The organism is Nostoc sp. ChiQUE02 (assembly GCF_034531305.2).
GTDB lineage: Bacteria > Cyanobacteriota > Cyanobacteriia > Cyanobacteriales > Nostocaceae > Nostoc.
The window spans coordinates 1-57671 of sequence record NZ_JAVRBN020000002.1 but is presented as its reverse complement, the minus strand read 5'-3'; the positions used below and the strand labels follow the sequence as shown (position 1 = coordinate 57671).

The window sequence follows — 57671 nt, the reverse complement described above, 5'->3', positions numbered from 1 at the left end:
ATTCCTGCTGGTAAATAACGACCAAATCCAGCAAGTCTTGGACATACTCACTAGCATGATTAATATTGCCATGAATAAAGTTAATAGGGTTATTTATTTCATGAGCAATTCCCGCCACCATTTGTCCCAAAGAAGACATCTTTTCACTTTGAATCAATTGGATTTGGGTACGTTGCAATTCTTGTAGAGCTTGTTGTAAAGAGTGATTTTTGTCATTGATTTCCTGCGTTCTTTCCTGGACTTTTTTCTCTAGAGTATGGTTGTATTCCTCCAAGCTTTCTTTAGCTAGTGCCAAATTTTTGTAGAGGATAGCATTCTCTAGGGATATTGCTGCTTGAGTGGTGAGGAGTTTGAGGACTTCTACGCGATCGCGTGTAAATGCTCCTGTCGTTAGATGATTTTCTAGGTAAAGAATCCCAATTAATTTACCTTGATTTAGAAGAGGGATAGACAATAAACTCTTAGGTTCTTCACTAATTATATAACTATCACCTGCTAGAAAAGAAACAGCCATTGCATCATCAATGACCAAGATTTCTCTGGAGCGTTTAACATAGTTAATCAAAGTAATGGGAACATCGTAGCTTGACTCAAGGCAAGTTGATGGAAACTCAGTATAGGTATGCTCAAAATTTGAACTTGAACAAACTGCTGTGACAGTTAATGCCAAGTTATCACCTTCATTCAAAATTAAAGCGCATTTAGAAGCTCCTGCATTCTCCATAACAACTTCCATTAAAGTAGAAAGTAGTCGCTCAAGCTCGATTTCCCCAGAGAGTGCTTGAGATGCTTTAATGAATGCGGTTAAATCCAGAGAGTCCGAAATACTTGTCTTCGAGCCAATGACAGTTTGTTGATTACTCAGGGTAGATAAAGATGATAGAGATATGCTATTGAAAGAAGTGCTTTCCTCGCTAGCAGGGATACTCAGTTTTTCTTTCTGGAATATAGGAGTGAGTAATTGGGGATAGCGTTTTGCCAAATCGTCAACTTTGGCTTTTGCTCCCCAATTAACGTATCCATAGTAGGCATCAATTAAGTAAGTTTGGGCAATTTTTTGCTTGTCCCATCTTAGATAAAATTTAGCTGCAAGTTCCTGAGCTAAAGCTACTTCATTCTTGTAGTCATGTTCTTGAGCAAGGGAGATAGCACGGTCGTATTCTTCCATTGCTTCAAGATATTTCCCTTCAACTCGATGCCTTTCTGCCTCCACCAAATAAAATTTATGCCAATTATTCATTGGAGCATGATATGCCCAATATTGCATCTTTTCCTGATTAGCTTGCACCCGATCGAGAATGCACTTTTGCTCTGAATCAGGTGCGTCAGTGTACACCGCCAGTTTAGCCAGAGAATCGTAAAAATAGAAAAAAGGAACAACCAGTTGCCCTGTACCACTATCTAAATACTTTTCTGCCAGGGTGGCATTTTCAGCTGCTTGGGGGAACTGCTGAAACAAGTAGCATAAATGTAGTTTGTGGAAATATAGATATAAAAGTCCGATTCCATCCTTGGCTTCCAAGTGAAGCGGCAGCATTTTCTCCTCATCATAGGCTTCACCAATTAAACGACAAGGATCTTCTACAACCCCCAGTAAATTTAAGACACTCTGTTGATAGATGCAATTCCAGTTGAAGGCTCTTTCTTGCTTGATTTGCTTGAGGGCATTGCTGTAGTTTGCTATCTCACGTTCCAGCCCTGTCAGTTCTCTACCTATGGAATAAGAACAGAAGCAATAAAACTGAAGATATAAGGCTGCAAATTCCAAATCTCCTGTTTCCATCGCTAGAGAGTAACTCTCCAGTACAGTGTTTAATGTTTCCTTAGGATGCTCCTTCCAATGCCGGATACCTGCATGAAATACCTCCATGACTTTTGCTTCAACTTCTTTAGCATTGTACTTAGCCACCAAACTTAAAGCCAGTTTGCCAAAATCATAGCCAGACTGAATATCTCCCTTTTCGCTACAGAGGATTGTTCCGTAAAGAACGTATGCAAAGGCAGACAAGGGAGCATTGCCATATTTGAGCGATAAGTTGATTTGTTTAAGAACAATCAGTGGAAAAAGTTCAGGAGTGACTGCATAGGCGAAAAAAAGTGCATTGGATAGAATCCGCATTATTACCAATGTTTGTTCTGCCGTCATTTCTGGCAGATCAATTAAATCCTCAATCCGCTTTCCATTTAAATTTGATGTTAATTCAGCGATCGCTAGCTGAATATCTGACTGGCTGGGATTTTCAGGCAACTCAACTTCCAACAACTTTAGAACATCTAGTGCAGTCCTAACAGATTCTAGTGCTTGGTTCTGCGCCCCATAGGCTTTAATTTTGACTTCATAAACTTTTACTTTCTCCAGCAGTGTTTTCGCTCTTGCCAACACTACCTCTACTAATTGCTCCATTTGCCTAAAGTCGCCTGCTAGATACGCTGCCTCTGCTGCTGTCTCATACAAAGCTAGGATTAACTTATATTTAATCTCCCAGCTATCATCTGCCAGCAGTTGGATGCCAGTAGTTAAATACTTCAGAGCAGATGGATAAGCTGTTGATGCTAAAGCTTTACGTCCAGCAATTAGATTCATCTGGGCCAGTTCATCTCGTTTAGCTTGAGGGGAGATGAATTCTACTGCGATATTAAACTGATTGACAAGCTCAAAAATCTTTTCTTCCTGTTCTGCAACAGGAATATTATTCAATAACTGTAGCCCAATTTTTAAGTGAATTGGCTTTTTTTGTTCTTCAGGAATTAAAGAATAAGCGGCTTGCTGCACTCTGTCATGGACAAATTTATATTTAGGTAACTGTAAATTAGAATTTGAAAATTGTGTAGATTCTATTCCATGAATAATGAATTCTTGATTAGTATTATCTTTTGAAAAGATGTTGTAATTTTCAGTCTGTGGTAAAACTAGTCCATCAAGTAATGCTTGCCACAAATCTGATGCTGTATCTACTACAGATTTTTCATTGACGATCGCCAGAGTTTTTAAGTCAAATTGATTACCGATACAGGCAGCCAGTTTGAGAACTTTTTGGGTATGTATTGGCAATTTCTCTATTTGCAGAGCGATAAATTCTACTACATCATCTGTAAGAGCTAATTCTTTGATTTTTGAAATATCATACTGCCAATGACCAACATCAAAATTTAATACAATTAGCCCATCATCGTGTAAAGATTTAAGAAATTGAATAGAAAAGAAGGGGTTGCCTTTGGTTTTGGCAAACACCATTTGGGTGAGAGGAACAGCAACTAATTCAGGACAATGCAGGGTATCAGCAATGAGATGATTTAAATCACCCTGATTTAAGGGTGCTAGGGCGATCGTATTAATAGTTGCTCCTGCTTGTTCAATTTCCTGTAGTGTCAAATAAAGCGGATGCGCCTTAGAAACTTCATTATCGCGATAGGAACCAATTAACAATAAACCCCCCTGTATTTTATGGATTTGTTCTGTCTCTTCTGAAAGAGAAGACAATCTGCTGTCACACATTAATAACTGAATTAATTTCAAGGAAGCCGTATCTGCCCATTGCAAGTCATCGATAAAGATAACTAGGGGATGTTCTTTGGTTGTGAAGATTTGGATGAATTTCTGAAACAATAAATTGAATCGATTTTGGGCAGCACTGCCAGAAAGTTCTGTAACCTGAGGTTGCTTACCAATAATCTGTTCGAGTTCAGGAATGACATCAATAATCACCTGAGTTTGTGTACCCAATTCCCGCAGAATTTTGACTTTCCATTGTTGAATTTGGGCATCAGTTTCTGAAAGCAGTTGCCCGATTAAGTCTCGAAAAGCTTGCACCAATCCTGATAAGGGAATATCACGTTGAAACTGGTCAAATTTTCCCTTGATGAAGTAACTACGCTGCCGCACAATAGGTTTGTGGACTTCATTGACTACAGCAGTTTTGCCAATGCCAGAGAAACCCGCAACTAATATCATTTCTGTTACCCCATCTGCCACGCGCCCAAATGCAGCGAGTAGGGTTTCAACTTCACTTTGGCGACCATAGAGTTTTTCGGGGATTACGAAACGATCCGAGATATCCCTCACGCCGAGTTCAAAGGGTGCAATATTTCCTGTTTTTTGCCACTGGCTTTGGCACACCTCCAAGTCATGCTTTAACCCTAAAGCGCTCTGATAGCGGTCTTCGGCATTTTTTGCCATCAGCTTGCTGATGATGTCAGACAAAATTAGCGGAATATCGGAATTAATCCGACTTGCTCTTAGCGGTTGTTTGGCAATGTGAGAGTAAACTAACTCCATCGGATCTTTAGTGGTGAAGGGTAACTGTCCGGTAAGGAGTTGAAAAAAGGTGACACCAAGGGAATAAAAATCAGTACGGTAGTCGATACCTCGGTTCATCCTTCCAGTTTGCTCTGGGGAAATGTAAGCCAGAGTGCCTTCTAAGATGTTGGGATTCGTGAGAAATTGAATTTCTCTTGGCAAGAGGGTGGCAATACTAAAGTCGATGAGTTTTATTTCATCTGTGGTAGGGTTTATGAGGATGTTGGCAGGCTTGATGTCTTTGTGAATGATGCGATCGCAATGCAGTCCTTCAAGGATAGAAGCAATTTTAATAGCAATGTGGAAAAACTCATTGAGAGAAAGGCTGTTTTCTTTCTTCGCCTTGTCTTCCAGTCGCCAGTCTTGGAGGGAAATGCCGCCAAAATCTTCCATCACTAAGATGTAGCTGTTACGGTAGTTTTCTAAACTATAGGTTTTGATTATGCCAGGAATATCAAGGTTTTTGGTGATGATATATTGATTTCGGAACTGGGCGATTTCCCCGAAGGTAGGATATTCATTCCGCATTAATTTGAGAACGACTGATTTTTTGTCTTGTTCTCTAATGCCCCGATAAACTAGGGTTTTACTGCCTGAGTAGATTTGCTCGGTAATGCGATAGCCAGGAAACGCATATAATGTATCTAATAGTACTAACATTGTGGACTATGCTCATAATTCTTGTTTCTATGGCTTAGTATTCCCGTGCGAAGACTATCCTGCTCAGGAAATACGATTTCTTTTTGTTTAATTTGTGTTATGAAATATAATTTTTTACTAAATATCTAATATTGAACTATGTAATTCCGCAAAGGCTAACTTTGCTATAAAGAAATAAGGTTTCCAAGGACATGATTACCAGATAAATTTGGTAATCATGTGCTCTTGCTGCTTTCGTTCTGGGGACTAGCTATCAAGTTTTGACGCAGATTTTGTATGTAGCAGAACAAATAACAAAAAAGCCTGCCGTTCTCCTTAGGTTAAGGGCAAACTGTGGCAGGTTTAGTGCGTATTGGGCTACTTTGCTAGACTAATATAACAATCAGATTTGATTCCTTAATCACTCACAGAAAGAGGGAACTCTTAATAGAAAATATTAAGGAGAGCCAGTGCGGTCTTTCCCCTACAGCCCTTCTCCTAAAGGAGACGCTACGCATAGCTTGCTTCACCGTAGGAGTACGGCTAATTTAAAATTCAAAAATTATAGAGGTGAAGATAATCGCTAGTTATTTTTTCCTGTTTTTGAATTTTGTTGTTAACGATGATTTGTCAACATAAGTGTTTTTGGACTAACTATTTTTACCCGCTTTTAATCGGACACCCGTTATTAGAGACGGGGTATTTTGGGCTGCGATAATAATAACGAGCACAAATACTACTTGATTTTTTGTTTAATAAAAGTCACTACCTGAGTTAGCTGTTTCTTCAACCCATCAATTTCTGCTTGCATTTTGACAATTTTGTCATTCAACGCATTAATTTCTGTGTCAGAGGCTCCTCCGGCACTAGGGGTTGCGTTGCTTGCCGCCGTAGGCATCGCAGTATTTGCGACGCTAGGGGCTACTACCGTACCATTGGCGACACCAGAAGTTGCAAATGTGCTATTTTTGACAGCAACTGTTGCTCCTACTGGGACTAGTTCTGGGCGTGGCTGTTTCGCCTTGGTCATAGCTAACTTAATTGCGCTAATTAGTTGCTTCTGATCAAAAGGCTTGCCCAGAAATTCAAAATACTCAAATGGTTCTTGGATTTTCTCGGTTACTTCTTCCTTGCGACCAGACATGATCACCAAAGGAATTTTCCTTAACTCCGGATCGGCTTGAACTTTCTGGAAAACCTCCCAGCCACTCATTTTAGGCAACAGGAAATCCAGCATAATCAGGCTGAGTTTTTCCTGAAGGATAAAATTTAGTCCTTCCACACCGTCTTTTGCTTCCAGTACCTCAAAATTGCCCGGAGGCAACATTTCTCGTACTTTGACCCTGACAACTGTAGTGTCATCGATAACTAAAATCTTGTTGCTTGCCACGACTGTTTGCTCTAACAGAAACTTTAAGTGTAAATAGCGGCTTTGCCGATTGTCCTTGAGAATTCTCCCACTATATACAAAATTTCTAGCAATTGGGGGATAGTATATTTCGGTATAAATGACATTTATAGAGGTGTTTTGCAAAACTTTTGCTTACGCTCTTTTCAATTTGTGTCATGGTGATATTTAAGGCTTTAGCCTTGATCTAAGGCATAAGAGATATGAGGACACAAAGACATAGTGACATGGGCACACGGTGACTTCATTAAGAGCGTTCCTGCGTTTCCCGCTTCCTGCGTCTATTCTTATCTATCATTTGTTAATCGACAGACCACTACTGTATATCCGCATCTTGCTTGGATGTCTATGATTTCGTCACGACAAGCCGAACTAAAGTCTGAAATTACGGCAATGCCTAGCTGGTTACGTCGCCCTATTGGCAAAGCCAGTGAAATCTCTACCGTACAACGCATTATTAAGCAGCGCCAAATTCACACGATTTGCGAAGAAGGACGCTGTCCCAACCGGGGAGAGTGCTATGCCCAAAAAACTGCAACTTTCTTACTAATGGGGCCTACTTGCACACGCTCTTGTGCTTTCTGTCAAGTAGATAAAGGTCATGCACCAATGCCTCTTGATTTAGAGGAACCCCAAAAGGTAGCACAGGCAGTGCAGCTTTTAGGATTACGTTATGTGGTGCTGACTTCTGTAGCCCGTGATGACTTGTCCGATCAGGGGGCAGGGCACTTTGTGAAAACGATCGCGACTATCCGCCAGTTGAACCCAGAGACTCAAATTGAAGTACTGACCCCAGATTTTTGGGGTGGTGCTGGTGTAGGGGAAGAAGGTCAGCGCCAGCGGATAGCGATGATTGTAAAAGCCAAACCAGCTTGTTTCAACCACAATATTGAGACAGTGCGGCGGCTAACTGGGCCAGTGCGCCGGGGAGCCAAGTACGATCGCTCACTTTTGGTGCTGGCTATGGTCAAAGAAATCGATTCGACAATTCCCACCAAATCAGGTTTGATGCTGGGACACGGAGAAACACTTGATGAAGTCGTTGAAGCAATGGCTGATCTAAGGGCTGTGGGGTGCGATCGCTTGACTATCGGGCAGTATATGCGTCCATCTTTAGAACATCTGCCAGTCCAAAAATATTGGACTCCAGAGGAATTCGATCAACTCGGCAGATTAGCATGGGAAATGGGATTTAACCATGTTCGTTCTGGGCCTCTGGTTCGCAGTTCCTATCATGCTGGAGAGGAGGGAGCGGGGAGTCGGGATGAAGCAAGGGAGCAGGAGGCAGAGGGCAGTGGGCAAGGGGGAGAATAAAAAATTCTTTACCCTCTGCTCCCTGCTCCCTGCCCCTCTGCCTCTTTCCCCATGCCCAATTCCCAACTTCACACAAATATTCTTAAAGAATTTGAGTATTTGGTACACCAGTTTGGTATTTCTTAAAAAGTCCTGACATTAGGAGAACCGCATTATGACTTCTAAAACGAAGAATTCCCCAGTTGCCGACAGTGGAGCTAAACCTCCCTACGCCTATCGCACAGGCTGGGCACTGTTCTTGTTAGCTATCAATTTTCTGGTGGCAGCCTACTATTTCCACATTATTGAATAATTAGAAGTGGAGTGGTGCTGCTCAAATCGTTCCTTTGAATAAACCTTTGGGACGAATGAGCAGCACCAAAATCATAATCAACAGTGCAACACCCTGTTTATACTGTGAACCCAGCCAAGGGGTACTGATTTCTTGGACTATGCCAATAATAAAAGCTGCTGCGATCGCACCGTAAGGGTTGCCAATGCCACCAAGAATCACTGAGGCAAATAATGGTAAAATTAAGAACCATCCCATATTCGGGCGCACGGCTGTAATTAACCCATACATGCTGCCACCCAATGACGTAAGAGTGCCAGCAATTAGCCAAGTCCAGAAAATTACTCGGTCAACATTGATACCTGAAACCCTGGCTAAGTCCAGATCGTCAGCAACTGCTCGCATCGCCTTACCAATTTTGGTATTTTGCAACAGGTAATGCAGCGCCAAAATTGCTAACACCGCCAACCCCAATACCAATAATTGATTTTGCGGTATCTTTAAACCCAAAATATCTAAAGCTGGCGTAACAGGTAAATTATAATTTTGGTTCTTGCCACCCCAGATAAAAATAATTCCATTGCGAAGAAATAAGGCAAGTCCGATAGAAATAATAATCAGCGTAGTGGAAGTAGCACGGATAGAGCGCATCTTTGACCACAGCAACTTTTCTGATAACAGCATTGCTGCTACTGTTCCCGCCGCTGCCAGGATCATCGACAGCCAAATATTGACTCCAATAGTGTTTATCAGCCAGGTCAGATAGGCTCCTAAAGTTAGAAAGTCACCATGAGCAAAGTTAGATAACCGTAAAATTCCATAGGTAAGAGTGAGTCCGACTGCCGCTAGAGCAATAATGCTCCCCACCGCAATCCCATTAACGATTAGTTGGGCGAATTGTGTATCCATAAGCCTTAAGTTGCTTTAACAAATTTTAGGTCAGTGGTTCATATAATAATTTTTTTGGACAGCTGCTAAATTCGACATCATAAGTTATGGTTTATAACAACATTAAGTTATGGTTTATAAATAAAAAAGAATTGTCCGCTAATATACATAGAATCCTTTTCGGATTTTTATGCGAAGCTAAACTTGTTCAGCGGTCTAGTTGACCATGCAGCAGTACTCAAGCTTACCAGACCAGAACTCACAGATAGATGCAACGCCAAAACTTTTGACAACAATTCAGCAACTTCGCGCCAAGTTGTGGCTGGAGAGCAGCTTGAACCAGTTGCAAAGTCGCCTTAATGATTGCCTGCTTTCTGCTTGTAACACTGTCCCACAGGCAGGAGCCGCAGAAGCAGAAATTCTCCAAACTGTGGTCAACGAGATTAACAGTGCTGTAAACAGCAGTAATTTGGCGCTTACAGATTGTGCCGTAGGCATCGCTCTGTTTCAACCACAAGAAACTGTTGCCACAGTTTGCTATGTTTCTTGTTCTCTATCCCCAAACTCACAACCTTTATTTATAGAATTGCTGACAGCAGAAAAAAAACTGCTGTTGAAATTGCAAGAGGTCATAAAACTCGAAGATTTGCAGCAGCTTGAGAATCAACAAACACCGAGCGCTTGGCGGTTAGCTGATGATTCTGGCATCGTCATAGGCTGGCTAATTATTGCCACAGCACCCCTAAACTCTGATCCTGAGTCGCTGATAAAATCACAACTTCAACTCAGATCACAATTGATGGCAAGGTCTGCGAAACAATGTAGTACAGCCTTGGTACAACTTAGACAGATCCTGTCTTGGCAGCAACGGTATCAACAGTTAAGTAACTCTAATCAAGAATTGGAGCGCACCAATCAACTCAAAAATCAGTTTCTGGCAAACACCAGCCACGAAATTCGCACACCCCTTAGTTCTATTATTGGGTTTACCCACCTGCTTTTAGCCCAAGGGTACGAACCAACTAAAGAACGCCAGCAAGAGTATTTAAATATCATTCAGTCTAGCGGTAAGCACTTGCTAGCTCTGATTAATGATATTTTGGATCTTTCTAAAATTGAAGCAAATCAGCTGGAGGTGCAGTGGGAAACAATTGATGTGCCAATGCTATGTAGCAATGTTTTCGCACTGGTGAAAGAGAAAGCCGCTAATAAGGGTTTGAAACTGTGCCTAGAACTTGAACCCAATATTACAACCCTAGTAGCCGACCCCTTACGACTCAAGCAAATGCTGTTGAATTTACTCTTCAATGCCTTAAAGTTCACCAGCAAAGGAAGTGTTGGCTTACAAGTTGTTCCCAAAGGTGTATTTGTGCATTTTACAGTTTGGGATACTGGCACTGGTATTTCCCAAGAAGACCAGGCTCAACTATTTGAACCCTATTTCCAAATTGCCAAGGCTGTTGCTGGTGGTGGTGAAGGTACTGGTTTGGGTTTAGCAGTGACTCGAAAACTCGCCCAAATTCACGGTGGTTCTGTGAAAGTGGAATCTGAAGTAAATTGCGGTTCCCGTTTTACCCTTGTACTTCCCCTTAAGCAAGAGGTGGGAGTGGGGGGAGGAGGGGGAGTAAGGGAAGCAGGGGGGGCAGGGGGAGCAGGGGAAGCAGGGGAAGTAAAATACTTCTCATCTCCTCTACCTTTCACCGCTAGTTCTTCCGTAGACATTTTGCTGGTAGAAAATGACTTACCCAACGCTGATATGATGCAAATTTATCTACGTAAATTAGGATATCAGGTGACTTGGGTTAAGAATGCTGGCGAGATGTGGGAAGCTCTAACACAGTTAGACCCAGTGGTGATTTTAATGGATGTTTATCTGGCAGATGAAAATGGTCTTAACTTGGTGCGACAACTGCGAGAAAATCGGCAATATCAGACGATTCCGATAATTGCTCAAACAGCAATGGCAATGAAAGGCGATCGCGAAACTTGTCTAGCCGCTGGAGTAGATGACTATATTTCTAAACCAATTGATTTACCACTTTTAGCCAGTCTGATAGCTAAGTACAGATTACCGCCAGCAACAGGGGAGTAGGGGAGGCAGTGCGGTCTTGGGGGTTTCCCCCAGGAGCAACTGCCGTCGAGCAGAGGGAAATGACTACAATGGAATTTGTTGGGTGCTGTAGGGTTTTGGCAGGATTGGGAAATGATGCTGACAGAAAAATTTGAGCAATTAAGAGCCTTATTTAAAGAAATGGAGCAGGCGTTGATTGCCTACTCTGGGGGCGTTGATAGCACTTTGGTTGCCAAAATTGCTTATGATGTGTTGGGCGATCGCGCTTTGGCTGTCACGGCTGTTTCTCCTTCGCTGTTGCCAGAAGAGTTGGAAGACGCCAAAATTCAAGCTGCAACTATTGGGATTCCTCATAAAATCGTCCAGACTCACGAGATGGAAAATCCCAATTACACCTCTAACCCTGTTAACCGCTGTTATTTTTGCAAAAGTGAGTTGCACGATACTCTCAAACCTTTAGCTTTCCAGTTGGGTTATCCCTATGTAGTGGATGGGGTAAATGCCGATGATTTGCATGATTATCGCCCAGGAATTCAGGCGGCGAAAGAAAGAGGTGCGCGATCGCCTTTAGCAGAAGTGGGTGTCACTAAAGTTGAAGTTCGCCAATTGTCGCAACAACTTGGTTTACCTTGGTGGGACAAACCTGCTCAACCTTGCCTCAGTTCCCGGTTTCCTTACGGTGAAGAGATTACTGTCGCTAAGTTACAGCGAGTCGGCAGAGGAGAAATTTTCTTAAGAAAACTAGGTTGGCAGAATTTGCGTGTGCGATCGGAAGGGGATACAGCACGCATTGAATTACCACCAGACCAAATTAAAGAGTTTGTGTTGACTACGGATTTACAAACATTAGTTTCTGCGTTTCAAGATTTTGGATTTATCTACGTAACCTTAGATTTGGAAGGTTATCGTAGTGGTAAGTTAAACCAGGTTTTAAATCGGGAAGCCTTGGGCGTTAAAGTATAGAATTTTAGTTGTATAGAGATAAAGTTTATATTTATTTACCTTCTAGAGAAACTAGAAAGCAACCGTTAATTCTCCAGGTATTATCCGGTTGTTTTTCCATGAAATATAAAGCCCTCAAGGGAATTCCATCAGGAGCAAGTAGTAGCACTGGTTGAGTTATGTTTCCCTGGATGGTTGTGATCTTCTCAAAAAAGACAGAACGAGGACGGTATACTGCTGGGTAGCTCGTCTTCACCATCTGCATAAAATTTTCTGGGGTTCCGAATTGCGTCTGAATTGCCGGACTAGCGAAGCCAAAAGCGCCTTGGGCATCATCCTTTTTAAAGGCTGCCAATTGGTGTTCAATTACAGAACGGATATTGACAGAATCGGTATTAGAAACTTCCATAAATCTCAAAATTGCGATTGCGATCGCGGCAAGTGTCGGCAAAGCGATCGCTCAATTCTCACGCTGAGTAAGCTTGTATTCTATCTGCTGTAGTGCTGTTCGCCACACATCATATCCCTCTTGAGACAAGTGCAACCCATCTGTAGTCAACTCTGGGCGCAAATTGCCTTCCATATCTGTAAACCAGCTATAAATATTTAGATAATTAGCGCCTTCTTGTTTAGCAATCTGGGTTAGTTGTGTGTTGATGTGACGAATGCGGCTATTGGAAAGTTTTGGTAGGCGAGTAGGCAAAATTGATTGGACAATGATTTGAGCTTGTGGGTGAGCCTGCCGTAAACGACGGACAATCCGGCGATAATTACGCAAAATTGTTTCATCACTAGCGCCTTTTCGTAAGTCGTTAATCCCAGCCATAATGTAAATCACATCTGGCCGCGTTGCCGAAAATGCCCCCAATCTTTTTAAAACGCCAGTGGAAGTATCTCCAGATATGCCTTGATTCAGCCACAATTTACCGGCAGGCAGTTTTTCTCTAGGAAACCACATACTCAAAGAATCACCAACTAAGATGCTCAGATGATTTGCACCTTGACCTTGAGCGATTGCTCTAGCTTCTAAAGCTAGTAAACTTTTCCAGTCGTCATAAGTTAGTTGACGCTTCTTGATCGACTCCCACAAAGATTGCAAATTATCACTATCTACGCGTGTATAAATCTGACCTGTTTTCAGAGCCGCCAATCTTTGGTAGTAAAGTTGATTGCCAGATGTCAGTGAAAGACCAGCTGCTTGAGCGCTGGGGTTGAGTAATGACTCTGTTGGGGTTGGTAATCCCTGACTGCTGAATTCTGGTACGCTAGAGACGTTTTTCTCATCTACTGTTGGCTGCGAATGCGAACTTTTTAGGGGTTGTAACGCTTGGCCGCTAAGTTCTGGTAAGGAGAGATCAACGCTATTGATAATTTTTGTACTGACTATTGTCTGCGAACCCTGTTTTAAATCCCACAGGAATCTAGAATTTTCTGGCAGTACAATCGACAGATGTGGAAGAGCCGATGCTGGTATTGCCAATCCTGTTAACAAGCCTGCTGCCAACAGATAAGGGTCCTTCATCGCTTTCTCTCTCCTCTACTCACTGCTTTTCCCTATGACAGCATTAGTTGCCTGTATTCAGGAAAATTTTACTTCGGTTAAGTTATTATTCTTATTTACACTGTATAGTTCTGTAAAGCGTGTTCACGAGATTATATTCGACAATTTACGATCTCTTTAAAGTACGGTTTTCTCGGTGGTATACAAGTCTTATTTGTGAGAATACTTCTACTGAAAGCACTATTTTTATCAGCCAACCAGTTTTTACAACTCAGTTGTCACAAATATTGTAAGTGTTTGCAAAATCAGCGATGAATGGGTGATTTTTGAGTATCTCAGGGCAGAGGTTTTTGCTTTTGATGTTGCTAATATAGGAAATAAGCATTTGATTTTAAGTTTTCAGTAAATTGTGGCGATCGCATGAGAGTTTGCTAGAGCCAGAGGCGATCGCTTTTTAATTTCTCATATGAAATTGAGCGGTGCAAATGCATCAGTTATCAAATATGGGATTAGTCAGATTAAAGATTCGAGAACTAGCAGAAGAGAAAGGATGGACACTAAAAGAAGTTTCTGACCGTTCTGGGGTAATTTACAGCACAGTTAGAAGTTATGCCCGTCGTCCAGCAATGACAACAGTTGACTTTACTGCCATTCACAAATTAGCTCGCACCTTTGATGTAACGATTGAAGAATTAGTAGAAATCCTAGAAGAATAGGCAAAAGTTTAACTGTTGAGAATATTGATATCATACGATAGTGCGCCTTCAATGAGCAAGCATCAGGTTTACCATCCTGAAAATTTTAAACCTGACTCAAAAAAGAGGTTTGACCCTCAATCAAACAGGTTTAGGATAACTCTGGAGTCATCTATAGTGCTGTCAGGCACTATACCCGTTATCCTGGAATGACAAAAGTTAAATTTATTTTCATCCAAAAATTAGGCTCTTACGTTTGATACCATGATTGAGGCTTTAATATAGATTGTGCAGTAGTATGATAGTGCCCTGTACCTAGAACCGTTGTTCTCTATCTACGTAATTTAAAATTTATGTTTACGCATTGAAGTATGAGCTGAAACACATTTAAATTAAGTTTTACCTCTAGAGAATAACCTCATTTAAAGTGCTAAGATTTAGGCTGAATCATTAGTGTTTTCCTTTTCTTCCGTGGCTAGAGCTAGTACAGCGATTGGTGTCAGTCCCATTATTAAAGAGATTGTGCAAAAACAGGCACATTCGACACGTTTGACCCTGAAAGAAGTTATTCTCATGGGGATGTTAGCTATTGACAAACTAGATGAACAAGGTCGTCAAGAGCTAGCAGATCAAGTTCATCAAATGCAGGTGAATGGAGAAATATAATGGAGTAGTTATGAGTTATGAGTTGTGAGTTATAATTTTCAACTCCTCACTCCTGACTCTTCACTTAATTTGGTTATTGGCTAAATCGATAACGACTTCCCATTACATAATGCTCATTAATTTCAAAAGATATCCATCGGCGTTGCAGAGTTTCAGCAACAAAGCCCGTTGTATTAGAACCTGCAAATGGATCTAATACTATATCACCTTCATCAGTTAAGAATTTGATGAAGAACTCGGCGAACCCTTGAGGAAAACGTGCTGGATGGGGTCTAATTTCTGCTGTTTTGCAGCGTCGTAAATAAGCACTATTAGATTCAGTATTAGCAATTTCTAGCAAATTTGGCGGAATTGCACCCTGATTATCCTTTTGGAATTTATCAGAAATATCATGCCCACTAGGACGTATTTTTGCTTTATAACCATTTTTGAGTAATTGTTTCATACTTTGGCTATAGGGCTTTAAAACTTTTCTGTTATCTGCTTTAGGATTCGGTGTTTTAGACAACCACCAAACTGTATTTACTGAATCTTTCACACGAATTCGCCTGATTGTTACCCACTCAGCAGGGGTTGGCAGTCGAGCCGGATTATAGTGGTAAAATTCCTGAGCAAGGAAGAAACCTACTTCTTTGCATAATCTGACTAAAAGTTCGTATTGGTAGATACTCCGCACGGGATTGCCAGGTAGGTAAGCACCACCTAAATCTAGTACGAATGAGCCATTATCTGCCAGTACTCTTTTAAATTCGGATGCAAAAGGTAGAAACCACTCAATATATTTTTCAGCAGTTTCGTTACCGTATTCTTTTTTTCTTGTGAGAGCAAATGGGGGTGAGGTGATAATTAAATTAATACTATTATCATCAATAAATTTAATAAGTTTAAGGCTATCACCTAAATATGCGGCTCCGTTTTGCTGGGTATAAGAGGGATTAAAAATTATTTCTTTTGGTGGCGTTATTGGTTCTTCTTGCAAGAGTGATAAAATTATCTCGTTTTTTCTAGTTATAACTTGTTTTGGTATTTTCCAAGGATTTAATTTTAAAAGTTATTTTTTTAACCTAGAGGGACACAGAGGGAAGCGCAAACTAACGCCGAGAAGTATATTTATTCAAAAGCTAGCTGTATTCTTGATTTCCTCTAAAAGCGATCATTGCGGACGCCGGATTCGCGTTTGCATTTCGTCTGCAACTACAAGACAACCTTTCAGAGTTTCTAAGTGTTGCTCACGTACAACACGAGACAAAATTTCTAGCACTGTTTGACGGCTGCGGTTACGGGAACGCAGTAGTAGAATACCAGGATGAGTGCCTGGTGGAAAGCGACGAACATCAGAGAAGTCTAAATCAAGGGTGATGAAAAATCGTTCCTCAGCACAAACTTGCTGCCAAATAGTGTCATCATCAGCACCAGACAATCCTTCATCAGTCACACGGTCAGCGTTATAACCAGCTTGCTGTAAAAACTCAACGTGGGTTTGTGCCATGTTCTCGTCGAGTTTCACTTTCATTTTACTCATCGCAGTGGCAACAATTCCTCTTCCCTGGTTAGTTGTGCTGCATAAGCAATAGCTGCTTTGATATCTTCTAAAGCCAGTGGTGGATACTCTTGAACAATTTCCTCAAATGTCAGTCCCTCGGCAAGGTTATCAAGGATGACTGATACCATAATGCGTGTTCCTTTGATACACGGTTTGCCGTGACATACATTTGGGTTTTGAGTAATGCGTTCTTGCCAGTTTGTCATGATTTTGATTGCTTGTAATTAAGTTTAATTTTAGGCGTAGGCGTAGCTCGTCGTAGACATCGCTTTCTTTTTAGATAGGTTCTCCATCTTTTAGTGAGTATATGTCTGGTTCATGGTTAAGGAATTCAAAGGCTCCACCAGTCTGAGCAAGTTGCATTAATTCACGAGTTGAAGGCTCTGATAAATTTAAAATTAATCTTTCTTCCAATAGCGATCGCTCCTGATCAGAGAGAGATAGGATAACTTGTATGAGAGATTCTAGGAGTTTAATGTTCATTATTATAAATATTATCTATATTTATATTATAAATAAACTTAGCTCTAATTTTATTGAGGTTACTACTTTTTGCTAAACTGCAAATAGCTTGTTCTAACTTTTGGGATGCAGGTAAACCCAGAGCCAAAAATTGCCTAACCATTGAATATAAATCAGGATCACCTTCTTGAAGCCATTGACAATATTCATCAATAGTAGAGTTATTTAGAAATTCAATATCTGCTTTCAACCAAGGCGATATTGACTGGGTATTACTGTTAATTATTTTTTTCAAAACTATAGTAATATCTAAGGTTTGCTGATATTCATTTTTTTTCTCTTCTAGATATGCTTCCAAATCAGGATATTTACGCAACTTAACTTTAAAGGCATTTAAGTCATTTAAATAATGTGGTTCTAAAGTTTTTAGCATATTTTGTAATAAAGATTTTTCATAGCGAGAAATATCCAATTCTATAACTGAGGCAAATTTTTCAATTTGTTCAAATTGCGAAATACTCAAATCAAAATTATTTTCTTCAAGAAAAGTAATAATTTCATTAACAATCTCTTGTTCAGAATCTCCAAAGGAACTATAGTATGGCTTTCCAAGACTACGAATTTTTTCAATAATTGAAGTTTCTTGTTCTCTTTGATTGAGAATCTCACCTTTTTTAATAAATTCAGATTCAGCAGATATAGATAAGGAGGTTTCAACCGACTGAATTATAAGTTTATCAAGCTCTAAATGACTATACCCCATAAGGAAAGTTTGTTGTATCAATTGTATTCTTTTGTCAGAAGTCTCCTGATCTTTGTATTGATATTTTGAAGAATCTATTAAGGATAATATAGCGTCTATACTAATATCGAAACGCTTAAAAAATCCAGTATCGAGTTTTGCTAAATTAATAACAATACTATTTCTTATAACTTGATTACGTAAACTAGGCTGCCAATCCTTCATTAAGGGAATAAGCTATTTGCTTTATTTATATTTTCAGTCATAACCGCCTTTAAACTCCAATTATAAAAGTAAACATTTTGCTAATCCTTAATTCTTCTATCTTAGAAACGTGGATATAAGGGTTCAGTTAGAACCAAAAAGCTTAAGCTACCATTCTCCTTAACTGAACCGTATTTGGATTATCTCTCATATTGTATTAAATCCAAATCTTGCCCACCTTTATATTTATCCAACAAAAAATCCCCCACCTTGCGGCAGGGGATTTTTATTACTTCTCTACAAAACTAGCAGCCGAATTAACCGAACTTACCAGCAGTAGAAGCAATCAAGAATGCGGCGTAAGTTACGATGTAGCCAACAGTGAAGTGAGCTAGACCAACTACACGAGCTTGAACAATAGACAGAGCCACAGGCTTGTCTTTCCAGCGAACTAGGTTAGCTAGAGGAGTGCGTTCGTGTGCCCAAACAAGGGTTTCAATCAACTCTTGCCAGTAACCTCTCCAGGAGATTAAGAACATGAAGCCAGTAGCCCAAACTAGGTGTCCAAACAAGAACATCCAAGCCCAGACAGACAGGTTATTCACGCCGTAGGGGTTGTAACCGTTGATCAATTGAGCAGAGTTAGCCCAGAGGTAATCGCGGAACCAGCCCATGAGATATGTAGAGTTCTCATTGAACTGAGCTACGTTGCCTTGCCAAACACCTAGATGCTTCCAATGCCAGTAGAAGGTCAACCAACCAATGGTGTTGAGCATCCAGAATGTAGCTAGGTAGAAGGAATCCCAAGCTGAGATGTCGCAAGTACCGCCACGACCGGGGCCGTCGCAGGGGAAGGCATAGCCGAAATCCTTTTTATCGGGCATCAGCTTAGAACCACGGGCATCTAAAGCACCTTTGACCAAGATCAAGGTGGTGGTGTGCAGACCTAAAGCGATCGCATGGTGTACCAAGAAGTCGCCAGGACCAATTGTTAAGAACAGGGAGTTAGTACCAGCATTGATGGCATCTAACCAGCCTGGCAACCAAACGTTAGCGTAGTTAGGCCATGCTGTGTAAGCAATACTATCTGGGTTAGATAGCAAGGTATCTAAACCGTACAGTACCTTACCGTTAGCAGCTTGGACGAACTGAGCAAACACTGGCTCAATTAAGATTTGCTTTTCAGGAGTTCCGAAAGCAACTACTACATCGTTGTGTACGTACAGACCAAGGGTGTGGAAGCCCAAGAAAAGGGATACCCAACTGAGGTGGGAAATAATCGCTTCTTTGTGCTTCAGCACGCGCTCAAGAACGTTGCCCTTATTTTGCTCTGGATCGTAATCACGAACCCAGAAGATTGCTCCGTGGGCAAAAGCACCAAGCATCAAAAATCCAGCAATATACTGGTGATGCGTGTACAACGCTGCCTGGGTTGTGTAGTCCTTCGCAATAAATGCGTAGGAAGGCATGGAGTACATGTGCTGCGCTACCAGGGAAGTAACAACACCTAGCGCTGCTAAGTGCCATCCCAATTGGAAGTGCAGGGAGTTGTTGTAGGTGTCGTAAATACCTTGGTGAGGTAGGTTGAACGGTCCTTCAACAGGAATGCCAAAGAAATTCTTGGCATTTAATGCTTCCTTGAGACTGTGACCAATCCCAAAGTTTGTCCGGTACATGTGACCAGCAACGATGAATAAAACTGCGATCGCTAAGTGGTGATGAGCTATGTCAGTCAGCCACAAAGCTTCTGTCTGGGGATGGAAACCACCCAAGAAACTCAGAATTGCAGTTCCTGCACCTTGCGATGTCCCGAAGATATGTCCAGGAGTGTCAGGGTTTTGAGAGTAAACACCCCAGTTGCCTGTAAAGAATGGTGTCAAACCGGCTGGGTGGGGTGGGGTATTTAAGAAGTTATCCCAACCTACGTGCTGACCGCGAGATTCGGGGACAGCAACGTGAATTAAGTGACCAGCCCAAGCCAATGAACTAACACCAAACAAACCTGCTAAGTGGTGGTTTAGGCGATGTTCAGCACTCTTAAACCATGCCAAGCTAGGACGGTATTTGGGTTGCAAGTGCAGCCAACCAGCAAAGAGTAATACAGCAGCGAATAACAGCAAGAACACTGAACCGTTGTACAGTTCGCCGTTATTCCGCATACCGATGGTGTACCACCAATGGTAGAGACCAGAGTAGGTAATGTTTACCGGATTGCTAGCGCCCGCTTGGGTAAAAGCTTCGATCGCTGGTTTACCAAAGTGGGGGTCCCAAATCGCATGGGCGATGGGACGGATATGAAGGGGATCTTTAATCCACTGTTCAAAGTTACCTTGCCAGGCTACGTGGAACAGGAGGCTGGATGCCCACAGGAAGATGATTGCCAAGTGACCGAAGTGAGTTGCGAAAATCTTTTGGTAAAGATTTTCTTCCGTCATGCCATCATGGGTTTCAAAGTCGTTGCCTGTAGCGATCGCATACCATATCCGACGAGTCGTCGGGTCCTGTGCGAGATCCTGGCTAAATTTCGGAAATTTTGTCGCCATAGGTTTAATAAATCCTCTGACCTTTAGCCATCAAATACCAGCGTCTAGAGTCCTGAGTTCTGAGTACCAAGTTTTGAGTATTTTCTCAGCACTCAGCACTCAGCACTCCACAACTGATTGCTACCCTACTGAAAGGATGTGTGCATGGAAGAATGCCCAGGTTGTGGCAATTCCTCCCAAGAGGTAGTGAGCTACCCCTACAGCCCGACCCTGAATAATGCTCAGAGCGCGAGGCTGAATTGCTGGTGCTACCTTCAGTTTGTTATGCGCCCAAACAATGGACTCAATCAGTTCTTGCCAGTAGCCGCGACCACTGAACAGGAACATCAAGCTGAATGCCCAGACAAAGTGAGCGCCTAAGAAGAGTAGACCATAGGCAGATAGCGCGCTGCCGTAGGAATTGATGACTTGTGTAGCTTGTGCCCACAAGAAGTCTCGCAACCAACCGTTGATGGTAATCGCACTTTGGGCAAAGTTACCACCAGTGATGTGAGTTACAGTCCCATCTGCATCTACGGTTCCCCAAACATCTGATTGCATCTTCCAGCTGAAGTGGAAAATTACAATAGACAGGGAGTTGTACATCCAGAAAAGTCCGAGGAATACGTGATCCCAACCAGACACTTGACAAGTACCGCCACGACCAGGACCGTCGCAGGGGAAGCGGAAGCCCAAGTTTGCCTTGTCTGGAATCAGACGAGAGCTACGGGCGTACAGCACACCTTTGAGCAGAATTAGGACGGTGACGTGAATGGTGAAAGCGTGAATGTGGTGAATTAGGAAGTCCGCTGTGCCCAAAGCAATGGGTGCAGCTGCCACTTTACCGCCAACAGCCAAAATACCGCCGCCAAAGACATAGCTAACTGGTTCTAGGGCATTGGGTGCAGTTGTACCAGGAGCCAAGGCATGGATATTTTGTATCCACTGGGCAAATACTGGCTGCAATTGAATCCCTGTATCAGAGAACAAGTCTTGAGGACGACCCAATGCACGCATTGTGTCGTTGTGGATGTAAAGTCCAAAGCTATGGAAGCCGAGGAAAATACACACCCAGTTCAGGTGAGAAATAATCGCGTCACGGTGACGAATTACCCGATCCAGTAAGTTGTTTTGATTCACAACTGGATCGTAATCCCGCACCATGAAGATCGCAGCGTGAGCTGCTCCACCAACAATCAAGAAGCCACCGATCCAAATATGGTGAGTGAATATGCACAACTGCGTAGCGTAATCAGTTGCCAAATATGGATAGGGGGGCATCGCGTACATGTGATGCGCAATGATGATGGTCAGCGAACCCAAGAAGGCTAGGTTAGTAGCCAACTGAGCGTGCCAGGATGTGGTCAGGTTTTCGTAGAGACCTTTGTGACCTTCACCAGTGAAAGGACCTTTGTGGTTTTCGAGGATCTCTTTAATGCTGTGACCAATACCCCAGTTGGTACGGTACTGGTGACCAGCAACGATAAAGAGAACTGCGATCGCTAAGTGGTGATGGGAAATATCAGTCAACCACAAGCCGCCTGTTACTGGGTTCAGACCGCCCTTGAAGGTGAGGAAGTCAGCATACTGACCCCAGTTCAAGGTGAAGAAAGGTGCTAAACCAGCAGCAAAGCTGGGATACAACTCGGTCAACAAGTCTTTGTTCAAGATGAACTCGTGGGGCAAGGGTATGTCTTTGAGAGCAACGCCTGCATCCAAAAGCTTGTTGGTCGGTGCGGACACGTGGATTAAGTGACCTGCCCATCCCAAGGAACCACAACCTAGCAATACTTGCAAGTGGTGATTCAGCATTGACTCCACATTCTGGAACCATTCCAGTTTGGGAGCGCGTTTGTGGTAGTGGAACCAGCCGGCAAATAAGAATAAGCCTGCTAATACCAAGCCACCGATCGCAGTTACATAAAGCTGGAAGGAGTTTGTGATACCCCAGCCACGCCATACTTGGAACAAACCGGAGGTGATTTGAATACCGTGGAAACCACCGCCAACATCACCGTTTAAAATGTCTTGTCCCACAATGGGCCAAACAACTTGAGCACTAGGCTTAACGTTCAACGGGTCGCTTAGCCAAGCTTCGTAGTTAGAAAACTTCGCGCCGTGGAAAATCATCCCGCTCAACCAGATTGTCACTACAGCCAAGTGGCCGAAGTGGGCTGAGAATATCTTGCGGGAGATATCTTCTAAATCGCTTGTATGTGTATCAAAATCATGGGCGAGTGCGTGCAGGTTCCAAATCCATGTGGTGGTTTTGGGACCTCTGGCTAAGGATCTGTCAAAGTGTCCAGGTTTTGCCCATCTCTCGAAAGAGGTTGGAACTGGGTCATTATCGACGATTACTCTTGCCTTCTTTTCCTCTCGCTCCGGAGGACTTATTGTCATTCGACCTCCTCTCTTGATAAGGAATGAGGAATCATGAATACCACAAAGTTAACCATTACCACAAACTCCAGAATTTTACTGAAGCCGCGATGAAGACCCGATGTGGAGAGTTGTTTCTCGTTGAATTATAGAGTCTTCACTTGTACATTGTTGGAGATATTTTAACAATAATTCAAACTTGCTGGAATATTGCTGGAATTCCTGCCTGATCTGGCTTTTAACTTCAAACTATTTGTCCAAAAGTCAATAGATTATCCATTTAATTTACAAAGAATAACAATTCGCAAAGTTTATGGTTTGGCTGTATGTAGCCAATGTTCGAGCTTTTGTTGCTATCACTCGTAAATATTTGTGTCATCTTTCAATTGTTATAAGTAAAAAGCTGTAAAGAATATGACTTAATTTGAAAATTTCCTGAGAGACACAGGAAAAATCATGGGATGTGAGGCAGATTTCACCTTTTGGGCTATAGTTCCCTATGGACAGTTTGAGCCAAAATAATCTGTCAATTATCGAAGACTATTACTGGGTGCAACGCATGAACTCGTGGCAGAAAAGGGTCTTAGAGAAGCTCCTCCCTGAGAGGTTCCCGATTCTCAGGTGGGTAATGACATTGGTGCTGGTATTAAGCTTGACCAGTTGTGGCGAGAAAGTCGCTAGTCAGGAAGTATCTACTGGCTATAGAGAAAACTCTCCACAGATTTCTCAAATCTCAAAGCAATTTTCGGAAGTTTCCCCACCATCTGTTATCCAAGAACTGCGTTCAATTTTGGAAGTTTATCAGCCACAAGTGACAATTGTTACTCCACAGTCTGATGAAGTTCTCCAAGATAACAAAGTCACAGCTAGTTTTCAGGTTAAGGATCTACCAATATTTAAAGACCCACAATTACAACTGGGGCCCCATCTACACGTAATTCTGGATAACCAACCTTATATACCTGTCTACGACCTGAATCAGCCCTTGGTTTTACCAGACTTGTCTCCAGGTACTCATACCCTGCGCGTCTTTGCCTCCCGTCCTTGGCATGAAAGCTTTAAAAATGAAGGCGCTTATGCCCAGACAACATTTCACGTCTTCACCAAAACTGACGACAACAACCCAGATTTCAAATTACCGCTGCTAACTTACAGCCGTCCTCAAAGCAGCTACGGAGCAGAACCAATATTACTGGACTTTTACCTAACTAACGCTCCGCTGCACCTCGTTGGCAAGGAAAACGCCAACGACGAGTTCAGTGATTGGCGCATCCGCTGCACAATTAATGGTGAAAGCTTTATTTTCGATCGCTGGCAAGCAGTTTACCTTAAAGGCTTCCGTCCAGGAAAAAACTGGGTAAAACTGGAATTTCTCAATAACCAGGGAAATCCTGTCAAAAATGCTTTTAATACCACAGTTAGATTGATTGACTACCAGCCAAAGGGTAAAGATACTCTATCAAGAATTGTGAGAGGAGAACTCACAGCAGATGAGGTGCGCGGTATTGTAGACCCAAATGATAGACTTGTACCTAAACCTACACCCACGCCGTCCGTTGAAAAAACCCCCCAAATACAACCGAAGGTAGAAAAACAGCCGATTCCTGAAACTGAAGTTCCACAAGAATCCAAAATACAGCCAGAAAAACCAAAGTTAGAAGTTCCAACGGCTGTACCATCTCCCACTTTGTCTCCAACACCACCAGAAATTATTGAGTCTCCGATACCAGAATCGCAGCCACAGGTAACACCAACTCCTGAATCAACGCCGTTACCCGAAAAAGTTACACCTCAGCCAACAAAACCTAGATTTGGCGGATTTTTCAACCGTCGAACGGGCAAGACTCCCACCCCAGAAGCACCAGTTGCGCCATCTCCTAGCTTGCCACCGACGCTGCCAGAGATTATTGAGTCTCCAGTACCGGAACCAGCACCAGAAATAATTACACCAACACCAGAACCACAGCCAGAGGCAACACCAACTCCTGAATCAACGCCGTTACCCGAAAAAGTTGCGCCTCAGCCAACAAAACCTAGATTTGGCGGATTTTTCAACCGTCGAACGGGCAAGACTCCCACCCTAGAAGCACCAGTTGCGCCATCTCCTAGCTTGCCACCGACGCTACCAGAGATTATTGAGCCTCCAGCACCAGAAACAATTACGCCACTACCAAACCTACAACCAGAGGTGACGCCAAATCCTCAATCAACACCGTTACCCGAAAAAGGAGAAGTGAAATAATTCAGTTTATTTCACGTCATGGAAATCAGTAATATGACGCGAGCTTCCAACGAACGGCATTCGCTATGCCTTAAGAGAAACAATCTAGTTTTCTAGGGGGTTGACAAACCTCTCGCAGACTTGAACTTTATTTCAAGTCTGCCCCTCTTTGAAGTAGCTTTGAATCGGAGGGGCAGTTTTGCGTAGTAAAAACTCTCAGAGGTCTTTTGATTGAGCTGATTAAACGGACGCTATATGAGCCATCGAACTCACGCTAATATGGGGAGCTAAAAGTTACAAAACTTTTACTTTTGCTGAATAATTAGGGAATTCTAAGTAAGGATTGGCTTTTATTGCTTACTTAGGATTAATATGACTTTCCATCAAGGTTCAGATTTTCCACCAGTTTACGGTGATATCGTACTCGTAGAATCGAGCCGAAAAAATTGGTTCTCAAAGATTACCAACGGTCTGAGTATTGGCAACAAAATTAAATGTGGATATGCTCTTGCTCTAGGTGTAGGAATTGTAGGAACAAGTATTGGGTTAATCTTTGGAGACCACTATCAACAACAGGCATTGCAGCAGCAACAAAACGCTTTTAAGGAACTCAGTTTGCTTTATCGCCTCCAGACGGGTATTCTTCAAACCCGGACGCACCAGCAGCAACTCATTCCCTTAGTGGCAAATCTAAAGCTATACAAAGAGGAGTATAGCCACATTACTAATGTACATGCACCTGAAATTAAGCAGGTTTGGTTGGAACTCCAAACATATATAAAAACTGCCGATTATACAAACGAAAAGCACTGGGAGGATATTCCCCTGCTTCTAAAAACTTATGAAGGTGTAACACAAACTTATATCCAGCAACTTGACGAGCTGCTCCAACAACTTGATTTATCTCCTCTAACTGACAATAAAATTGCGATCGCTCAACAACGACTGTTGAAGTTTACCAACAGTGAGTTGGCACTTAAGTTTGACGGCATATCCGATGAACTGGTTACCATCATTAATGCTTCTTATGAGGAATTAACAGCAGCGACGACGACGTTTAAAACAGCAGCACAAATCCGGATTCAAATCATTTTTACTAGCATTTTGTTGTCAGTAATAATTGCTACTCTTTTAGCTCTTTTGACGAGTCGAACCATTACCCGTCCTGTTGAATTGCTGACAAATGTGGCACAGCGAGTTACCAAAGAATCTAACTTTGACCTGCAAGCACCTGTCATTACTACAGATGAAATTGGAATACTTGCTATTGCATTTAACCAACTTTTACACAGGGTTAAATTCCTACTCGAAGAACAGCAAGCAGCCGCTTTTCGGCAGCAGCAAATGCAAGAAGCCCAATTGCTCCAAAGTGAGAAAATGTCTAGCTTAGGACGAATGGTAGCTGGCATTGCTCACGAAATTAATAATCCGGTGAATTTTATCTATGGGAATTTAGATCCTGCTATTCAATATGTAGAGGATTTATTAGCATTGCTACAAACCTATCGCCAAGAAGTGCCTAATCCACCTTCAGGGGTGCAAGCCTACGCCACCGAAATTGATGCAGAATTTCTAGAAGAAGATTTACCCAAACTTTTGCAGTCGATGAAGTTTGGTGCTGATCGGGTGCGGCAAATTGTCTTGAGCTTGAAAAACTTCTCTCGGTTGGATGAAGCAGAAGCCCATTCAGTCAATTTACATGAATGCCTGGATAGTACGCTACTCATCGTCAATAATCGGATCAAAAAAGGCATTACAATTGAGCGCTTGTACGGCGAGATTCCTAGCATTGAAGGTTTTTCTAGCTCCCTTTATCAAGTGTTCATGAATATTATCAACAATGCGCTTGATGCATTGGAGGAACAGCACAATCCTCAAGACTCTCCACGAATTACGATCGCTACCGAACTTTTAGACAAAAACTGGGTAGTTGTCCGTATTGCTGATAACGGTTCTGGTATTGCCCGTGAGACTCAAGAAAAAATTTTTGAGATGTTCTTTACCACTAAAGCGACAGGCGTGGGCACTGGTATGGGACTTTCGATTAGTCATCAGATTGTAGTCGAAAAACATGGAGGACGACTAACTTGTAAATCTGAGGTGGGTGCTGGTACAGAATTTATCATTTCTCTCCCTGTTCAAAAGCAGCATTTACCCAAAGATACTTAACTCTAGCTTTTGTGAAAAAGCCTCAACAAAGACAAGCCCTGCTACAGGGTTTCCGATATTATCCAACCCAGGACTGTAACAAGCGATCGCTCCTTCACCTGGTACTATTGCTACAAGCCCACCACCAATCCCTGATTTCATCGGTAGACCAATCCTGACTGCAAACTCAGCAGAAGCTTCGTAAAGTCCACAAGTTGACATTACAGCGTTGACAATCCGGCGATTTTGTGCTGAGAAATTGCCATTTTTACAAGCTAAGAGTTTTCCTAACAGGGCTAAATCTTCAACTCGCCCAGAAATGCAGCATATTTGCTCATAGGTGTCAAGTGCTGTTTCAAGATTTTCTAGATGGCCAGCTTCGGCAAGATAATTAGCGATCGCTTCATTGGCTGTTGAACGTGTTAATCGCACTGAAGCCAGCATTACCTCATCTAACCTGAGTTGGCAACCTGCTAATTGGTTGAGCCATTGACAAAATAAAAAAGTGCGATCGCTAGCCTCCTTTCCGGGTAATTTATCCGCGAGGGTAATGGCCCCGCTATTAATCATGGGGTTACGGGGATGCCCGCGATCAGCAATGAGTTGTTCTAAAGAATTGAAGGGTGCATCCGATGGTTCCACCCCAACCCAGCCAAAAACTGTTTCTGCTCCTAGATGTTCTAGCAGATAAAGTAGAGAAAATGTCTTAATCACACTCATTAGCGGGAAGACACAAGCTGTATCCCCAAAGCTGATGGTTTTCCCCGATTCACAGCAGATATGAACTGCAAACCAACCAGGATCAGCTAAAGCCAATTGCGGAATGCGATCGGCAACTCGTCCCTGTTTAGCCTGGGTTTTAGCTTGTTGCACCCAAGCTGATAACTCTGTAGTCGTTAGTCTCTCAAGTCGTTTCAAAAGTGATATCCGCTAAAACCATTTCTAGTTTATGCGGTTATTGAAAGTTAGAAACTGGCAGTTATCAAGATCAATCCCTACTGTGCTAGCGGATGTCAAAGTCCGATTTCAAAGCACATCTGTTCGACCAATCCTGATGAATGTATTTAACAACGCTGTCTTCTGTGTTTGAGCCAATTACTAATGTTGCATAACGTTTGAGTTCGGCATCTGCATTAGCAACTGCAATAGCATGATTAGCAATTTTGAACATTTTGATGTCATTAATTTGATCCCCAAAGACTACAATCTCACTTTCCTGTAATTCATAATTCTCTACCAGAGTCCGAATAGCTTGGTCTTTCGTAGCTTTGCGGTCATGAATTGTTAACCAATACCATCCAGGAGAGTATTGGTTCTCCATTAAGTGTGTCTCTGTACTAGTTCCATGTCTTTCGATAATCGCACTTTGAAGTTCGAGCAGTTGCTGTGCGTGAGCAATCACTGTTAGACAAACAACTTGCTCATGGAAGGAATGCGTCAAATCCGCAATTACTCGCCATCTTCGGTCTTTGCTAGTTAGGCGATCGTTAAGATACCAACGCATACCATCGTTGATTACATCTTTATAATAAGCACAATCTTCCGTGCCATTAAAACTAGATACAAATGGAACACAGCCGAACTCTAGGATAAGTTTGTAGATACTTTCAACTACAGAAGGACAAATGGAATTAATGATTTCGTGTCTGCCAGAATCCAAATCGGAAATAAAAGCACCATTAAATTCGATAATGGGGAGATGAAGATTCAAACCTTTTAGCATGACTTGCATAGAAATAACACTACGTGCACTAGCTACAGTAAAATGTAGTCCTTGATCTAAGAGTTCATAAAGGATTTTCTTGCTGAACGAAGAAAGAATTGCATTATCTCCAAGCAATGTACCGTCTAAATCTGAAACATAGACAGTTTTCATAAACTTTAGCTGGCAGTATTTGAGATAATAATTATACTTTCAATTAGGATAAAATGCTAGATTCCCTGTGATATCAATAATCAAGTTTAACTATTTGTGGTTTTTAGTTTAAGTAATCTAAGCCGTCATCTGCCTTTTCTTCTATTTAATTATTACGTATAAACTGTACAAAAGGCAGCAAAATCTACATGACAACTGCTCTGAATTAAAAGTTAAAGTGATGACCTAACTTTAGCAAAGGATACTTTATGATTCCCCGTGTTAGAACGCCAGAATTACCGCAAAATTACTCTTGGATCAATACCGATAGACCCTTATCTCTTAAACAACTTAAGGGTAGAGTCGTAATTTTAGATTTTTGGACATACTGCTGTATCAATTGTTTGCATATTCTGCCAAACCTGAAATATTTAGAACAAAAATATAAAAATAGTCTTACTATTATCGGCGTCCATTCTGCCAAATTTGACAACGAAAAAGAAACAGAAAACATCCGCCAAGCGATACTGCGCTATGACATTGAACATCCAGTTGTAGTTGACAGCAATTTTCGGATTTGGCAAGAGTATGCTGTGCGTGCTTGGCCTACGTTAATAATTATCGATCCAGAAGGTTACGTGATTGGCCAGATTTCTGGTGAAGGAAACCGTGATACTTTAGACGATTTGATTCAAAAGTTAATTCAGCAACATCAAGACAAAGGTACAATTAATTTTCAAGAAATCAGCTTGACTTTAGAAAAACAGCGCCAGCCATTAATCACACCCCTAGCTTTTCCTGGTAAAGTTCTAGCTACTCCAATGGGTTTATTCATTGCTGACTCTGGACACCACCGCCTGATTATGAGTAGCTTTGATGGGGAAATTTTGCAGTTAATTGGTACTGGAAAATCTGGCTTAACCGATGGTACTTTTAACGACGCGCAATTTTTTGCACCACAGGGAATGGCATTTGATGCCGAAAATCAGATTCTCTACGTTGCTGATACAGAAAATCATGCCCTGCGGCGAGTTGATTTGAAACGCCAAGTAGTCGAAACTATTGCGGGAACTGGTGAACAAAGCCGCAATATCCGTCCTCATGACGGTGCTGGTTTAGAAACCGTGCTGAATTCCCCTTGGGATTTAGTGAAAGTGGGAAATACCCTGTTTATTGCAATGGCTGGGCCGCATCAAATTTGGCAGATGGACTTAGAAACTGGCATCATCAAAACTTATGCTGGTACTGGTGCAGAAGCATGTATTGATGGTTCACTTCGCGAATCTGCTTTTGCACAACCTAGTGGTATTACTACTGATGGACAAGAATTATATATTGCTGACAGTGAAGTTAGTTCAATTCGCGGTGTTGGAATTGTAGAACCTTACCAAGTGCGAACTGTTTGCGGTAGTGGGGGCTTATTTGGTTTTGGGGATATAGATGGACAAGGTGAAGATGTCCGTTTACAACACTGCTTAGGAGTGGAATACGCTCAGAATTTTCTTTGGGTGGCAGATACCTACAATCACAAAATTAAATTAGTAAGTCCCGGTGGAAATTGTCAAACAGTTTTGGGAAATGGTACTGCTGGGTTACAAGATGGTCAAGGTAAGAATAGCCGCTTTTTTGAACCTTCGGGATTGAGTGCTATGGATTCATATCTATATATTAGTGATACCAATAACCACGCCATCCGCCGCGTAGATTTAGATACTTTTGAGGTGACAACGCTAGAGTTTCTTAGGTTATGTTCGCCGGATGTTTGTATTCCACCTAAATTATAAAAGATTTTAAATAATGTTTTTGAGCGATCGCTTGTATGCAATTAGTAATTTTTGATATTGATGGTACACTAACAAATACCTATAAAATTGATGAAAATTGTTTTGTACGTGCTTTTGCATTGGAATTTGGCATTTTTGGTATACAGACAAATTGGGCTGAATATGCACATACCACAGATTCTGGAATTACCCAGCAAATTTTTCTTGAAAAATTAAAACGTCTTCCTTCAAATGAAGAGTTAGTTAGAATCGAAGCACGTTTTATTAGTTTACTCCAGGAAGCGTTTATTAATAACCAAGATTTATTCAGCGAAATTCCTGGTTCTGCAAATGTATTAGCTAAATTACAGTTAAATCCTGATTGGTGTGTTGCGATCGCAACTGGTGGTTGGTGTGAGTCTGCGAAACTAAAACTTCAAAAAGCTAACTTACAAATAGAAGGCATTCCGTTAGCTTCGGCTAATGATGCACTTTCACGAGAAGATATTATTAAAACAGCGATTATCAAAGCGAAGAATATTTATCAAGTTGAAAAATTTCAGAAAATTGTTTTTGTAGGTGATGGTGTTTGGGATGTGAAAGCAGCTTATCAGTTGAATATTGCTTTTATTGGAATAGGTGATACTAAATTAACAAATGTAGGTGCTACAAAAGTAATGAAAGACTTTACAAAATTAGAAGAGTTTATGAAAATATTACAAGCCGCAGCAATTCCGAAATTTTCTATGAACACCATTCTCCACATTACCAAACGCCAACAATGGGAACAAGCAAAAAATCTCGGTACATATCGCGCTGATTCGTTAGATAGTGAAGGTTTTATACATTGTTCAAAATCAACGCAAATACTCAATGTTGCAAAGAGATTTTTTGAGAATCAAAAAGAATTGGTACTACTTTTTATTGATTTTGAAAAAGTACAAGCTGAAATCCGCTATGAACCTGCTGAAATAGGCGAATTATTTCCTCATATTTATGGTGAATTAAATATTGATGCTGTGTATCAGGTGATTGATTTTGAAGCTGGGGAAGATGGTTTTTTTAAGTTACCGCAAGAAGTTATAGATTTAGAATAACGTAGATGCTTCGGCTTGCCGCAGGCTACCGCAGAGGCGCGGAGGACACGGAAAAGTAGAGAATTTAAGTGATCGCTTTTGGGGCGTTTGCTACATCCAATCCGGGAAAATTCCCTTTTCGCTCATCTCGAATTTGAGTAAAAATGAAATTATTTAACAACTAACATCCTATGGTTACTCTTCAACTCAGCCAAATTCGAGTCCCACCAGGGCAAAGAATAATACTGGAAGATGTGAGTTGGCAAGTATTTGAAGCAATTCTCAGCGAGTTAGGGGAACATCGCAGAAGCCGAGTAGCATACAGCCAAGGAACGTTAGAAATTATGGCTCCATTACCAGAACATGAGCGATCTAAGGTAATCATCGGAGACTTGGTGAAAGCTTTGTTAGATGAACTCGATCTCAATTGGGAGTCTTTAGGTTCAACTACCTTTAAGCGAAAAGATATAAGTGCAGGTATTGAACCTGATGATTGTTTTTATATTCAAAACTATAAGTTAATGATTGGGAAAGACAGGATCGACCTAAGCGTTGACCCTCCTCCAGATTTGGCGATTGAAATTGATGTCACCTCTAAAACCCAAATTAGTGCCTACGAAGCGTTAAGAGTACCTGAAATTTGGCGATATGAAAACAAAAACCTAGAAATTAGCTTGCTGCAAGGTGAACAATATGTGAAGTCTCTCATCAGCCCCACATTTCCTACTTTTTCTATCATGGAACTCATTCCCCGGTTTGTGGAAATGGCACGAACTACAGGAATGAGTTCAGCACTTAAAGTATTTCGACAATCGGTAAGAGAACAAATACAAGACAGCTAAGGCAATAGAATTCGCGGGTACACGAACTCTCGTTCGCTAAGGTAGAATCAAGATTTTGCCTGGGTAGACGCGATTTCTAACCGCCAAATTAAAGGCATTCCGCGCTTTACTTAAAGAAGGGGAATTAATATAAAGTAATTGTGACCGAATTTAATTTACAAATCCAAGAAAATAGCGATCGCTTGTCTTCTCCTATGGAGGATGCTGTGCATAGCTTGCTTCCCCTTAGGAGTTCGATACACTGCGTCAACACTAAAGGCGATCGCCTTGACCGTTACCTTTCTCAAGAATTACCAGACTTATCCCGTTCCCGCATCCAACAGTTAATCGAACAGGGTAATGTCCAACTTAACGATAAAGTTTGCACATCCAAGAAGATCAATGTCAAAGTAGGCGATCGCATTACTCTCGAAATACCAGAAGCGCAACCTTTAGAACTGCAAGCAGAAGATATCCCCTTAGATATCCTCTACGAAGACGATCAGTTACTTATTCTCAACAAACCCGCAGGCTTAGTTGTCCATCCTGCGCCCGGTCATCCAGATGGCACTTTGGTAAATGCCCTGTTGGCTCATTGTCCCAATTTACCAGGAATTGGGGGAGTCCAACGTCCGGGAATCGTCCATCGATTGGATAAGGATACAACGGGGGCGATCGCGATCGCTAAAACAGAAGTTGCCCATCATCACCTACAAGCCCAACTCAAAGCTAAAACTGCACGGCGAGAATACTTGGGCGTAGTTTACGGTGCGCCAAAAACTGAAAGTGGCACCATAGACTTGCCTATTGGTCGCCATCCCCAAGACCGCAAAAAAATGGCGATTATACCCGTTGAACAAGGCGGACGAGTCGCCGTCACTCATTGGCAAGTACTAGAACGCCTCGGTAACTTCACCTTAATCCACTTCCAATTAGAAACTGGACGCACCCATCAAATTCGCGTCCACAGCACCAAAATGGGCCATCCAATTGTCGGCGACCCAGTTTATGGTTCTGGTCATTCAGTAGGGGTAAATTTGCCTGGTCAAGCACTGCACGCTTGGCGACTAAAATTGCAGCATCCCCTATCTGGGGAGTTGGTTGAGGTGACAGCGACTCCTCCTACCCATTTTACAAAACTTGTGGAGATGTTAAAAAGACGAATTGCACTTTAAGCTCATCCCACGCCTGAAAGCAGCACCATTTTACAGACATTGAGCATTGAGAAAAAACCATATCCCATAACCAATGCCCAATGCCCAATGCCCAATACCTGTTAACAACTAGCGTGCATCAGACATGGGATAGAGTCTGTTTCACTAGTTATATCTAGATGAAACTCCTACATAACCCAGGACTTATGCACGCTATAAATGATCAAATGGATGTACTAGCCAGCCGTCGACCAAAAATCGTTATTTAATTCCTGCCAGTTGTCGATAAGGTACAGACTTTTCGATATCGATGTTGAATGACGAGATCCTTTGTGGTGGATTGCCAGCAGCATTGACACTTTGTGCCATAGACAAGAATAGAGCTGGATCGCCAGCCTTGGGCTTTTGTTCTTGTGGAAGGAATCTGCGTACTTCGACCTGCCAAATAATTTGGGGGAAACCCAGTTTGGCCCGGTGGTAATCTTCGTATCGTGGAGATTTGATGTTGAATGGCAACTCACCCTCAGATTGAGATGGCAGTATCCGACGACGCTGATAGGGCACTGTGGAGTATCCAAAATTGCTCAGGTACTCTTCGGTGTTGAGCACTTCATCAATAAAGCCTCTAATTCCCTTGGTAGCGACTACAATTGACCAAGCGATTTTTTCCCGCTCGTTGTATGGGTCGCGCCCTAGAACCCGTTGGATTACTTGCTCAACAAAGCGATAATTATTGTTGAGGTCGTAGAAGCTCTTCTTAAAGGTATTGGAAAGCACTAACCCACGAATAAAGTCCCGCACTGTAATTTGTCCATTACGGAGTTGGGACTCTAGGAATGTTTCGCGATCGGCAACAAAGGCATAAAAGAAAAGTTGACGATATGCAGCTTCGATCAGAACATCTAAATCTGACGGGGAAAGTATATTGTCTGTAGTAAAAATCCTGGGCTGTTCATCACCAGGTACTTCATATGCAGCTACACGCTGGTTTTGACTTGAAGGGTCATATTCTAACAGAGGAATTGCCACTCTAAAGCCTCCATGTTCTTAATTAAAGTTAACAACTTTAAATCACATATTAAGGGAGTAGATGTATCAGAACCTCAGATTCTGATAAAATTTCACGAAACTTAACTAAGGGTAATTTAAGTATTCTTAGGAAAAACGATTAGCCTCATGGATTCCACCCATAGCTAATCAATCAAGGCAGTGAAGCTTCCAGCTTAATGACTACGTAAATGACTAAAAAATTTTGTTCACATGTTTTAGATTAGGAGATTCAGTTTCACCTTTTTGAATTGAAGCAATAATTTTTAACATTTAGCAAAAGAAATTAATGAGGCATTGGGTACAAGAGGCAGAGGGGCAGGGAGAAGGGTGCAAGGGAGAGAATGAGTAATTAGTAATTTACCTCTTTCCCCCCTTTGCTTCCTCTGCCCCTCTGCTTCTCCTGCCTCCCCTGCCTCCTTCAGCGACCTATCCAAAATTCCAGGGGATCTATGGTTGATTTACAGTGAGGCCAGCTACGCAAAGTTGTTTCCATCCCTGCCTCCCAGTAGGGCGGTTCCAATCCTAGTCCCAAACATAGATGAGATAGGATGCTAGCAAACTGCTCATTGTGACCAAAGTCTCCTAGATGGGCATGGGCGTATTCATGGACGACTAGACCAAACCAGTCTCTAGGTGAAACTCGACCGACATCTACCAGAATAGTGATCGGGTTTGTGAGAATGTTACACAGCCCATCTATGCCGAAGGATTGAGCTATGGGTACTGCAAAAATTTGGATGTGGCGACGCTCTTGGGGATGAAAGCACTCGTGACAAACTTCCAGATAGGCGTTGATCTGAGCGTTAACGGTGTTAATATTCTCCCCGATCCAAGTGCAAATGGGGATGCGATCGCGCAGGTTATCAAACACATCCACCATACCCGGCTCTAGGGCAAGTCCCTGTACCAAATGCAGATAATCTCGCCCACGAGTAAAAGCATCACTTTGTTTGAGATAATTCACCAGCCTAAAACTGAATAAAACTGTCTTTTTTCCAGAACATCCTGCCCTTGTTTTTCTCTTACTTCTTCTGTGCTGGAAACCTCAACAGAAGTTTCAATCCGGGTTTCTGTACAAAATGATGCCGTGCTGAAGCCGCCAAACCGTTTGACTGTACTGGTTCGCATTCGCATATTTGGGCTGGCGAACCAAAACCGTTCAATGGAACTCATTGTTTCGTATTCGGTTGTCAACACTAGTCCGTCTTCATCATCCATGTGAAAAAGACCAACTACAGGCACAATTTCGGCATAGCCTCTTTCGCGAAGTAATTTACCAACCCTTGGGTTATCACCATCAGGCACGATCGCAAATATGGTTTTTCCCTGATGGTTCTCCTCACCCTCTCTATCCCAAGCCATTGTACCTAGCCAACGCACACGCGACCCTCCTACTGAAAGGCTGGGGTCAATCTCGTGGTACTGGCACAGTTCAATGATTTCTGGATGATCGGCATCCAGAGTTTCTACCTGTATATCCGACTCTCCCGTCTCTGAGCGCTTGAAGGCCAGATGATGAGTTGCACGTTGCGATCGCCACTTACCAGCACTTAGCTGAAAAAATTCCATTGCGTCTATCAATCTTCTGACTCCTACTTATTACTCCTGCGGATGATGTTTTACGAGCTTTTTCTTTTTAAAGTTGTTGGTATATAAACATTCTAAACATTACAGCGATTAGCGGTCAGCTTCAATAAACTCCCTACAAAGGGTGAGGCAGACATGTTGTCATGTAATTGTAAACTTTTATAATCATGGTTTCGTATAGCTTGACAATGTAGACGTTTTAATATCTCAGTGCTAAAATACTAGAAAGCGATGTCTACGACAGCCAACGCCCTCACAGTAGCGGTAACAACAAATACCCTTCGATTCAGTCAATCCGAGGAGTGAATGATGGACTTCCCAATCGAACTAACCTTAGAGCAACAGTTTCGCTTACAAAATTTGAAAGACCAGGTAAAGAATTTGAGCCAAGAAGAGGCTCAGGAATTTTTGTTAGAAGTTTTACGGCAGATGATGGTGAAAGATAATTTGGTCAAACATCTGCTCAAACAAGCTTGATACAAGCTTGATAAAGTAAAAAATAAAATTTTTTTCTTAAGACTTACGCAGTGGCAGAGTTCCATTGAAACGCGTAAGTCTTAATTTTTTGCCCAATTTCGGCTAAATTTGACTTTTTTGTCAGACTAGTCGAGTTGCAGGTAAATATTACAGATTGTTACTTTGTCTCTCATAGTAAAGACTAGGGTACTATTGATCCCCTATGTTTTTGTTTGGCTACTCGCAGTTAATCTGATCGAGAACACGCCAGAAATAATATCCGCCATTTGTGAATATTAAGGAGAACTCATGGTTCTTGATGCTTTTTCCAGAGCTGTAATTGCAGCTGATGCCAAAACCGCTCCTATCGGTGGTGCTGACTTAGCAGCCCTCAAAAGTTTCATTGCTGAAGGCAACAAGCGCCTTGATGCAGTTAATGCAATCGCCAGCAACGCTAGCTGTGCAGTTTCTGACGCCATTGCTGGGATTGCTTGTGAAAACACAGGCTTGATTCAATCTGGTGGTAACTTGTATCCCACTCGCCGGATGGCTGCTTGCCTGCGCGATGCTGAAATCGTTCTGCGCTATGTAACTTATGCGCTATTGGCTGGCGATTCTTCCGTATTGGACGATCGTGCTTTGAACGGTCTGAAAGAAACCTACACAGCTTTGGGCGTACCCACTGGCTCTTCTGTACGGGCTTTCCAAATCCTGAAGGCTATCAGCGTCGCTCACATCACCAACACCAACACTGAAGCTAACGCTGGTAAAAAGTTCCGCAAACTGGAAGTTGTTCAAGGCGACTGCTCTGCTTTAGCTGCTGAAGCTGCTAGCTACTTCGATCGCGTTATTTCTGCTCTGAGCTAATTGCTCATGGCTAAAGGCTATTAGCCAAACAAACTGAAATTAAAACTCGATCAAATCTAATCTGGAGTATAAAAAGCAATGAAATCAGTTATCACTACGGTTATTGGATCTGCCGATGCAGCAGGTCGTTTTCCAACCACCTCTGATCTAGAATCCGTTCAAGGTAGCATTCAACGTGCTACAGCTCGTCTAGAAGCTGCTGAAAAGTTAGCTTCTGGTATCGATAATGTAGCTAAGGAAGGTTATGATGCTGCATTCAAGAAATATCCTTACCTGAGCCAAGAAGGTGAAGCTGGCGACACTCAAGGTAAGAAAGACAAGTGCCTCCGCGACATCAAGCACTACCTACGCTTGATCAACTACAGCTTAGTTGTGGGCGGTACTGGCCCTCTGGATGAGTGGGGTATTGCAGGTGCTCGTGAAGTTTATCGCTCTTTGGGTCTGCCCACCGCTCCTTACGTTACCGCGTTGACTTATACTCGCGATCGCGCTTGCTCTCCTCGCGACTTGTCTCCTCAAGCGTTGGTTGAGTTCCGCGCTCTTCTCGACTACGTAATCAACTCCCTTTCATAGTAATAGGGATTGACTAGACGTAGACGAGCGATCGTCATACTCTAAAACTCAGGGACTCTCAGTCTGTTGCTTTGCCTCTATCAGGTTGAGTGATTGACCAGGAGTCCCTCTGTTTTGTTGTAAGTCACTCTTGTAAAAAACTCAAAATTAAATTGTTACGCAAATAAATATTGCATATTTTTATTTATAAGGGCCTTCCTTTCTCGTTGAGCAATTGTATTTAAATTGCTGATTAGTGATTTGGGATTTTCATTACCCACTCCCCTTCAATAAACCGATGACAACAGATTCTCTATTTGAACAATTGAAACACCCCAACCCCAATCTGCGGGAACGAGCCATGTGGGAATTGGCTAATGCCCGTGATGAAAATACTATTCCTCGCCTGATGGGTATTTTGGATGAGGAAAATGTCACCTACCGTCGAGCTGCGGTAAAGGCACTAGGTGCTATTGGTACAGATGCAGTACCACCACTGGTAGAGTCATTAGTAAATAGCGATAATGCAACCATTCGGGGTAGCTGTGCTAAGGCCTTGGCACAGGTTGCTGCTAACCATCCCGATGTTCCCTTCCCGGCTGAGGGTTTACAAGGATTGAAAACAGCACTCAATGACCCAAATCCCGTTGTTTATATTGCATCAGTGATGGCGCTGGGTGAGATTGGTTCTCCTGCCTTTGAGATTTTGGCTGAAGCTTTGAAAACAATAGATAATGTTGCGCTGGCTGTAGCGATCGTCAACGCACTCGGTTCGATGGGTGATATCCGAGGAGTGGAAGTATTGACAGCATTGACAAATGATGAATCTGTCGATCCGTATGTTCGTGAATCAGCAGTGAGTGCTTTGCCCCGATTGGATCAGGTGATTAATTATCAGAGATGATAAGCGATCGCTTTTAAATACAACTACTTTTATCAAAGCGCGGTCGTATTCCTCTTCCGTCTCAATCACCTTGGGAGCAACTTCTGAACTTTTAAAATAAGAGAAAGATGTCGAGATGTAAATCTACATCACCCTATTCCCAAGCATCTTCCTCTAACTGTCTCTCAATTTGAGAAATTGCCAATTTGATTACCGCCTGAACTCCTGCTTCTTTTTCTACAGTTAATGCGGCTTGCAGAGGTTCTAAAGCAGCACCATCGCCAATTTTCATCAATGCCAGAGCCGCGGCTTTTCGAGTATCCCAATCGGCATGATGCAGTAACTCGACGAGATTAGGAATTGCTGGTCGATAGCTTAGGCTGCCCAAAGCAGATGCTGCTTCACAGCGCACAATTTCAGATGGATCGGTGAGAGCGTTAACTAAAATATTAAATGCTGCTTCTTCAGTGCCTTCTTGAGCAATTTTAGCGATCGCCCCCACTACCGCAGCCCGAACTTCAGCCGAGTCGGAGTTAATCTCTCGATATAAATGCTCCTTCGCCTCTGCCCCAATAAATCCTAACGCCCATACCGCATGTCCTTTGGCACTTTCTGGATACTCGGTTGACGCTAAGATTTTCAGCAACGCTGGCACCGCAGCCTCACCTATTTTGGCAAGCCCCCCCACCGACGAGGTTTTGACCACCGTATCTTCATCATTTAAGAGGGCATTAACCAAGGTTGGAACTGCGATCGGGTCAGCGATCAGTGTCAGAGTTTTAGCGCTAGCTCTGCGTACAACTGGGTTGGGATGATTTGCTACAGCTTCCATCAATAAAGGGGTCGCTGGTTTACCGATTTTACCCAACGCCTCTGCAAAACTCAACCTAACCATCCCCCGTGAGTCTCCCATACTCTCAATCATCTGCTTGAGTAGCTCTTGGTCATCCGGGTTGAAGGTGTTTAAGCCTAATTGCTCACTGACTGCTGCAAGTAAAGCATCAGTTTCTGCCTGGGACAGATTTAACGAATCCGTCCCAGATTGAGTTTCGGAGTTGAGCATATGACTTTTAGCTAAATTATCAAGATGGATTATTAGTTGCTGACACTCAGAGCAGCTTGCTGATCGCGTAGTTCCTGAAGAGCAGAATCAATTTTGGCAAGCTCAGGCTCCAGTTTTGCCATAACATTTACTCTCATCAACTTAGCCCGTTTTGCTGTTTCCGTAGTTTCTTGGATTAGACGTTCTCGATACTGCTCAAGTTCTGCAATCACTTCTGCTACATCCTGAGCAGTTACGTTCTCGGTTGTTGTAAGTTCTGAGATTTCATCCATAACTTTTGTTTCCTAAATGCGTGTTTATATGAATGATGTGTAGTCAGTGTTCGACTATCGTTTGTACTTGGTTACTTGCTAAAGACCAGCACTTAGCTGTTACATAAAACTGAACAATTGGCAAGAGGCAACTAAATTAATAGCTGACAAATGCATATATTCCGATCTTCTCAGATCGCGTTACCACTGGTAAAGCCTTTGACGGAAATCTTCAAAAATCGAAACCAATTACAGCCTTCGATCCAAGATATGATAAGTCTTTTAGGCTTTTTTGATTGAAAATGCAATTGCACAGCATGGTCTAGTATTGTGCAAAAACTGTTCAATAGATTTCTTCTAGTGGAAAGATATCTCCCCGCAAGTAGGACTCAAAATTTTTCTTAAAGTATTGAATGCTCGTCACATTCGGCTCATCGCTTTCTGTTGGCGTAAATTCATAAATTGGTACTTTTTCCCTCACCAGCTTGACCAAGCTAGGATGAAGCTGCTCAAAAGAATCTACTCTAAATATTGTTGTTTCAAATCTTAATTTAGCTGGATGAGCATATCCTAACTTCATCCAGGGTAACCAAGGACAATCCCTCGCCCACTTAGCAGGAGGGACATCAGTTGCATCGGGTCGGCAAGTATTTGATATAAAGTACTCGACTCCCTTAAACTTTTCTCCAGGGCAATAGTCTGAATATTTGCTATCTCCTGCTAAGGGATGCGGGTATTCTAAAGGAATTTCCATGACAGAGGTAATATATCCGCTGCCTTTGGGTATGACAAATTTCTTTGGTTTAACTGAGCCTTGGACAATTCGGTTGGCAATGTGTACCACTGGTACTGCTTGACTTGCTGTTGGTGACTTCCAAAAGTGGAGAATCTCTTGCGTGTCTGGGTCACAAAATAAACCCAACTCTCTATTGATGCGATACCCGGCTTCACCGGACTCAGGATCGGGCTTGATAAATACTTTGGTAGCATTCATCCCAATAATAGAGAATAATTTTTCCTTTGGCTTGTCTGGTGTTTCTTGCCACCAAATTTCCCCAGACCAATTGTAATAAAGCTGTAACCCATGATTTTTTCTGTAAAAATCGAGGTTATTAAATTCGTAGTCATCTAAATAATCACTCATATTTGTTCTTCTCATCCTCAAATGGGTGCGTAGACGCTTTTTCGGCTTGTCTTAAACATCACAGCTACAACCCAATCGCTCAGTGAGCGAATTTTGTTTTGGGCTAAACTCCAGCCTAACTAGCAACTGCATTTTTTAGTAGTTCAATCCCCAAACATAATTTATCGCTATTTCCTAGTACCCAGTCCCTAGTACGATAGTAAACGTGACATCTGAGCAATTATCCAAGAGCCATTTACAGATCAATGGATAAACGTTTTTTTAAAATGTTTGGGCTAACAGAAGAACAAGCGATCGCAATTATCGATACACCATTAGAACAACTCGAAGACGCTTCTGATAAATATATAGCTGTTTCCCATCTAATTAACTTCCCCACTGAGCAATCGATCGCGGCTTTGGTACGGGCGATTGAAACCAGTAAGCCTGATGAGTTAGACCACCGGATTGTCCGACGCAAGGCTGTGGAAAGTCTGGGGCGATTGCAGGCCGAATCAGCTTTACCTGTAATTCGGCAGTGTCTGAAAGATGATGATATTTATACTGTTGAAAATACCGTGTGGGCGATCGGGGAAATTGGGACTAAAGATCCAGAAATTCTCGAAGAGGTGGCGCAACTACTCGATAAACCAGGTCAAATCTATCGAGTCATTATTCACACTCTAGCTAACGCTGACTATCAGCCGTCCCTTGAACGTATACGGAAATTTACCCAAGTTGAGGATGAACCTACCCGTAGTGCTGCGATCGCTACAGTTTGTCGCTTCACTGGTGACTACTCCCAAATCACTGAGGTGATGGCACTGCTGCAAAGTTCCAGCGTCAATGCACGGCGTGGTTGCATTCAAGACCTGATTGATTCACGCTACTACAAAGCCATCCCAGAAATTGCCCGTTGTCCTGTATCTTTGGTGTTCCGCTTGCGAGGATTGCGGATGCTTTTGGATGCAGGTGTCCCCAGTAATGAAATTACTTTTACAGAAATTCAACCTTACTTAGAGCAAGTACTCTATGACCATCCCAACGACCTCGATCTAGTACATGAGTATGATGCTACTCCTGTTCTGGATTTTGTAATTAACGAACTTTACGAAACCGATTTTGGACGCTGCTATTTAGCAACAAAAACCTTACTGGATATCTATCCACAAGAAGCACCCCAAGCACTTATAACAACTTATTCGGACAAGGCATATAACGATTATGGCGCTCATTATCATGTCATGAAACTTTTCGGCTGGCTCAAATATGCTCCCGCCTACGATGTATTAGTAGAAAACCTGCACAACCGCGAACCTCAGTTTCAGAAATCCCGTGCAGCCTGTGCGATCGCTCTTGGTGAATTGGGTGATTCACGAGCAATTCCTGAAATCAAAATTTGCCTAAATACGCCGATTTGGGACTTGAAATACGCTTGTTTATTAGCGCTAGACCGTTTAGGAGACTCGTCCGGTCGGGAAATTTGCGATCGCGATCGTGACTGGTTAATTAGAGCGAAAGCGACGAGTAATCAATAGTTAGAAATTATCCAATCAATTTTAGATTTTTATTTCAATCCAAAATTAAAAATCTAAAATTTCCAGAGTCAAGAGTTATATCATGTTTGCTTGATTACTTATTAAACCTTTAAGAGATAACCCTAGTTAGCAGTCTCAGCTAATTTGGGTAAATACCTTTTTCCTTAGATTTGTAATTAATGGCTTTTCAAGATAAGAATGGATTACGCATCCCATAACTACTGCTAGTATAACAATTAGAAATGCATTAACATTGTAATATATGTTTGGATTTGGAAATAGGTATAAAATATTAACTTTATCTGTAAATTTAGTGAAAACTTTACTGATATTACCTAAGAAAAAACCGTGTGTTAAATATATAGAATAAGACGCATTACCTATATAAATTAGAATTTGTGGTATATTTACTGTCTTTGATAGTTCTAAATAAACAGATCCTATAATCAACAGCGTAAATGGAATACCATAAGCTAGTGATGGGGGGATACCTGAAACATCAAATTCCTTATATTTTGTATTTATAACTGATACAACTAACAGAAAAAGTGAAGCGTAAATTAATGATGTTGCAAACTTAAATTGATATTTAGATATCGTATAGGCAGCTAAACAACCTAGCACAAACTCTAGATTACGTTCGTTAAATATAAATCTAAGCAGAAAACTTTCGTCGATTGGTAATAAATTTAAAAGATTGAGAAATATGCCAATTATCCAAGCAAAAATTATTGACTGGGAAATTCTTGTATTTTTCAATATTAGTAGAGCAAATATACAGTAGAAAAAAACTTCATAACTAAGCGTCCAACTGACACCAATAAAACTACTCTCTAGAATAGAATGGTTTTGAGGTAGCAATAAAACAGCCTTGATAATTTCGTCTGCACTTCGCTGATAAATGTTATCTTTATTAGTATTAAATAAAGAAGCTAAAATTTTGATGCTTAAAATACTCCAATATAATGGATATACGCGGATAAATCTTTTAAAGATGAAAGACTTGAACTTATTCGCTTTACCTATATCAGATTGATGAATATAAAATATAATAAATCCACTGAGTACGAAGAAAAAATCCACGCCTATCCAACCGAAATGAAATATTTGTAATAAATCACCTTGGTGCATCTCACGGGAAAGTATTATATTCCCGTGGGTTAAAACTACCAGTACAGCAGCGACGCCGCGATATACTTGTAGCAAATTTAATTTTTTGTTCATAGTGTTTCTAGAGTTAGTTGTAGGAACTAAATAAATGATTTAAATCAGTAAATGCCAAAGATGTTATGAGTATTTACTTTCCCTCTCAAGCAGGAAATTCAAAAGTAGGAGGATAGGAGGAGATGGTATTATTCAACAGCAAAGGCATGTAGACGTTGTGCTACTTTCACCAACTTCCCCTGATTTAGAAATTGGAAGTCCTCCGGGTTCATTTGACCTAGATCGTCTTTGCCGATTCGATTTACTTTAGTTTCAATTACCTGACTGAGGTATACTACCATATACATCATCTGCCGCGTCAAGAAATATACAGACACTGTTCAGGAAATTAAATTTATCAAATTGGCAAGTTTCTGAAACAAAAAAACTCATGAGTAGCATTTTCAGGCTAATCTGAATGATGCTCTCACGAGTCACAAAAAGTAATTATTTAGGCAGATCAGGACTTACTACTGGTGACTGCTTCGTTTAATACTAACTCTGGTTTTGGTGTCTCCTCTTCTTCTGGCAAACCGTAAATTGACCTGTACAACTTCACGTACTCTTTGGCAGATTGATGCCAACTAAAATCTTGGGCCATGCCCCGTTTTTGTAGTTCTTGCCATTGCGGTTTGAAACGGAAGCCTTCCCAAGCCCGGATCATAGAGGTGAAAAGGTCTAGCGGTTCATAGCGGTCAAAGCAATAACCAGTGCCTGCTGCATTTTCGGGGTCGTGATGGATTACGGTGTCAACTAATCCACCTGTGCGGCGGACAATGGGCACAGAACCGTAGCGCAAAGCCATCATTTGGCTAATACCGCATGGTTCAAAACGACTGGGCATTAAGAAGGCATCAGTACCAGCGTAGATCCGGCGAGACAGGGCATCGTTATACAGTAAGTAAGTTGCCATGCGTCCGGGGAAGCGGGATGCTAATTGCCACATCTGAGTTTCATAGTAGCGATCGCCTGTCCCTAACAGCACAAACTGTGCATCTGTATAAGATAGGAAGCGATCGAGGATTTGCAATATCAAATCAATGCCTTTTTGTTCCACTAATCGGGTCACAATCCCAATTAAAAAGGCTTTGGAGTTGACTTCTAATCCTACTTCTTCTTGCAAAGCAATTTTGTTAGCTTTGCGTTTATCTAAAGTATCAGCAGTGAAGGTTTGAGCAATGTATTTGTCATTTTCTGGATTATAAACTTCAGTATCAATACCGTTGATAATCCCAGATAATTTACCGCTAATAAAAGACAGCAAACCTTCTAAAGTTTCACCATAAGTTGCTGTCTTGATTTGCTCGGCATAGGTGGGCGAAACTGTATTTACCTTATTGGCAAATTGCACCGCTGCTGCCATTGTGTTGTGTCCTTGCATATACCAGGGACACCAAGTAATTTTCTCTAAATACCAACGCCACGGCCCTTGATAAGCCAGGTTATGAATGGTAAATACTGTGGTGATATCAGGATCTTGGTGCATCCATACGGGAATCATCCCCGTGTGCCAATCATGGCAGTGGATAATTTCTGGCTTCCAGTAATTCCAGGCAAACTCGGCTGCACCATTGGAAAAAAAGGTGAACCGCCAGTCTTCATCATCTCCAGAATAAATCCGGCGGGGCAGGAAAACGGGATGTCCAAATAAGTACAAGGGAACATCAGTACCAGGCAGAACGCTTTCATAAACAGCAAATTCCTGGAACATCGCAGATCCCCGCCAGATGGGTTCTTTGGGAATTTCCATTTTGTCTGGCAGGAAGCCATAGTAAGGCAAGAATATCCGCACATCATGCCCCATTTCTCTCAGGACTTTGGGTAATGCCCCGACAACATCACCCATTCCTCCTACTTTGGCAATGGGTGCTGCCTCTGCTGCAACAAATAGAATCCGCATGGTAATTTTTGCTTCCCCGATTCTCTCTATATTTGTCAAATTAACTTTCTGATCCCGACCAACGCGATTTGTCGCGTCTGGCACATCTTTAGTGCAACGGCGATCAATTCTTATCTAATCACATCGGCTTGCCCAATTCCTTAGGAACCGCGCTGAATCACCGCAAAAATTTCTTCTAAAATTTCTTGCGCTCCCTGTTGCCGCAACAGTTCTGCTAGTTCTTGACCTAGCGCTTCGGCTTTGTTTGCAATCCCAGTGACGGTATCTTTTACGAACTTTTGACCATCTACACTGGCGACTATCCCTGTTAAGGTCAAATTCTCACCAGATATTTCTGTATTTACACCAATAGGTACTTGACATCCACCCTCTAAAGAACGTAAAAAAGAACGTTCTGCGAGACAGCGATCGCGTGTTTGGGGATGTTCGATCGCTTTGAGTAGAGATAGCAATTCACTATCATCAGCACGGCATTCTATCCCTAAAGCACCTTGTCCAACGGCATGGAGGGAGATTTCTTTGGGGAGAATTTGATGAACGCGATCGCTCATTCCCAATCTTTCTAACCCTGCTGCTGCCAAAATTAGGGCATCATATTCGCCTGCATCTAGTTTTGCCAACCGTGTAATCAAGTTTCCCCGCACATCTTTAAATGTAAAGTGGGGGAAGTGGTGGCGTAACTGTGCTAATCGCCGCAGTGAAGATGTACCGATTACTGCACCTTCTGGTAAAGTATCGATTTGTTTATCTTTGTGCTTTTCATGCACCACTAATGCATCTGCTGGGTTTTCCCGTTCAGTAATTGCTGCCAGTGTTAACCCTTCTGGTAGGTGAGTCGGCAGATCCTTAAGGGAATGAACTGCAAAGTCAATCTCTTGATTGAGCATTCCAACTTCAAGTTCTTTAGTAAAAAGTCCTTTATCGCCAATCTTAGCTAATGCTACATCCAAGATTTTATCGCCTTGGGTAGACATGGTGTGGACTTCAAAAGTGATATCAGGATAGCTTTTCTGGAGTTGCTCTTGTACCCAGTAGGTCTGAACCAGAGCAAGTTGGCTTTTGCGTGAACCAATCCGAATAGTGCGTGGGGGACTAGAAACAACTGAAGTCATAAAACAATATATCAAACTAGGCGATAAATTCACTCTCATCTAGACTACCGTAGTCAGGGACTCATACTAATTTTGGGTTTTGGATTTTGGATTTTGGATTACAATTCTTTACCAAAAGCTGGTTTTAGGAATCTCGAACAATACTAATTAGACTTGCCTTCTAATGGGAGAGCGATCGCACAAGTTGTACCAACTCCTAATTGAGTGGTGATGTTAATATCACCTTGGTGTAAATCTACACACTTTTTCACCACTACCAATCCTAATCCTGTACCAGGAATACTTCTGACATTCTTGCCACGATGAAACGGCTCAAACAGTTGCTTTTGATCTGCTAACGGAATTCCAATACCCTGATCTTGAACCTGGAGAATCACTGTATCTGATTTAAACTCCAGACTCAGATGAATATTTCCTCCTTCAGGAGAATATTTAATCGCATTCAGCAGCAAATTAGACAAAATGGAACGCAACAACCTTTCATCCACACAGGCAGGAACAGCTTTTCCTTGACAAACAAAGCTAAGTGTGTGCCTCTCATCTGTACTCAGGCGCATTTCTTCCACAAAAGAACCGCAGAATCCTTCTAAATCGAGAAGTTTAGGATTAAATTCTAGTTTTCCTGTTTCAGCTCGATTGATAGTTAAAATATCGTCTAGGATTTGAACCATATTTTTGACAGAGAGTTGAATTCGCTGCAAGTTCCTCAGTCGCTTAGAAGAGTTATCCCATTCATCCTGACAGTTCTCTAGCAATTGAGCAGCTGCTAAGGCAGTACTTAAAGGAGTGCGAAACTCGTGAGATGCCATTGAGAAAAAACGTGTTTTAAGGACGCTGAGTTCTCTCTCGCGCTCTAGTGCCATCCGAATTTCATCTAACCGCTTGCGTTCTGTAATGTCGCGGCAGTTAACCATAATTCTAGTATCTGCTGTGTTATCTAGAAATTTCTGGCTAATAGCTTCTAGCATCCGCCAGGAGCCATCTTTGTGGCGACAACGAAACTCGATTGGGGCAGTAACCTCTGAACTTTGGATAGCATGAATAAAGCTATGGTAAGTATTAGCCAAATCATCTTGGTGAATGTAATCTAATAAGTTTTTACCAATTAGTTCTGCTGCTGGATAACCTAAAACCTTTTCTACAGAAGGACTTTCATAGCGAATAGAACCATCTACATCGAGAATTTTGACAATATCTAAAGCATTTTCAATCAATGAGCGGAAGCGTTCTTCGCTCTGGCGTAATGCCTGTTCAGCTTGTTTCCGCCCGGTAATGTCACGTTGTACAGATATCCAGTGAGTATACCAGCCGGTTTTATCAGCTACGGGGACAATGCTAAATTCATTCCAGAATTCAGAACCGTCTTTGCGGTAGTTAATTACTTGAACAGTGACTGGTTCCCAACGAGATAGGGCAGTCCAGACTTTATCTAGTTCAGCGCGACTTGTTTTCGCTCCTTGAAGAATACGGGGCGTTTTGCCTAAAACTTCTTCCAGGCTGTAACCTGTGATTCGGGTGAATGCTTCATTAACATAAATAATATTTGGCCCAGGTTCACCAATCGGTTGCGCTTCAGTGATAACTACAGCATCATTGGTATTTACAACTACAGATTGCAGCAAGCGAACCTGTTCTTCCTGTTGTTTTTGGTGTGTGATATCAGCAATCACTGCTACCATGCCGTTGATACTATCGTCGCTATCATGCAAGGGTGCAGCAGAAAAAACTATATCGATCGCAGTGCCATCTTTTTTAAAACGGCGCAATTCTACTCTGGTATAAGTTGTACCTTGCAATATACTTTGTTGGAGAGTATTGTATTCTTCTAATTGGTCGTCTAAAAAAATTGGGTTAGGACGATCTATCACCTCCGCCTCCGTCCAGCCAAACATCCGTTCCGCAGCAGGATTCCAGATTTTCACATTCCCTTCTAAATCAAGTGTGAAGATGGCCCGAGGAGAGGCAGTAATTAGAGCTTGCAGCGCGGCTTGGGTGCGTTGACGTTCGGCAATTTCGGCTCTGAGGGAGACATTAGCTTTAGCCAACTCTTGAGTCCGCTGTTGAACGCGGTGTTCTAATTCAGCATTGAGTGTTTGCAGCTGTTTGTAAAGTTCTGATTGTTGGATAGCGATCGCTACCTGGGTTGCAAGTTGCTTCATTAACTCAATTTCCCAAGATTCCCAGATGCGGGGGCGATCGCACTGATGAGCAATCAATAAGCCCCAAAGATAAGGGGTAGAAACAGGTGTTTTGCTGTCGCGTTGTTTATCTGCTTGGCGATTCTCTTGTAGAATTGGCACTACCAACTTGGCTTTGACACCGAACTGTTTCACAAAGTCTGCCAGACACAGTTCTACATCTGCTTGTTCAACATTAGCGATCGCGCGGGTTTTTCCTAATGAATAAGCTTGATGATATTCTCTAGGAAACACTTCTTCTGGAAAGGTTTCTCCTAATATTTTTGTATATTCAGGTAAAACTGTTTCAGTAATTGCGCTACCTGTGCCATCTTCCCAAAGGCGATAAATTAACACCCGATCTGCTTGGAGAAACTCACGCACTTCTGCAACGGTGGTAGTAAGAACCTCTTCCAACTCCAAAGACTCACGGATATGTTGAGCAATTTGGTTTACGAGTCTTTCTCGCTCAGTTTGTTGCCGCAGTATCACTTCTGCCCGTTGCCGTCTAGTTACTTCTAAGTTAAGAAAATAGTAAATTGTCCCTAAGGCAATAATGCTAAAGCCAATACAGATTGGAGCGAGATTGATAATACTAAAATCCGGCATGAGCATGGATAAGAGTGATTCGAGGCATCTGGTTTAGTTTACTGTTTTCTGCTCATCCATTAGTTTCAAACATTGATAAACTGAATGTAATACTTTCGGAGTGGCAGAAGTAATGAGTGTTGCAAAATCTGCATCCCTAACCCTGGAAGAGTTTCTCAAGTTACCAGAAACAAAGCCTGCAAGTATTTACATTGATGGTGAGATTCTCCAGAAACCAATGCCGAAAACCCGCCACTCCCGACTTCAGGCTAAGTTGATTAATGGGATTAACGAAGTCACAGAGAAAAAGCAAATCGCTTATGCTTTTCCAGAACTGCGTTGTACTTTTGGTGGTCGGTCAATTGTTCCAGATGTAGCGGTTATTCGTTGGCAACAAATTGAGTTTGACGAGCACGGAGAACTTGTAGATGATGTGCTAATTGCTCCTAATTGGACAATTGAAATTCTCTCTCCAGATCAGAGTTCCAATCGAGTTACAAGCAATATTTTGCACTGCCTAAAATATGGTTGTCAGCTAGGATGGTTGATTGATCCTGATGACCGCTCAATCCTTGTCTTTAAACCACATCAACAACCAGTATTTTGTCAGAGAGAAGATAGATTGGCTGTTCTAGATGGTATTGATTTAGAGTTGACAGTAGAACAAGTATTCGGCTGGTTAAAGATGAAAGCAGAGTGAGCAGTTCCACACGCCGATCATCTAAAATACCTGCCGCGATCGTGTGGTGATACTCATCTATTGTCCACTTCGCTGTAGTTACGGTCATAGAAACACTTTTTTATCACCTCTTACCTCACATCGTAACGCAGTCATAGAAGTTGCTAGGGCAAACGCATCTAAAGTATAAAAATCCTTTAATAGCAAGGGTTTCAGGGTTTTTAAATTTAGCCTATTTTTTTTGTCAATATCCTTATCCAGCAAGGGTTTCAGAAATACTGTGCGTTCGCCCTGTAGAAGTTGCTAGACATCAAAAAAACTTTAACAATTTTTATCAAATCTAGTGTATAAACCACCATACTTAAACCAGTATTGCCTTAACTGATGACAAGGCGTAAACAAACTGGCTTTGACACGATAAAGAAAAACCTGTCGATGATCGCCCATCCAAATTTTGTCAACTGGCTCAACGGAAATTAATGTTCCTCCTAAAACAGCTATACACTCGGTAAATCTCTCAACGCAAGAATAGTCTATAGTTTCAAATATAAAAAAGTGACCTGAACAGATTAAATGACGGCTTCTTATCCAACATTGGATCTTTTTATGCGCTTGTGGCGGCAACATTGTTTTGCTTCAAATAATTTGATATGAATGCAGTATTTACATCAATTTTTAAATGAATGAACTTATTGCATAACTAGTGTTTTTCTTATGCAGAGGCGCTCTAGGTGGAAACAAAAACGCTTAATTGCTTATTTTGCCTTTTTGAAAAGTTGAGTGCGATCGCTCATAATAGCGATCGCACTTTACTCAATTCTCAGCTAGTATCCGCCGAACTTTGGCAAGTAACCAAATACAGTTAGCCAAGTAAATAAGACAATCACTCCCAGTAGCGAAGCTAAGAGCCATAACACTACATCCCTGTCAGAACTGCGTAGGAAAGTTTGTAAATTAAAAGGCTCAACCTGCTTTCTTGTTATAGGAAGCGGCAATTTGTCACGATAATCTTCGCCATAACGAGCCATCCTAGCAAAAGGTAATTCCCCTTGAGAGTGTCCTTGTAAAATCCGTCGCCGTTGATAGGGGACTGTATTGTAACCAAAGTTAGCAATGTATTCCCCACTATCCACCAAAGCATCGATAAAACCTTGTAGACCTTTGGTGGCTAGCACAATCGACCAGGCTAGTTTTTCGCGTTCATTGTAAACCTCACGACCAAGGAATCGCTGTACGCATATCTGCACAAAGCGATAGTTGTTGTTGCTTTCGTAATTAAGCCGCCGAAATACATCAGATATTGCTAACCCTCGAATAAAATCCCTGACTGTGATTTGACCGTTTCTTAGTTGGGATTCTAAAAAAGGTTGGCGGTTGCTATCTAGCATCTGTTGTTCGTGGAAAATCTGGCGATAGGCTGCCATAATCAAGGCATCCATTTCTACTGACGATGGCAGATATTCGGCTGTATAAATTCTCGGTTGCTCGTCGCCAAGAATCTCAAATCCAGATACACGGTGATTTCGAGATGAAGGGGAGTAATTTAACAACGGAATAGGCATAATATTAAGGGCATTGGGAATTGGGAATGACTTGTAATTGCCGCAAAACTTTACTAGTTCACAAGGGTAATACTGGCAATCACACCACCTTGCTGGTGAATCCGCTGATACTCTTGCGATAGTTTATTAAAGGGCACAAGATAGACTTGGTTGCTGCGGCGAAATGGAGAAATCTGGTTTGCTGTTTTTGCCCGATAACCAGTGACTTCCAGTCGATACACTTTACCTTCATCACTAGCGGCTACACCATGACGAGTTCTAGAACCAAGTGGTGGATTGCGGAATGTCGCCCCATCGCTGGCTGGTGAAACCACGGCGGTAGGAGTACTTTGAATCACCAAGCTATTCAACCGAGGTTTTTTACCTACCAAGTTGCCTTTCAGACTGCTACTAGAAGCACCTCGGACTAATTGGAATATATGGGTAAACTGCACTATATTCTGACAGGCTTCAGTTTTATAGCCTCGAATATAAGGCACAATGTTTTCCCCGAAGGTATCTTGGTACTCGTTGCTGTTGAGATAGGAATCAATTTCAGCTTCAAAGCCAAATTCATCCAGAATATTACTGTGCGATCGCATTTCTTCCAAGTCAATAGGAGCACGACCAAGTAAATGCCTAAAGTTCAACTCAATTGCCCGATAACGAGGACAACTGCTGAAAAACCGGGAACGATATAACTCAGACTTTGCTACCAGACGGATAAATTCGCGGACGCTGATTTCACCGCGCTTAAACTGTGACTCAGGAACAGTGAGCCGCTCACTTTCCATCACATACGCATTTCCTAAAACCTGTCTGTATATAACGCTGATGATAGCCTCAAGTTCTTCTGGTGAATAACCAGGTACTCCTTCAATTGAGTGAGTGTCTTCAAACAGGCTGACACCTAAATGTGAACTTTGTCCAAAAGCCATTTTCTGAAAATCTCCTGGCTAAACATAGAGTTCTTTGGGAACGTCTAAAGGAGGTTATTAGAAACCTACATAGAATAGAAAATTACATAACAAAAGTAAGGAAATCGCTCAGGAAATGGTAAAGAAATCGGAAAGAAGCAACGAAATCTAAAAATTGTTACTTTTTGCAATATTTTCTCAAGGAGAGTTCGCAGATAGTTTTAAACATAACTAGTATGGTTAAAAAAAAATTATGCGAATTCTTTTAGTTGAAGATGATGTACGCCTTGCCGAAACTTTAGCAGAAGCCCTTACAGACCAGCGTTATATGGTTGATGTGGTGACAGATGGTGAAGCAGGATGGAATCAAGCCAAAATGCTGGATTATGATTTGCTGCTGCTGGATGTGATGTTGCCAGAACTCGATGGAATTAGTTTATGTCATCGGTTGCGATCGCACAGCTACAGTATGCCTGTTCTCATGCTCACTGCTCGTGATACTGTTAGCGATAAAATCACCGGACTTGATGCGGGAGCAGATGATTATGTCGTTAAACCAGTGGATTTGCAAGAATTATTTGCACGAATTCGCGCCTTGCTTCGTCGGGGTAATGTTTCATCGCCGCCGATTTTAGAATGGGGCAATCTGCACCTCAACCCCAGCACTTATGAAGTGAACTATGGGGAAAATATGCTACATTTAACCCCAAAAGAGTACGGAATATTAGAGTTATTGCTGCGAAATGGTCGTCGTGTCCTTAGCCGTAGCGTAATTATTGAACATATTTGGTCGCTAGAGTCTCCTCCAGAAGAACATGCTGTGAAAGTTCATCTCAGAAGCCTACGCCAAAAGCTCAAAGCAGCCGGAGCTTTTGAAGATTTTATTGAAACAGTTCATGGTATAGGTTACCGTCTCAAGCAACTCGACTAACTATAGCCTTTCTCGTACTCTGCCTTAAGCAGTTACGCATTTGTGCATCAGTTACAAGCTAAGGATGCACAACTAGCTGTGTGCCCCTAGTTCACTTAAGGGTCGGATTTGAGATATTCTTGTAATTGTTGGGTACGCAATTTTGTAGTATTTTCCAGACAACCAAAATAAATAGTAGGGGCAATACTTCCGCCCTCATATCTGCTTCTCTCAAACTCACAATTGGTATCTCGAAACTTGAGCCATGCTTGCTGTGCAGTAATCAATTTCTGTTTTCTAGACCTTTCTAATGTAGGTAGCAATTGTTGATAAACTTGATTCAGCTTTTTATCTGCATTCTGATAAGACAATTTCGTGCATTCATTAATTGCTGTTTGAGTTTGAGGATTATTGCAGTTAAGCTTTTGAACTAAGCGCATCTCAGGTAAATCAGGCATTGTACCTGCTATTCCCATAGTGCGAGTATCTAAAGCGCTGAGAGTTAGGATACTGGTCAAAACTAGTAATAAATGACGCATAGAAAAATTTTTATTGTTTAGTATAGGAATTTGATCTTTTCGGTAGCGTCAAACTCTGAATTCAGAGTGGTAAATGGTATGCTCCACAAATAAGTGTTATGGTTGGCGCTAAGTTTTTTATATTCTGGCTACCAGGACACTCCTGCGATCGCGTTTTGCTTAAAAGAAGCAAACTGCAACCGCACGGAATCGAAAGGGAAGAAAGCGATCGCTAGTATATATACTTATTGGACTGGTCAGGAAAAGGGATGAAATTTTTCTTTGAGCAAATAAAACATACATTTTTGTTAAAAGTATGATATCTATGACTAAAGAATTTTCATTATACGTCAAATTAGGGCAAAAGTCTTGCGTTTATCATTCAAATAACTGTATTCTTTATATTGTTGAAAATCATTTTTCACAAAAGCAATAACAAAGCATAATTTCAGGACATCGGAAAAAGTATTGCCTTGGAGAATCGATAAATGTCGAGATTAAACCAAAATATATGTATGCCGTTGTCGCTGGGCATTATGAGTAACAGGACTAACTCCAGAAATGAAAAATCAAATATTTTGTTGACGTGTGTAGTGTAACAAGGAATTCAAAATTTTTTTATCCCCTATCTTCTACACCCCATACCTAATCTGAACACAGAAGAGTATCGTCTAGTTTTTTAGGGTTTCATCTCTCTAATCGGGGCAAGAAATCTATTCTGTGCTGGCTGAGTTTGAGATTTCATGCCCATTTTATCAACGAATCACGACCAGGAAAATTATGACCTCTTTAGATCCTAATTTTTTTGACATTCCGGACAAAAGCCTAATCATCTTCGACCCAGCCGTTGATGACTATAAAAAACTAAATGGCAACAACTTGGAAGTCATCTTTAAAGACGTAGTAAATACAGAAGTCAGAACAGCAACTTCAGAAACACATAAGCTGCTGAAAGTTCCACCTAAGGAATTGCTAGCGCCTCCTGGTGATTTCAATCCGACGCTACTACTGTTTTTTGCATCTGTGACAGTGCTGGTGTTATCTAACTGTGGTTACTGGCTTTGGCACTGGCCAGACTGGCTGTGCTTTAGCTTTAACACTATTGCTTTGCATTGTGCTGGGACAGTAATTCATGATGCTTGTCACCAATCTGCTCACCGCAATCGAATAATTAATGCCATGCTAGGGCATGGTAGCGCCCTGATGCTAGGGTTTGTTTTCCCAGTGTTTACGCGAGTACATTTGCAGCATCATGCTCATGTCAACCATCCCAAAGATGACCCAGATCATTTTGTTTCTACAGGTGGCCCACTGTGGATGATTGCATTTCGATTCTTGTCCCATGAGGTATTTTTCTTTCGACGGCGACTGTGGCGCAAATATGAGCTAGTGGAATGGTTCATCAGTCGCTCAATAGTTGTTGCAATTGTTTATATCTCAGTTCAATATCATTTTTTAATGTACGTTCTCAATTTTTGGGTTGTACCCTCTGGTATAGTAGGCTTAATACTGGGTTTGTTTTTTGATTATCTGCCCCATCGTCCCTTTACTGAACGCGATCGCTGGAAAAATGCTCGTGTATACCCCAGTCCAATTCTTAATATCCTGATTTTAGGACAGAATTACCATTTAATTCATCATTTATGGACTTGTATTCCCTGGTATAAATATCAGTCTACATACTATCTGATGAAGCCTTTATTAGATGAAAAAGGCTGTTATCAAACTTCAGGATTACTACAAAAAAAAGACTTTTTAGAGTTTATTTACGATATTTTTGTAGGAATTCGGTTTACTCATCAAAAAAGTAAAAATAAAGATGAATCACAAGGTCGTGAATAAGCTGTTACGCATTTAATATCATTAGTCATTAGTAAATAACCAATGACTAATGACTAATGACTCATAGAAAATTAAAATTCCCTTGTGTGGGTTTCGATTTCATAATTAGGATCTTCAGTACCAAGCAGTTTGTCCCAGAACGTAAAATACAAACCGTAGTGTACTTTATACTTATTATGATGTATTGAATGATGCATAGAGCCGATAAGCCATCTTCCAATCCAGTAACTCTTAGATGAGGAAAATACCTCAAATCCGAGATGGGTAAACACTGCCCATACTGTCATAGTTATAAGTGCAGCAACTAAGGTGATGAAATGTAGCGGAACTATAAAGCTTACACCTACAAAGAAAAGTGCTTGGACTATCGCCTCTGGTAAGTCAAAGGCAGAGGAACTCCAAGGTGTTGGCTCTCCTGAACGATGGTGTCCATAATGCATCCATCTAAAAATCAGAGGCTGGTGAAACATCCGATGGATAAAATAAAAGTAAGTATCTTGAAGAACAAGCACTGCAATAAAGCTAACTACTAAATACCACAGTCCGTACTTGTATAGGTCAGTGTATAACAGCGTTGCTCCTAAACTATACTCTGAAATGATAAACGCTCCACTAATAGCAAAAACCACTGCGGAGAGTACTGATAACTCGATATCCTTTTTAATGGAAGAACTCATCAACGGTTTCAAACGCAAACTTTTCTTGGCGAGAGACTTCCCCAGAACTAAATAAAAGAGTAAGTATGTTCCCCCAGCGATCAGAAAGTATCGAGCAAGAGTGATACCGAAGAGGAAAAAGCAATAATACCAAAATGAGTGGTTCGTCAATTAGACCCATCCTTAATATTAGTTTAGGCAAATGAAAATCCTGATTATGTCCAATTGTTTTGGTCTTGATTACCAAAAATTGCCAAATTAAGATTTAATTTGTTAATCGACAAAATCCACTGCTTATTTTACAACATCAAGTACTTCCGCTAATATAACTTAAATTTTATTAATAATAATTAAACTAATTTTGTTCCACGTATACACAAACTCTCGCTGTTTCTTAAAGAAAGGTTCTTGGTTAACTTCAATTTAAGTAAATTGCTGATTTTGTAACAAAGTTTTAATTTCTTGAAATTGCTATTATCTGATGGACTTCAATAATAACTGCCTGCCTTCTTCAATAAATCAATTTGCTATATATAGGACTCATATTTAAATTTTGAAATATACGTAGTGGCGTGACAAGGCTAAAATAGTGCAAATAGTGCAAAAAAATTTGTAGGTTGGGTTGAGGAACGAAACCCAACACTCCTATTAATGTTGGGTTTCGCGTTGCTCAACC

The 57671-nt window shown here is 41.7% G+C and carries 50 protein-coding genes and 2 pseudogenes (1 of these 52 running past the window's edge); 22 read left to right on the top strand and 30 right to left on the bottom strand.

The features are described from left to right. Positions 1–4957 carry the 5' portion of an ATP-binding sensor histidine kinase gene (locus RM347_RS02355; protein ID WP_322717903.1) on the bottom strand. It extends 713 nt beyond the left edge of the window, so the window shows 4957 of its 5670 coding nt (coding positions 1–4957); its start codon is at positions 4955–4957; its stop codon lies beyond the left edge, outside the window. A gap of 715 nt (positions 4958–5672) precedes the next feature. Then, on the bottom strand, positions 5673–6326 hold the full coding sequence (locus RM347_RS02350; RefSeq protein ID WP_322718140.1) for a response regulator: 654 nt from the start codon (positions 6324–6326) through the stop codon (positions 5673–5675). A 366-nt stretch (positions 6327–6692) separates the two neighbouring features. Here RM347_RS02350 and lipA point away from each other — a divergent pair, with 366 nt between their 5' ends. Both lipA and RM347_RS02340 read left to right on the top strand, forming a co-directional pair. Next, entirely contained in the window at positions 6693–7658 is a 966-nt protein-coding gene (gene lipA, locus RM347_RS02345) for a lipoyl synthase (RefSeq protein ID WP_322718139.1), read from the top strand. Between the two features lie 154 nt (positions 7659–7812). Then, positions 7813–7950, top strand: a complete 138-nt coding sequence (locus tag RM347_RS02340) for a photosystem I protein PsaX (protein WP_322717902.1) — start codon at positions 7813–7815, stop codon at positions 7948–7950. A gap of 21 nt (positions 7951–7971) precedes the next feature. Here RM347_RS02340 and RM347_RS02335 read toward each other — a convergent pair whose 3' ends face one another. Next, complete coding sequence (locus RM347_RS02335) at positions 7972–8838, bottom strand: branched-chain amino acid ABC transporter permease (protein WP_322717901.1); 867 nt, start codon at positions 8836–8838, stop codon at positions 7972–7974. 205 nt (positions 8839–9043) lie between these two features. On the opposite strand from RM347_RS02335, the gene hrmK reads away from it, so the two are divergent. Together hrmK and larE are read left to right on the top strand one after the other, a co-directional pair. After that, a complete protein-coding gene (gene hrmK / locus RM347_RS02330) occupies positions 9044–10909 on the top strand; it encodes a hybrid histidine kinase/response regulator HrmK (protein ID WP_322717900.1) in 1866 nt (621 codons plus the stop codon). A 114-nt stretch (positions 10910–11023) separates the two neighbouring features. Beyond that, complete coding sequence (larE, locus tag RM347_RS02325) at positions 11024–11851, top strand: ATP-dependent sacrificial sulfur transferase LarE (protein ID WP_322718138.1); 828 nt, start codon at positions 11024–11026, stop codon at positions 11849–11851. Between the two features lie 31 nt (positions 11852–11882). On the opposite strand, the gene RM347_RS02320 is transcribed toward larE, so the two are convergent. Together RM347_RS02320 and RM347_RS02315 are read right to left on the bottom strand one after the other, a co-directional pair. Then, a complete protein-coding gene (locus tag RM347_RS02320; RefSeq protein ID WP_322718137.1) occupies positions 11883–12239 on the bottom strand; it encodes a DUF4864 domain-containing protein in 357 nt (118 codons plus the stop codon). Between the two features lie 51 nt (positions 12240–12290). Continuing rightward, positions 12291–13352 (bottom strand): SGNH/GDSL hydrolase family protein, encoded by a 1062-nt coding sequence (locus RM347_RS02315; RefSeq protein WP_322717899.1) that lies wholly within the window; start codon positions 13350–13352, stop codon positions 12291–12293. 482 nt (positions 13353–13834) lie between these two features. Here RM347_RS02315 and RM347_RS02310 point away from each other — a divergent pair, with 482 nt between their 5' ends. Both RM347_RS02310 and RM347_RS02305 read left to right on the top strand, forming a co-directional pair. Beyond that, entirely contained in the window at positions 13835–14047 is a 213-nt protein-coding gene (locus RM347_RS02310) for a helix-turn-helix domain-containing protein (protein ID WP_322718136.1), read from the top strand. A 432-nt stretch (positions 14048–14479) separates the two neighbouring features. Continuing rightward, positions 14480–14692: a hypothetical protein gene (locus RM347_RS02305; RefSeq protein WP_322717898.1), complete on the top strand. Its 213-nt coding sequence runs from the start codon at positions 14480–14482 to the stop codon at positions 14690–14692. Between the two features lie 73 nt (positions 14693–14765). On the opposite strand, the gene RM347_RS02300 is transcribed toward RM347_RS02305, so the two are convergent. From RM347_RS02300 to psaA, 7 genes are all read right to left on the bottom strand, one after another. After that, positions 14766–15671 carry a DNA-methyltransferase gene (locus tag RM347_RS02300; protein ID WP_322717897.1) on the bottom strand — a complete coding sequence of 302 codons (906 nt, stop codon included), beginning with the start codon at positions 15669–15671 and terminating at the stop codon, positions 14766–14768. 174 nt (positions 15672–15845) lie between these two features. Further along, positions 15846–16214: a DUF5615 family PIN-like protein gene (locus RM347_RS02295; protein WP_322717896.1), complete on the bottom strand. Its 369-nt coding sequence runs from the start codon at positions 16212–16214 to the stop codon at positions 15846–15848. After that, positions 16211–16441, bottom strand: coding sequence for a DUF433 domain-containing protein (locus tag RM347_RS02290; RefSeq protein ID WP_322717895.1), 231 nt, complete (start codon positions 16439–16441; stop codon positions 16211–16213). Before RM347_RS02290 ends, RM347_RS02295 begins: the two co-directional genes overlap by 4 nt. Before the next feature lie 70 nt (positions 16442–16511). Beyond that, positions 16512–16718, bottom strand: coding sequence for a hypothetical protein (locus tag RM347_RS02285; protein WP_322717894.1), 207 nt, complete (start codon positions 16716–16718; stop codon positions 16512–16514). Further along, the gene (locus RM347_RS02280) at positions 16708–17664 is read right to left on the bottom strand and encodes a hypothetical protein (RefSeq protein ID WP_322717893.1); all 957 of its coding nucleotides are present in this window, start codon (positions 17662–17664) and stop codon (positions 16708–16710) included. Before RM347_RS02280 ends, RM347_RS02285 begins: the two co-directional genes overlap by 11 nt. Positions 17665–17960: 296 nt before the next feature. Then, positions 17961–20186: a photosystem I core protein PsaB gene (gene psaB, locus RM347_RS02275; RefSeq protein ID WP_322717892.1), complete on the bottom strand. Its 2226-nt coding sequence runs from the start codon at positions 20184–20186 to the stop codon at positions 17961–17963. A 120-nt stretch (positions 20187–20306) separates the two neighbouring features. Next, the gene (psaA, locus tag RM347_RS02270; protein ID WP_322717891.1) at positions 20307–22565 is read right to left on the bottom strand and encodes a photosystem I core protein PsaA; all 2259 of its coding nucleotides are present in this window, start codon (positions 22563–22565) and stop codon (positions 20307–20309) included. A gap of 538 nt (positions 22566–23103) precedes the next feature. Between psaA and RM347_RS02265 the strand changes: the two genes are divergently transcribed. Both RM347_RS02265 and RM347_RS02260 read left to right on the top strand, forming a co-directional pair. Continuing rightward, positions 23104–24786 (top strand): hypothetical protein, encoded by a 1683-nt coding sequence (locus RM347_RS02265; protein WP_322718135.1) that lies wholly within the window; start codon positions 23104–23106, stop codon positions 24784–24786. A gap of 351 nt (positions 24787–25137) precedes the next feature. Next, positions 25138–26934, top strand: a complete 1797-nt coding sequence (locus RM347_RS02260) for a sensor histidine kinase (RefSeq protein ID WP_322717890.1) — start codon at positions 25138–25140, stop codon at positions 26932–26934. On the opposite strand, the gene glsA is transcribed toward RM347_RS02260, so the two are convergent. After that, positions 26917–27831: a glutaminase A gene (gene glsA / locus RM347_RS02255; RefSeq protein WP_322717889.1), complete on the bottom strand. Its 915-nt coding sequence runs from the start codon at positions 27829–27831 to the stop codon at positions 26917–26919. The two genes, RM347_RS02260 and glsA, sit on opposite strands and share 18 nt — an antisense overlap. Before the next feature lie 85 nt (positions 27832–27916). Further along, positions 27917–28789, bottom strand: coding sequence for an HAD family hydrolase (locus RM347_RS02250; protein WP_322717888.1), 873 nt, complete (start codon positions 28787–28789; stop codon positions 27917–27919). 248 nt (positions 28790–29037) lie between these two features. Between RM347_RS02250 and RM347_RS02245 the strand changes: the two genes are divergently transcribed. From RM347_RS02245 to RM347_RS02225, 5 genes and pseudogenes are all read left to right on the top strand, one after another. After that, complete coding sequence (locus RM347_RS02245) at positions 29038–30552, top strand: thioredoxin-like domain-containing protein (protein WP_322717887.1); 1515 nt, start codon at positions 29038–29040, stop codon at positions 30550–30552. A 35-nt stretch (positions 30553–30587) separates the two neighbouring features. Further along, positions 30588–31157: pseudogene (locus RM347_RS02240) on the top strand (HAD family hydrolase); the annotation flags it as partial. Positions 31158–31277: 120 nt separating this feature from the next. Beyond that, positions 31278–31628, top strand: coding sequence for a DUF952 domain-containing protein (locus tag RM347_RS02235; RefSeq protein WP_322718134.1), 351 nt, complete (start codon positions 31278–31280; stop codon positions 31626–31628). 170 nt (positions 31629–31798) lie between these two features. Continuing rightward, on the top strand, positions 31799–32449 hold the full coding sequence (locus RM347_RS02230) for a Uma2 family endonuclease (RefSeq protein WP_322717886.1): 651 nt from the start codon (positions 31799–31801) through the stop codon (positions 32447–32449). A gap of 194 nt (positions 32450–32643) precedes the next feature. Further along, positions 32644–33603, top strand: a complete 960-nt coding sequence (locus tag RM347_RS02225) for an RluA family pseudouridine synthase (RefSeq protein WP_322718133.1) — start codon at positions 32644–32646, stop codon at positions 33601–33603. A 240-nt stretch (positions 33604–33843) separates the two neighbouring features. On the opposite strand, the gene RM347_RS02220 is transcribed toward RM347_RS02225, so the two are convergent. From RM347_RS02220 to RM347_RS02210, 3 genes are all read right to left on the bottom strand, one after another. Next, entirely contained in the window at positions 33844–34611 is a 768-nt protein-coding gene (locus RM347_RS02220) for a phycobilisome rod-core linker polypeptide (RefSeq protein WP_322717885.1), read from the bottom strand. A 439-nt stretch (positions 34612–35050) separates the two neighbouring features. Then, positions 35051–35596 (bottom strand): hypothetical protein, encoded by a 546-nt coding sequence (locus tag RM347_RS02215; RefSeq protein ID WP_322717884.1) that lies wholly within the window; start codon positions 35594–35596, stop codon positions 35051–35053. Further along, the gene (locus tag RM347_RS02210; RefSeq protein WP_322718132.1) at positions 35593–36210 is read right to left on the bottom strand and encodes a phycobiliprotein lyase; all 618 of its coding nucleotides are present in this window, start codon (positions 36208–36210) and stop codon (positions 35593–35595) included. The genes RM347_RS02215 and RM347_RS02210 overlap by 4 nt, the downstream gene beginning before the upstream one ends. Positions 36211–36525: 315 nt before the next feature. Between RM347_RS02210 and RM347_RS02205 the strand changes: the two genes are divergently transcribed. The 4 genes from RM347_RS02205 to RM347_RS02190 all read left to right on the top strand — a co-directional run bounded on the left by RM347_RS02205 (position 36526) and on the right by RM347_RS02190 (position 38998). After that, the gene (locus tag RM347_RS02205; RefSeq protein ID WP_230966908.1) at positions 36526–36696 is read left to right on the top strand and encodes an NblA/ycf18 family protein; all 171 of its coding nucleotides are present in this window, start codon (positions 36526–36528) and stop codon (positions 36694–36696) included. A 288-nt stretch (positions 36697–36984) separates the two neighbouring features. Then, the gene (locus tag RM347_RS02200) at positions 36985–37542 is read left to right on the top strand and encodes a bleomycin hydrolase (RefSeq protein WP_322717883.1); all 558 of its coding nucleotides are present in this window, start codon (positions 36985–36987) and stop codon (positions 37540–37542) included. Positions 37543–37620: 78 nt separating this feature from the next. Next, complete coding sequence (locus tag RM347_RS02195; protein ID WP_322717882.1) at positions 37621–38115, top strand: bleomycin hydrolase; 495 nt, start codon at positions 37621–37623, stop codon at positions 38113–38115. 277 nt (positions 38116–38392) lie between these two features. Further along, positions 38393–38998 carry a HEAT repeat domain-containing protein gene (locus RM347_RS02190; RefSeq protein ID WP_322717881.1) on the top strand — a complete coding sequence of 202 codons (606 nt, stop codon included), beginning with the start codon at positions 38393–38395 and terminating at the stop codon, positions 38996–38998. 133 nt (positions 38999–39131) lie between these two features. On the opposite strand, the gene RM347_RS02185 is transcribed toward RM347_RS02190, so the two are convergent. The 3 genes from RM347_RS02185 to RM347_RS02175 form a co-directional block, all read right to left on the bottom strand. Further along, a complete protein-coding gene (locus RM347_RS02185; protein WP_322717880.1) occupies positions 39132–40040 on the bottom strand; it encodes a HEAT repeat domain-containing protein in 909 nt (302 codons plus the stop codon). Positions 40041–40072: 32 nt separating this feature from the next. Beyond that, positions 40073–40312, bottom strand: coding sequence for a hypothetical protein (locus RM347_RS02180; protein ID WP_322717879.1), 240 nt, complete (start codon positions 40310–40312; stop codon positions 40073–40075). 322 nt (positions 40313–40634) lie between these two features. After that, positions 40635–41435: a DUF1838 family protein gene (locus RM347_RS02175; RefSeq protein ID WP_322717878.1), complete on the bottom strand. Its 801-nt coding sequence runs from the start codon at positions 41433–41435 to the stop codon at positions 40635–40637. Between the two features lie 245 nt (positions 41436–41680). On the opposite strand from RM347_RS02175, the gene RM347_RS02170 reads away from it, so the two are divergent. Then, positions 41681–42952, top strand: a complete 1272-nt coding sequence (locus RM347_RS02170) for a HEAT repeat domain-containing protein (protein WP_322717877.1) — start codon at positions 41681–41683, stop codon at positions 42950–42952. A gap of 135 nt (positions 42953–43087) precedes the next feature. Here the strand turns inward: RM347_RS02170 and RM347_RS02165 are convergent, their stop codons facing one another. From RM347_RS02165 to RM347_RS02145, 5 genes are all read right to left on the bottom strand, one after another. After that, positions 43088–44176 carry an acyltransferase family protein gene (locus RM347_RS02165; protein ID WP_322717876.1) on the bottom strand — a complete coding sequence of 363 codons (1089 nt, stop codon included), beginning with the start codon at positions 44174–44176 and terminating at the stop codon, positions 43088–43090. Between the two features lie 128 nt (positions 44177–44304). Next, positions 44305–44493 carry a hypothetical protein gene (locus RM347_RS02160; RefSeq protein ID WP_322717875.1) on the bottom strand — a complete coding sequence of 63 codons (189 nt, stop codon included), beginning with the start codon at positions 44491–44493 and terminating at the stop codon, positions 44305–44307. A gap of 122 nt (positions 44494–44615) precedes the next feature. After that, on the bottom strand, positions 44616–46055 hold the full coding sequence (gene glgA, locus RM347_RS02155) for a glycogen synthase GlgA (RefSeq protein WP_322718131.1): 1440 nt from the start codon (positions 46053–46055) through the stop codon (positions 44616–44618). A 140-nt stretch (positions 46056–46195) separates the two neighbouring features. Further along, positions 46196–47167 (bottom strand): hydroxymethylbilane synthase, encoded by a 972-nt coding sequence (gene hemC / locus RM347_RS02150; protein ID WP_322717874.1) that lies wholly within the window; start codon positions 47165–47167, stop codon positions 46196–46198. Positions 47168–47310: 143 nt separating this feature from the next. Further along, positions 47311–49953, bottom strand: coding sequence for a PAS domain S-box protein (locus tag RM347_RS02145; protein WP_322717873.1), 2643 nt, complete (start codon positions 49951–49953; stop codon positions 47311–47313). A gap of 112 nt (positions 49954–50065) precedes the next feature. Here RM347_RS02145 and RM347_RS02140 point away from each other — a divergent pair, with 112 nt between their 5' ends. Continuing rightward, on the top strand, positions 50066–50632 hold the full coding sequence (locus RM347_RS02140; RefSeq protein ID WP_322717872.1) for a Uma2 family endonuclease: 567 nt from the start codon (positions 50066–50068) through the stop codon (positions 50630–50632). Here RM347_RS02140 and RM347_RS02135 read toward each other — a convergent pair. The 3 genes and pseudogenes from RM347_RS02135 to RM347_RS02125 form a co-directional block, all read right to left on the bottom strand. Further along, positions 50631–50720: pseudogene (locus RM347_RS02135) on the bottom strand (Uma2 family endonuclease); the annotation flags it as partial. The gene RM347_RS02140 and the pseudogene RM347_RS02135 overlap by 2 nt on opposite strands. A gap of 715 nt (positions 50721–51435) precedes the next feature. Further along, entirely contained in the window at positions 51436–52173 is a 738-nt protein-coding gene (locus tag RM347_RS02130) for a phycobilisome rod-core linker polypeptide (RefSeq protein WP_322717871.1), read from the bottom strand. A gap of 53 nt (positions 52174–52226) precedes the next feature. After that, on the bottom strand, positions 52227–53090 hold the full coding sequence (locus tag RM347_RS02125; protein WP_322717870.1) for a phycobilisome linker polypeptide: 864 nt from the start codon (positions 53088–53090) through the stop codon (positions 52227–52229). 232 nt (positions 53091–53322) lie between these two features. Here RM347_RS02125 and RM347_RS02120 point away from each other — a divergent pair, with 232 nt between their 5' ends. Then, positions 53323–54000: a response regulator transcription factor gene (locus RM347_RS02120; RefSeq protein ID WP_322717869.1), complete on the top strand. Its 678-nt coding sequence runs from the start codon at positions 53323–53325 to the stop codon at positions 53998–54000. A 95-nt stretch (positions 54001–54095) separates the two neighbouring features. Here RM347_RS02120 and RM347_RS02115 read toward each other — a convergent pair whose 3' ends face one another. Beyond that, positions 54096–54518, bottom strand: a complete 423-nt coding sequence (locus RM347_RS02115; protein WP_322717868.1) for a lysozyme inhibitor LprI family protein — start codon at positions 54516–54518, stop codon at positions 54096–54098. 102 nt (positions 54519–54620) lie between these two features. Here RM347_RS02115 and RM347_RS02110 point away from each other — a divergent pair, with 102 nt between their 5' ends. Further along, positions 54621–54770: a hypothetical protein gene (locus tag RM347_RS02110; protein WP_322717867.1), complete on the top strand. Its 150-nt coding sequence runs from the start codon at positions 54621–54623 to the stop codon at positions 54768–54770. Between the two features lie 507 nt (positions 54771–55277). Next, complete coding sequence (gene crtR / locus RM347_RS02105; protein ID WP_322717866.1) at positions 55278–56339, top strand: beta-carotene hydroxylase; 1062 nt, start codon at positions 55278–55280, stop codon at positions 56337–56339. Between the two features lie 71 nt (positions 56340–56410). On the opposite strand, the gene RM347_RS02100 is transcribed toward crtR, so the two are convergent. Beyond that, complete coding sequence (locus tag RM347_RS02100; RefSeq protein ID WP_322717865.1) at positions 56411–57016, bottom strand: sterol desaturase family protein; 606 nt, start codon at positions 57014–57016, stop codon at positions 56411–56413. Positions 57017–57671: the final 655 nt, after the last annotated feature.

Excerpts from the sequence above, each read along its gene's own strand:
- RM347_RS02335 (WP_322717901.1), bottom strand. The coding sequence starts at position 8,838 with ATGGATACACAATTCGCCCAACTAATCGTTAATGGGATTGCGGTGGGG.
- RM347_RS02195 (WP_322717882.1), top strand. The coding sequence starts at position 37,621 with ATGAAATCAGTTATCACTACGGTTATTGGATCTGCCGATGCAGCAGGT.
- RM347_RS02125 (WP_322717870.1), bottom strand. The coding sequence starts at position 53,090 with ATGGCTTTTGGACAAAGTTCACATTTAGGTGTCAGCCTGTTTGAAGAC.
- RM347_RS02225 (WP_322718133.1), top strand. The coding sequence starts at position 32,644 with ATGGAGGATGCTGTGCATAGCTTGCTTCCCCTTAGGAGTTCGATACAC.
- glgA (WP_322718131.1), bottom strand. The coding sequence starts at position 46,055 with ATGCGGATTCTATTTGTTGCAGCAGAGGCAGCACCCATTGCCAAAGTA.
- psaB (WP_322717892.1), bottom strand. The coding sequence starts at position 20,186 with ATGGCGACAAAATTTCCGAAATTTAGCCAGGATCTCGCACAGGACCCG.
- RM347_RS02145 (WP_322717873.1), bottom strand. The coding sequence starts at position 49,953 with ATGCCGGATTTTAGTATTATCAATCTCGCTCCAATCTGTATTGGCTTT.
- RM347_RS02175 (WP_322717878.1), bottom strand. The coding sequence starts at position 41,435 with ATGAGTGATTATTTAGATGACTACGAATTTAATAACCTCGATTTTTAC.
- RM347_RS02245 (WP_322717887.1), top strand. The coding sequence starts at position 29,038 with ATGATTCCCCGTGTTAGAACGCCAGAATTACCGCAAAATTACTCTTGG.
- RM347_RS02340 (WP_322717902.1), top strand. The coding sequence starts at position 7,813 with ATGACTTCTAAAACGAAGAATTCCCCAGTTGCCGACAGTGGAGCTAAA.
- RM347_RS02230 (WP_322717886.1), top strand. The coding sequence starts at position 31,799 with ATGGTTACTCTTCAACTCAGCCAAATTCGAGTCCCACCAGGGCAAAGA.
- RM347_RS02290 (WP_322717895.1), bottom strand. The coding sequence starts at position 16,441 with ATGACAAACTGGCAAGAACGCATTACTCAAAACCCAAATGTATGTCAC.
- RM347_RS02185 (WP_322717880.1), bottom strand. The coding sequence starts at position 40,040 with ATGCTCAACTCCGAAACTCAATCTGGGACGGATTCGTTAAATCTGTCC.
- RM347_RS02200 (WP_322717883.1), top strand. The coding sequence starts at position 36,985 with ATGGTTCTTGATGCTTTTTCCAGAGCTGTAATTGCAGCTGATGCCAAA.
- RM347_RS02120 (WP_322717869.1), top strand. The coding sequence starts at position 53,323 with ATGCGAATTCTTTTAGTTGAAGATGATGTACGCCTTGCCGAAACTTTA.
- RM347_RS02310 (WP_322718136.1), top strand. The coding sequence starts at position 13,835 with ATGGGATTAGTCAGATTAAAGATTCGAGAACTAGCAGAAGAGAAAGGA.
- larE (WP_322718138.1), top strand. The coding sequence starts at position 11,024 with ATGCTGACAGAAAAATTTGAGCAATTAAGAGCCTTATTTAAAGAAATG.
- RM347_RS02170 (WP_322717877.1), top strand. The coding sequence starts at position 41,681 with ATGGATAAACGTTTTTTTAAAATGTTTGGGCTAACAGAAGAACAAGCG.
- RM347_RS02140 (WP_322717872.1), top strand. The coding sequence starts at position 50,066 with ATGAGTGTTGCAAAATCTGCATCCCTAACCCTGGAAGAGTTTCTCAAG.
- RM347_RS02130 (WP_322717871.1), bottom strand. The coding sequence starts at position 52,173 with ATGCCTATTCCGTTGTTAAATTACTCCCCTTCATCTCGAAATCACCGT.
- RM347_RS02115 (WP_322717868.1), bottom strand. The coding sequence starts at position 54,518 with ATGCGTCATTTATTACTAGTTTTGACCAGTATCCTAACTCTCAGCGCT.
- RM347_RS02260 (WP_322717890.1), top strand. The coding sequence starts at position 25,138 with ATGACTTTCCATCAAGGTTCAGATTTTCCACCAGTTTACGGTGATATC.
- RM347_RS02280 (WP_322717893.1), bottom strand. The coding sequence starts at position 17,664 with ATGAAGGATTGGCAGCCTAGTTTACGTAATCAAGTTATAAGAAATAGT.
- RM347_RS02250 (WP_322717888.1), bottom strand. The coding sequence starts at position 28,789 with ATGAAAACTGTCTATGTTTCAGATTTAGACGGTACATTGCTTGGAGAT.
- RM347_RS02265 (WP_322718135.1), top strand. The coding sequence starts at position 23,104 with ATGAACTCGTGGCAGAAAAGGGTCTTAGAGAAGCTCCTCCCTGAGAGG.
- RM347_RS02295 (WP_322717896.1), bottom strand. The coding sequence starts at position 16,214 with ATGAGTAAAATGAAAGTGAAACTCGACGAGAACATGGCACAAACCCAC.
- RM347_RS02205 (WP_230966908.1), top strand. The coding sequence starts at position 36,526 with ATGATGGACTTCCCAATCGAACTAACCTTAGAGCAACAGTTTCGCTTA.
- crtR (WP_322717866.1), top strand. The coding sequence starts at position 55,278 with ATGACCTCTTTAGATCCTAATTTTTTTGACATTCCGGACAAAAGCCTA.
- lipA (WP_322718139.1), top strand. The coding sequence starts at position 6,693 with ATGATTTCGTCACGACAAGCCGAACTAAAGTCTGAAATTACGGCAATG.
- hemC (WP_322717874.1), bottom strand. The coding sequence starts at position 47,167 with ATGACTTCAGTTGTTTCTAGTCCCCCACGCACTATTCGGATTGGTTCA.
- RM347_RS02320 (WP_322718137.1), bottom strand. The coding sequence starts at position 12,239 with ATGGAAGTTTCTAATACCGATTCTGTCAATATCCGTTCTGTAATTGAA.
- psaA (WP_322717891.1), bottom strand. The coding sequence starts at position 22,565 with ATGACAATAAGTCCTCCGGAGCGAGAGGAAAAGAAGGCAAGAGTAATC.
- hrmK (WP_322717900.1), top strand. The coding sequence starts at position 9,044 with ATGCAGCAGTACTCAAGCTTACCAGACCAGAACTCACAGATAGATGCA.
- RM347_RS02100 (WP_322717865.1), bottom strand. The coding sequence starts at position 57,016 with ATGAGTTCTTCCATTAAAAAGGATATCGAGTTATCAGTACTCTCCGCA.
- RM347_RS02180 (WP_322717879.1), bottom strand. The coding sequence starts at position 40,312 with ATGGATGAAATCTCAGAACTTACAACAACCGAGAACGTAACTGCTCAG.
- RM347_RS02285 (WP_322717894.1), bottom strand. The coding sequence starts at position 16,718 with ATGAACATTAAACTCCTAGAATCTCTCATACAAGTTATCCTATCTCTC.
- RM347_RS02165 (WP_322717876.1), bottom strand. The coding sequence starts at position 44,176 with ATGAACAAAAAATTAAATTTGCTACAAGTATATCGCGGCGTCGCTGCT.
- RM347_RS02190 (WP_322717881.1), top strand. The coding sequence starts at position 38,393 with ATGACAACAGATTCTCTATTTGAACAATTGAAACACCCCAACCCCAAT.
- RM347_RS02315 (WP_322717899.1), bottom strand. The coding sequence starts at position 13,352 with ATGAAGGACCCTTATCTGTTGGCAGCAGGCTTGTTAACAGGATTGGCA.
- RM347_RS02235 (WP_322718134.1), top strand. The coding sequence starts at position 31,278 with ATGAACACCATTCTCCACATTACCAAACGCCAACAATGGGAACAAGCA.